Consider the following 57,671-nt stretch of genomic DNA (forward strand, 5'->3'; position numbering starts at 1 on the left):
CGGTGGAAGTCCACGGAGACGGCGTCGAGCGCGACCACCTGGGTCTCGCCCTGGCCGTAGACCTTGGAGAGGTCCGTGGCGCGGGCGGCCACGGCGGTGCTGCTGCCGCGGACGGCGGTCGGGACGCCAAAGGAGCCGGTGGTCACGGCGTTCCTCCTACTGATGACGGGTGCGCGAACGTTCCCCATCCTTGTCGCGACCGTCGTCGAGCGGATCAGCCGTAACTCCCTTTTCCCAGCATCTTTGGACGGTCCGGCGGGGCCTCCCGGTCATCCTTTGGTAGGTCCCCGCCGAACGACGCCCGCCGGTCGGCCGCCACCGGCTACGCGCTGAGCACGCTCGCGGCGGCGTCGTCGAGCATCGCCATCGCCCACTTCTGGAGGTCCAGCTCGGAACGTTCGGCGGCCCGCGCCCACAGCAGCCGCTGGTCGCGGAGGATGTGCACCTGGATCGGCGTGACCCGGCCGGCCGACGGCGTCTCCGGCTCGCCCTGGCGGGCGGCCTTGACCCGGCTCCGCAGGAAGTTCCGGGACCAGTTGAGCTTCTCCGCCCGGTCGAGCCAGTAGTCCTGCTCGTGCTCCGGAAGGCTCGCCAGTTCGGCGTGGTGCTGGAAGCTCAGCGCCGCCCGCCGCCGTCCGGGCGCGTAACGCCGGGCGACCCAGGCGTAGTTGCGGAGCGTCTGGTAGTCGAGCAGGGTCTCCTCGATGGCGTGGCGGTAGCGGTCCGGGTAGGCGGTCCGGCCGTAGATCAGCCAGTCCCCCAGCCACCACGTCGACGAGTCGGCGGCGACGTATATCCGCTTCCCTATGCCCTGCCATTCGTCCAGCGAAATGCCGGACGGCAGGCAGAGCGCGGTCCGCCGCGCTGCCGCCCCGTCAACAGGAACTCGGGCTTCCGCTTTTTCCGCGTCGGCCCGCGCACCGCAATTCGTTTCCCCCATGTCCAATGCCCCCGTAGCACAGGTCGGTTGACGATACGTCGGCGATCGTATCCGTCCGGCGCTATACCTCGTCTATACCCTCCCTTGACTTTTACCCGAGGTCGTCGAGTTTCCCCGCGTCGTGCACCAGGAGGGCCACCTGGACCCTGTTGTTCAGCCCGAGCTTCGCGAGGATATTGGAGACGTGGGTCTTGACCGTGGGCACGCCGAGGTGGAGCGCCCGGCCTATCTCGGCGTTCGACTTGCCCTGGCCGATGCCCACGGCGACGGCCTGTTCCCGGGGGTTGAGCAGCGCGAGCCGGCTGTCGGCGGCGCTGCGCCGCCGCCCGTGGTCCGGGGTGGTGACGACGCGGTCGATCAGCAGCTGGAGCACGGCCGGGGAGAGCACCGGGCGGCCGCCGGCCACCTGCCGGATCGACGCCACGATCTCCGCCGGCGGGGTGTCCTTGAGCACGAAGCCCGCCGCTCCCGCGCGCAGCGCGCGCACCACGTATTCGTCGGCGTCGAAGGTGGTGAGGACGAGCACCTCCGGCGCGCCGCTCCGGGCGCGCAGCGCCTCCGTGGCGGCGATGCCGTCCATGACGGGCATGCGCACGTCCATCAGGACGACGTGCGGCTCGTGCCGCCGGACCATGGCGAGGGCCTCGGCCCCGTCGCCGGTCTCGGCGACGACTCGGATGTCCGGCGCCCCGCCGAGCAGCATCGACAGCCCGACGCGGACCAGCGGGTCGTCGTCGACGATCAGGACGTCGATCACGGCCGGCCGGGCCGCCTCGGCGGCGGGGGCGGGAGGGTTGAGGGCCACGGGTGACTCCGGGGTGACGAGCCGGGCGCTTGCTGAGAAGGCACGGCGGGGCGGGGCGGGCATGCCGTACCCGAGTCGGCACCGCCCGATACCTTCGTCGTTCCGGGCAGCCGAGCGGCACGACTTCGGTCGACGCGGAGAATACCGATGGCCGATCCGCCCGGAACGCCCGCCCGCATAGCGTGGGGGCATGGCGAAGGTCGTTCAGCTCTTCGGTCTGTTCCTGGTCGTCGCGGGCATCAGCGGTACGGTCGATGCGCTGGCCACACAGCCGTTCATGAGCCCCGTGCTCAATTTCCTCAACCATGTGATCCCGCATATCGACGCGCTCAAGGGCTACGAGGTCATCTCCAACCTCTCCATGGCCATATTGGGCGTGATCGTCGTGACCGTCGTGGGCAACCGCGAGGGGCAGCGGGACTGACGGACGAGCTTGGCGCGCTCGGCGGCCATCCGCCGCCCGTACGAGTGCACCAGGGGGTTCAGCCGGAAGCGGTTGCGCGCCACCTCCCGGACGAGGCTCGCGTCGACGAGCGCGTCCAGGGCGCGGCGGCAGCCCGCCGCGTCGAAGCCGCTCAGCGCCGCCGCCGCGGGCAGGGTGACCTCGCGCTCGCTCTGGGCGCCCAGCGCCCGGAACACATGGGCGGCGTCGGCGCGCAGCGCCGCGTACGACCAGCCGAAGACGGTGCTCACGGAGGAGTCGCCGTCGCCGGAGATCTCCAGGGAGTGGGCCAGGTCCCCCTCGACGAGCGCGTCGAGGGCCTCGTCCGGACCGGGGGCCACACGGATCAGCGTGGCCGCGATGCGCAGGGCCAGCGGCAGCCCCCCACAGGCTGCCACGAGGCGGCGTACGGCCGCCTCGTGGCGCGCGACGAAGGGCCGGCCGACCATCCGGGCGAACAGCCGGGTGGCCTCCTCCTCCGCGAGGCCGTCCAGGACGATCCGGCGGGCTCCGTCGCGGGCGATCAGCCCGGTCAGGCCGTTGCGGCTGGTGACGATCACCAGGCTGGCGGGGGTGCCGGGCAGCAGCGCCCGGACCTGCTCGACGGACTCCGCGTTGTCCAGGACGATCAGCAGCCGGCGATCGGCGACCAGGCTCCGGTAGAGGGAGCGGGCGTCGAGCGGGTCCGGCGGCGTCGGCTGTCCCATGCTCGGGATCAGGTGACGCAGCGGAGTACCGGCGGCCTGCCGGCCACGCCGGCTGGAGAAGGCGTGCAGGTCGATGTGGAGCTGCCCGTGCGGGTACTTGTGCGCGAGCGAGTGGGCGAGCCGGGTGGCGAGGGCGGTCTTGCCCACGCCGGGACCGCCGGTGATCAGCAGCAGGGCGGACTCGTCACTGCCCTGGGCCTCCGCCACCAGCTCGTTGAGCTGCGCCAGTTCGGCATCGCGGCCGGTGAAGTCCGGGACGTCCCAGACCAGTCGCCCGGCGGCCGACGCCCGGGGGGCCGGCACGCGGGGGCGCGGCTCGGCGGCCACGGCCGGAACGACGGGACCAGCGGGGTCCACGGGCTCCACCGGCTCCATCCGCTCCACGGAGGCCGCGTGCGGTGCGGAGGCCACGGACGACTCCTGGGCCTCAGCCGGCGCGGGTGCCGCGGGCGACGCGGGTGTGGTGGGCCGACGGCGCGAACGCGAGCTGCAGTCGCGCAGGACCTGTTCGTAGAGCCGCTGGAGGCGCTCGCCGGGTTCGATGCCCTGTTCCTCGACGAGCGTCGTACGCAGCGAGTGGTACTCCCGGACGGCGTCGGCGTGCCGGCCCAGCTCGGCGAAGCAGCGCATCAGGAGATAGCGCGGGCGCTCGCGCAGGGGGTGCCGGTGGACGAGGGTGGTCAGTTCGGCGATCGGGCCTGCGGGCTGCTTGAGTTCCAGCAGCAGTTCGGCGCAGTCCTCCATCGTGTGGAGGTGGGATTCCGCGAGCCGGACGCGCTCGGCCTCCACGAAGGGGCCCACCGCGCCGCCGTAGGGGGTGCCCTGCCAGAGCCTGAGGGCGGACCGCAGCTCCGCGACCGCCCCGTGGAGGCCGCCCGCCGCCCGGAGCCGGCGCGCGGCGGCGAGGTGGTCGGCGAAGCGCTGGGTGTCCACCCCGGAGGGCGCGACACGCAGCAGATATCCCATGCTGTCGGAAACGAGCACTTCCGAGCGCGCGTGCCGGCAGCGGTCGGGTTCCAGGCAGTTCCTCAGCCGTGCAATATAGGTGTAGACGCTGTTCACGGCGGTGGCCGGGGCGTTTTCCCCCCATACCGCGCTCATCAATTCATCGCGGCTCACCACGCGATTCGCATGGGCCGCCAGAACAGCGAATATCGCCCGCTGGGTCGGTGAGCCGAGCTCCACCCGACCCGATTCCCGGGACGCCTGAACGGGCCCGAGAAGCATTGCGGTCAAAGAAGTGTGCACGACTGAAACCCCCCGTTTCGTCACCCCTTCCGGTGGATCATAGCAACCCGGCGCGCCGGATTGTCTGAAAGAAATCTGGTCCAGACCGCACCGGCATGCGACGCCCACCCCTGGCCCGAAGGAGACGAACAACGCGCCCGAACAGTTCCCGGTCCGCGGCCGCCGGCCAGCGGTCCCGTCCCGCCGGCGGGACAGCGGCGGGCCGCCTCACACCGGGCCGGGAGAGGGCCGGGAGCGGGTCCGGAGGGGACCCGGGCAGGGCCCGGAGGGGGCCGGACCGCCCGCCCCACCTGGCCACTTGGAGCTTGTCTAGGTTCTATCAAGCCACGTGTGGCAGTCTCCGTTGCCGATCGATTGCAGAGGCCACGTAAGGCGGCAAGGCAGTGCTCGACAGTGCTCAGCGGAATCCGGTGAACGCGACCGTGAACGGGGGGATGCCACGTTCCGGCACAGCTCAGGGCCAAGTGATGAGGAGAAGAACCGCGCTGCGAATCCCCTCGGGTATATCCCTCGACGCCTGGCAGCACCTGGGCAGACAGATCCAGGAATTGTCGAACTCCTCCGCGTGGTGGCTCGGCGACTGGCTGATCTACGGCCAGTCGGAATTCCCGAACCGCTACAAGCACGCGATCGCGCAGACCTCGCTCGACTATCAGACGCTGCGGAACTACGCCTGGGTCGCCCGGCGTTTCGACGCAGGTCAGCGCCATGCCGGGCTGAGCTTCCAGCACCACGCCGAGGTGGCCGGGCTGCCCGTCGACGAGCGGGACCGCTGGCTGCTCCGGGCCGCGGAGAACCGCTGGTCGCGCAATGAGCTGCGGCGGCAGGTAAGGGCCGGCCGGGAGCTGCCGGGACGCGCCCGAGCCGTTCCCCTGGAGATGACCCCGGACGAGGTCCAGCGCGAGCGCTGGCAGGAAGCCGCGCGATACACGGGAAGCGATTTGCAGACCTGGATCACCGCCGTTCTCGACGACGCCGCCAAATCCGCGCCCGTATTGCAGAGTTGACCGAAAGGCAATTCGTTCCCGCGCGTCGCGCGGCGGAGCATGCCCTGTGCACGATGACGGCATGACTGGAGTGAAGCCGCCGCCATCGGCGCTCTCGATCCACACCGCCGATGCCGCGATCCGCCCGCCGCGCCACCGGGTGGAGCGCCGCGCGATCTGGTGGTGGACGATCCGTGTGCTGCTGTCCATGGTCGTCGTGCTCGGCGCGCTGGGTGCGACGTACTGGCTGTGGGAGGACGGCCGGACCTGGACCGGCCCCGTCCTCGTGGTCCTGGCCGTCCTCCACCTGGTCACCGGGGCGGTCATGCCCTCGTGGCGCTACCGGGTCCACCGCTGGGAGTGCACCGGTCTGGCCGTCTACGAGCTCAAGGGCTGGCTGGTGCGGGAGTGGCGCATCGTCCCGGTCTCCCGCATCCAGAGCGTCGACGTGGTGCGCGGCCCCGTGCAGCAGCTGTTCGGCCTGGCCACGCTGCGGGTGGTCACCGCGTCGATGGAGGGCCACATAAAGATCGTCGGACTGGACGCCGAGGTGGTGGCGCGCACCGCCGCGGAGCTGACGGAGATCACCCAGGCCACCCCGGGGGACGCGACGTGACCCTCGCGCGATCCCCCGGCGACACCGCCCCCGCGCGGGAGCCGGCCGGCGACGAGGTGCCCTGGCAGCGCCTCCACGGGCGGCTGATCTGGGTCAACGCCGTCCGGCTGGTGCTCTCGACGCTGCCGACCCTCCTCTCGATGCTCTTCCTCGGCGCCGACCGCCGCATGGCGGACCTCTGGCCCGCCGTCGGGGCGACCACGGCCGGCGTGCTCGTCAGCGTCGCCGACGTCGTGCGCTGGATGCGCACGCGCTACCGGATCACCGAGGACCTGGTCGAGATCCGCACGGGCCGCGTCCTGCGCGTCTACCGGCAGATCCCCCGGGACCGCATCCGCGCGGTCGACTCCAAGGCACGGCTGCGCCACCGGCTCGCCGGGCTGCGCGTGGTGTTCGTCAGCGCCGGCCGCTCCCGGCCCTCGGTCCGGCTCGACGCGGTCACCAAGGACATGGCGATCGCGCTGCAACGCGAGCTGATGCCCGCCCAGTCGGAGGAGGACGCCGCACGGGAGACCGTCATCGCGCGCATCCACTGGAGCTGGGTCTTCCACAACGTCATCAACGTCTGGGGGATGCTGGTCGGCGCCCTGCTGCTGTGGAGCGCGGACTCGCTGCTCCAGCTCGTCGGCCTCGACCTCATCGGGACGCTGGACCACGCCGTCGGCCACCTCGCCACGAGCCGCGCGGGACGCTGGGCGCTCTGGGCCGGTGTGCTGTTCGTCTTCGGCTTCGCAGCGCTGCTCAGCGGCTTCGTGGCCGGCAACTGGGGATTCCGGCTGGTCCGCACGGCCAACGACGAGGGCACCACGCTGCTGACCCGGCAGGGGCTGCTGTCCACCCGGGAGGTCCGCCGCGACGACCGGCGGCTGCGCGGCATGCACCTCAGCGAGCCCCTGTTCTGGCGCTGGATGGGCCTCACCGAGACCGCCGTCATCTCCACCGGCCTCGCGACCTGGTCGCTCAGCAGCGAGGCGGCCAGCAACATCCTGCCGCGCGCCCCGATCCGCGAGGCCCGGCGGGTGGCCGCGCTGGTGCTGCCCGGACCGGAGCGCCCCCTGGAGGCCCCGCTGCGCCGGCACCCGCGCGCCGCGCTGTACCGGCGGCTGCTGTGGGCGGCGCTGCTGACGGCGGCCCTCACGGGGCTGCTGTCCTGGCTGGCGGCGACGGACGCGGTGCCCGGCTGGGCCCCGGCGGTGCCCCTGTGGGCGTCCCCCCTGACCCTCCTCGGGGCGGTGATCGCTTTCCGTTCGCTGGGGCACACCGCCACCGGCGGCTACCTCGTCCTGCGGCGCGGCCTGTCGCGCCGGCAGACGGCGGCGCTGCGGTGCGACGCCGTCCTCGGCCTGAAGGTCCGGCAGACGCTCCTCCAGCGCGCGCTGGGGCTGGTGAGCATCGGGACGCCGACGGCCGCCGGCGAGCGCTTCTACCACGCGCCCGACCTCGGCACCGAACAGTTCCTGACCTTCGCCCGGGAAATCGTCCCGGAGTTCCTGGCCGAATTCCTCGAACCGGTGCCACCGGGCGATCCGAAGTCCGTTGCGGCGAAGCCCCTTACGGCGGAAAGGAAAACGTCCGCGCGGCTCCCCGGCCGCGACCCGGGTCGGCAATGATCGGGGACAGCGCTCTTCACCCGGACCCCTTCTGACACGCGTCGCGGGACCTCTTGGAGTACACGAAAATGTGGGAGACCCAACTAGCCGACGGTTTTTCCGTGGGTGCGCTCGGCCTGGGCTGCAGTTCGATGTCCTACGGCTACGAAACCGGCCGGCGGGACGACGACGAGTCCGTCCGCGTCATCCACCGGGCACTGGACCTCGGCGTCAACCTCTTCGACACGGCCGATGTGTACGGGCCCTTCACCAACGAGGAGTTGATCGGCCGCGCCCTGGAACACCGCCGCTCCGAGGCGAACATCGCGACCAAGTGCGGGATGATCGCGCGCCCCGACGGCCGGTTCGTCCGCGACGGGCGCCCCGAGCACCTGCGGAGGGCCTGCGAGGCGTCGTTGCGCCGGCTGCGGACCGACACGATCGATCTCTACCAGCTGCACCGCGTGGACCCGGCCGTGCCGCTCGTCGAGACGTGGGGATGCCTCGGCGAACTGGTGACCGAGGGGAAGGTCCGGGCCCTGGGCATCTCGCACGCCACCTGCGAGGAACTCGCCGAGATCCACGCCGTGTTCCCCATCACCACCGTGCAGTACGAGCTGTCGGTGTGGGCGCCCCAGCACAAGCGGGAGATCCTGCCGTGGTGCCGCGCCAACGGCGTCGGCTTCCTCGCCTTCGCCCCCATCGGCCGCGGCTACCTCTCGGGCCGCGTCTCGCACGGGCAGCTCCACACCGGCGACTCCCGCGTCCGCGACCCGCGCTTCGACGAGAGCGCCATGCGGGCCAACGAGTCCATCCTCGAAGGGCTGCGCGAGGTCGGCGCCCGCCACGGCGGGGCGACGCCCTCCCAGGTGGCCATCGCCTGGGCGCTGGCGCAGGGACCGGGCGTCGTCCCCATCCCCGGCACCCGGCACCTGCGCTGGCTGGAGGAGAACGTGGCGGCGGCCTCGCTGCGGCTCACGGAGGAGGACCTGCGCCGGCTCGACACCCTGCCGCCCGCGGTCGGCGAGATGCGCTGGGACAGCGTCCGGCCGGACGGCGCGGACCGCACCGCCGCGCGCGCCCCGCACGCCTCCTGACCGCCGGATCCGACCCGGCCCGCCACAGAAACGATTGGACGTCCACCGTGCTCTTCCCGCACACCGCGTCGCGCCGGCTCGAGTTCCGCCCCGCGTCCGACGGCGACCACGACGAGGTCACCCGTGCCTTCCTGCGGAGCGGCGTGGAGAACGTCAGCCCCACGGAACAGCCGACCACCCGGCGCCTGGCCGACTGCGACGCGGCCTTCCTGGTCGCCCGCCGGGGCCGGGGGGACATCCTGGGCTTCAGCGCGCTCCACGGCCGCGACCAGGCCGGGCACATCCGCTGCGCCGTCTATCTGGACCCGGCCCGGGCCAGGCTCGGCGTGGGCTCCGAGGCCATCTACCTGACGATCAACTACGCCTTCGCGATGTTCGACGTCGACCGGGTGATCGCCCAGACCACCGAGGCCACCCTGGGCTCCGTGGGGATGAGCCCGGGGAGCAGCTCGGCCGACCGGGTGCTGCGCGACTTCCTCTACTTCCGCGGCCGCCACTGGGACCTCCACGGGTTCCAGCTCTCCCGGAGCGAGTGGGAGGAGCACGTCGACACCGGCCACCTCGACCCCGTGCTCGGCCCGGGGCTCGGCTGGCGCCACGACCCGTACCGGACGCCCCTCGCCTCCTGAGCCCCACGGCCCGCCCCCCGGACGCGTGAGCCGTCCACCGAACGCCAACCGAACCGAAGGAGAACCGTGCCAGGTCAGGGAACAGGACAACTGATCACCGTCCTCGGTGCCTCGGGCCTGCTGGGCACCGCCGTCAGCAGGGAGCTCGCGCGACGGCCCGTACGGCTCCGCCTCGTCGGCCGCCGGCCCGTGGCCCTCCCGGCCCGGCCGGTCGCGCGGATCGAGGAGCGCTCCGCCGACCTCACCGAGCCCGGCGCGGTCGCGGCGGCGGTGGAGGGCTCCGACGTGGTGATCCACCTCGTCGCGCACATCGCGGGCTCCGGCACCTGGCGGGTCGCCGACGGCGACGAGCGGGCCCGGCGCGTCAACGCCGGTCTCGTCCACGACGTCATCGACGCGATCCGCGCCGAGCGCCGGGCGACGCCCCCGGCGCTGCTGTTCGCCGGGTCGATCTCGCAGTCCGCCACCGCGCCCGAGGAGCTGCTGACCGCCTACGACCGGCACAAGCTGGAGGCGGAACGGGCGATCGCCGACGCCACCGCCGAGGGACTGGTCCGGGGCACCACCCTGCGGCTGTCCACCCTCTACAGCCTGGGCACGGACGCCCCCGGCCTGGACCGGGGCGTCGTCGCGGCCATGACCCGGCGCGCCGCCGCCGGACTGCCGCTGACCATGTGGCACGGCGGCACGCCCAAGCGCGACCTCCTCGGCATCGACGACGCGGCCCGCGCGTTCACCGCCGCCCTCGACGCGCCCGCCGCGGTCACCGGCCGGCACTGGGAGATCGGCACCGGCGCCCAGACCAGCGTCGCCGAGCTGTTCACGGCGATCGCCGAGGCGGTCGCCCGGCACACGGGCCTCCCGCCCGTGCCGGTCGTGTCCACCACACCGGCCGAGTACGCGGTGAGCACCGACCAACTCGACTTCGTCCTGCGGTCGTCGGCGTTCCCGGACGTCACCGGCTGGCACCCCCGCGTCGGCCTACACGAGGGGCTGGACCGGCTCGCCGCCGCCGTCGTCCGCGAACAGGCCGGGCACGAGGCGGCGTAGCGCCCCCGTCCCGCCCCGCGCCCGCGCCGCGCCCGGACCCGCCCACAGACACAGGGACACGATGCGAATACTGTTCACCACCACCCCGGACAAGAGCCTCTTCCAGCAGATGGTGCCGCTGGCCTGGGCGCTGCGCACCGCCGGCCACGAGGTCCGGGTGGCCAGCCAGCCCTCGTTCACGGACGTGATCACCCAGGCCGGGCTCACCGCCGTGCCCGTGGGCAGCGCGCGGGACATCCAGCGGCTGGCGCGGCTGAAGCCGGAGCACGCCGAGGCGGCCCGCAAGGGCCTGCCCGTGCCGTACGACGCCGCCGAGCGGGACCCGGCGGAGCTCGACTGGGAGACCACCCTCGCCGGGTACCGGGACGTCGTCTCCCAGTGGCACCGGACCGACAACTTCCCCATGATCAAGGACCTGGTGGAGTTCGCCCGGCACTGGCGGCCCGATCTGATCATCTGGGAGCCGCTCACCTACGCCGGGCCGATCGCGGCCAAGGCCACCGGCGCCGCCCACGCCCGGCTGCTGTGGAGCATCGACGTCATCGGGATGGCCCGCACCCGCTTCCTGGAGCTCAAGGCCCGGCAGCCGGAGGCGGAGCGCGCCGACCCGCTCGCGGACTGGCTGGGCGGCTACGCCCGCAAGTACGGCGGCGAGTTCACCGAGGACATGGCCACGGGCCACTTCAGCATCGACCAGTTCCCGGCGTCGCTGCGCATGACGGCCGACACCCACTACGTCCCCATGCGCTACGTCCCCTACGGCGGCCCCGCCGTCGTCCCCCGGTGGCTGTGGGAGGAGCCCGCCCGCCCCCGGGTGGCGCTCACCCTGGGCATCGCCGCCACCAGCCGCTTCGCCGGGCACGTCGCCGACGTCGGGGACATCCTCGACTCGCTGGCGGACCTGGACATCGAGGTCGTCGCCACCCTCGCCGAGTCCGAGCAGGGCAAGCTGGGCGCGGTGCCCGGCAACGTCCGGCTCGTCTCGTACGTGCCGCTGCACGCCCTGCTGCCCACCTGCAGCGCGGTCATCAACCACGCGGGGCCGGGCACCTTCCTGACGACGACCCTCAACCCCGTGCCGCAGGTCGCCGTGCCCTGGGACTTCGACGAGCCGGAACTGGCCCGGCGGGCGGCCGCGCAGGGCTCCGTCCTCACCATCCGCGCCGACCGCGCCACCGGCCCGGCCGTGCGCGAGGCCCTGCTGCGCGTCCTGCGCGAACCCGGCTTCCGGCAGGCGGCCACGGCGCTGCGCGACGAGTTCCGCGCGCTGCCGAGCCCCAACGAGCTCGTCCCCCGTCTGGAGGAGCTCACGGCCGCGTACCGCACCGCCATCCGCTGAACCACCTGCTGAACCATCCGCTGAACCACCCGTGAGGTAGCCCCCATGCGCGTCCTGTTCGCGGCCAATCCGCACAAGAGCGTCTTCCAGTACATGGTGCCGCTGGCCTGGGCGCTGCGCACCGCCGGCCACGAGGTGCGCTTCGCCAGCCAGCCCGCCTTTGCGGCGACGATCACGCAGGCCGGGCTGACGGCCGTGCCCGTCGGCCGGGACCACGACCGGCTGTGGGCCGCGCGCGCGGCGGCGGGCGGTGCGGACGGCGCGGCGGACGCGGGGCGGGCCGGCATCGAGCCGCCCTACGACGCCTTCACCGATCCGGAGAAGGCCACCTGGGAGTACCTCTCCGCGGGCATGGCCACGGCCGTCGGCGAGCGCCACCGGCTGGCGGCCTTCCCCATGGCCGCCGACCTGGTGGAATTCGCCCGGCATTGGCGGCCCGACCTGGTGATCTGGGACCCGCTCACCTACGCGGGCCCGATCGCGGCCCAGGCGGTGGGCGCCGCCCACGCGCGCCTCCTCTTCGGCGTCGACGTCTTCGGCGGGGTCCGCGACCTCTTCCTGAAGCTCAAGGAGCGGCGGCCGGAGGGCGAGCGCGTCGATCCCCTCGCGGACTGGCTGGGCGGCTACGCCCGCAAGCACGGCGGCGAGTTCACCGAGGACATGGCCACGGGCCACTTCACCATCGACCAGTTCCCGGCGAGCCTCCAGACCGAGGCCCCCGGACTCCACTACGAGCGCACGCAGTTCATCCCCTACGGCGGCCCGGCCGTCGTGCCGGACTGGCTGCGCCGGGCGCCGGAACGGCCGCGCGTCGCCATCACCATGGGGCTGAGCGCCACCGACGTCTACAGCGGCTACACCGTGGACACCCAGGACGTCCTCGACTCCCTCGCCGACCTCGACATCGAGATCGTCGCCACCATCGCGGACAGCGAGAAAGCCAAGCTGAAGCGGATCCCCGGCAACGCGCGGCTCGTGCCCTACGTGCCCCTGCACGCCCTCGCGCCGACCTGCGACGCGGTCGTCCACCACGCCGGAGCGGCCACCCTCGCCACCGTCGCCCGGCACCCCGTGCCCCACCTGTCCCTGCACTACCACTACGACCAGCCGATCCTCGCCCGGAAGCTCGCCGCACAGGGCGCCGGGCTGGAGCTCCACACCAGCGAGGCCACCGGCCGGGCCGTCCGCGAGCACGTCCTGCGGCTGCTGACCGAGCCGTCCTTCCGCGAGCGCGCCGCCGCCCTCCGCGACGAGACGCTCGCCCTGCCCACCCCCAACCAGCTCGTCCCCCGCCTCGAAGAACTCACCGAGCGGCACCGCCGCGCCACCACGACCACCGCCGCCTGACCGGACACAGGGACACCATGCGAATACTGTTCACCGCCTATCCGGAGCGGACGCACTTCCTCCTGATGGCTCCGCTGGCCTGGGCCCTGCGCACCGCCGGCCACGAGGTCCGCTTCGCGAGCCAGCCGAAGTTCACCGAGGAGATCACCCGGGCCGGGCTCACCGCCGTCCCCGTCGGCCGCGACCGCGACCTCTGGCAGCTCCTCGCCCGCGATCCGAGCTGGCTCGGCGAGACCGAGCGCGGCGGCATGCCCCTGCCCTACGACGTGGCCGACCGCCCCCACGACGAGATCACCTGGGAGTACCTCAGCCAGGGCTACGCGACCCAGGTCGAGCGCTGGCACAAGACCAGCAACGTCCCCATGGTCGGCGACCTGGTGGAGTTCGCCCGGCAGTGGCGGCCCGACCTGGTCATCTGGGAGCCGCTCACCTACGCCGGGGCCATCGCCGCCGAGGCCGTGGGCGCCGCCCACGCCCGCCTCCTCTTCGGCATCGACATGTACGGCGTGGCCCGCGAGCACTTCCTCCGCCTCAAGGCGGAGCGCCCCGAGGCGGAGCGCGTGGACCCCATGGCCGACTGGCTGGGCGCCTACGCGCGCAAGTACGGCACGGAGTTCCGCGAGGAGCTGGTCACCGGGCAGTTCACCGTCGACCTGGTGCCCGAGTGCCTCCAGCGCCGCGCCGCCGGCCTCACGTACGTCCCCCTGCGCTGCACGCCCTACGGCGGCCCCGCCGTGGTCCCCCCGTGGCTGCGCGCCCGCCCGGAGCGGCCGCGCGTCGCCCTCACGCTGGGGCTGAGCACGACCGGGCACGGGGGCGAGTACAACGTCGGTGTGCAGGACATCCTCGACGCCGTCGCGGACCTCGACATCGAACTCGTCGCCACCATCGCCGAGTCCGAGCAGCACAAGCTCACCCGCGTGCCCACCAACACCCGGGTGGAGTCCTTCCTCCCGCTGGACGCGCTCGCCGCCACTTGCGACGCCGTCATCCACCACGCCGGCTTCGGCACCCTCGCCACCACCGCGCTGCGCGGACTGCCCCAGCTGACGCTGCCCTGGGACAACGACGGCCCGGCCCTGGCCGAGGGCGTCGTCGCCACCGGCGCCGGCCTGATGATGAACCCCAAGCGGGCGACCGGCCGGGACGTACGGGAGGGCCTGCTGCGGCTGCTGTCCGAACCGGGCTTCCGGGCGGGCGCGGCGGAGCTGCGGACGCGGATGCTCGCCCAGCCCGCCCCGAACGACCTGGTGCCCGTCCTGGAACGGCTCGTGGCCGAGCACCGCGACGGTTCCACAGCGGCGAAGGGCCGGGGGTGAGCCCGTTGCGCGTCCTCCTCGTCGCCAACCCCGAGAAGGCCCACGTCCTGCCGATGTTCCCGCTGGCCTGGGCGCTGCGCACCGCCGGCCACGACGTGCGGGTGGCCTGCACGCCCTGGTTCGCGGACGTCGTCACCCAGGCGGGGCTCACCGCCGTCCCCGTCGGCCGGGACTACGACCTGTGGAAGCTGCTCGACCGCAGCATGCACACCCTCCCCGACTGGTCCTACCGCCCGGAGTACGGCCTGCCCGCGCCCTACGACGCGGCCCACGAACCGGACCGGGCCACGTGGGAGCACCTGACCGAGGGGTACGAGCGGATCGTCTCGCTCTGGCACAAGCCCGCGAGCTTCCCGATGATCGCCGACCTCGTGCGCTTCGCCCGGCAGTGGGGGCCCGACCTGATCCTCTGGGAGCCGCTGGCCATGGCGGGCCCCATCGCCGCCGAGGCGTGCGGCGCCGCGCACGGCCGGCTGCTGTGGAGCGTCGACGTGTTCGGTGCGACCCGCCGGCGGTTCCTGCGGCTCAAGGAGCAGCGACCGGAGGGCGAGCGCGTCGACCCCCTCGCCGACTGGCTGGGCGGCTACGCGCGCATGTACGGCGGCGAGTTCAGCGAGTCCATGGTCACGGGCCGGTTCACCGTCGACCAGCTCCCGGCGTCGCTCGCGACGGACGGCCTCCCCGGCCGGCTGCCCCTGCGGTTCGTGCCCTACGGCGGCCCGGCCGTGCTGCCCAAGTGGCTGTGGACCCGGCCCGAACGGCCCCGGGTGGCGCTGACGATGGGGCTCAGCTCGACGGACCACGACGCGGGTTACGCGATCGACGTGCAGGGCGTCCTGGACGCGCTGGACGGCCTCGACGTCGAGATCGTCGCGACGGTCGCGGACGCCGAGCGCCACAAGCTCGCGCGGGTGCCGGCCAACGCCCGGCTGGTGCCCTACGTGCCGCTGCACGACCTGGCCCGCACCTGCGACCTGGCCATCCACCACGGCGGGTTCGGGACGTTCCTCACCTTCGCCCGCCACCCCGTCCCCCAGCTGCTGCTGCCGTGGGACTTCGACGGGCCGGTCCTGGGCCGCCGGGCCGCCGAGCAGGGCGGCTCGCTCGCGATCCGGGCCGACGAGGCCACCGCGGAGTCTGTCCGCGCGGCCGTGCTGCGGCTGCTGACCGAGCCCGCCTTCAAGGAGCGGGCGACGGCGCTGCGGAACGAGATTGACGCGACGCCGAGCCCGAACGAGCTCGTCCCCCGTCTGGAGGAGCTCACGGCCGCCCACCGCTCCACCACCCGCTGAACCACCCGTGAGGTAGCCCCATGCGCGTCCTGTTCGCGACCAGCCCGCACAAGAGCGTCTTCCAGTACATGGTGCCGATGGCCTGGGCGCTGCGCACCGCCGGCCACGAGGTGCGCTTCGCGAGCCGGCACGCGCTCACGGAGACGATCACCCAGGCCGGGCTGACGGCCGTGCCCGTCGGCCGGCGCGGCAATCCGTTCCGGCTGCTCGACATGGTCGACCCGCAGGTGATCGCCGACGCGCGGGTGGGGCTGCCCACGCCGTGGGACGTGACCGAGGACCCGGCGCGGGCGACCTGGGCGGGGCTGCTCGACGGGTACCGCCTGGCCGTCGGGTCGTTGCGCGAGGACAACTTCCCCGTGATCGGCGACCTGGTGGCGTACGCCCGGCACTGGCGGCCGGATCTCGTGATCTGGGAGCCGTTCTGCTACGCCGGGCCCATCGCCGCCGAGGCCGTGGGCGCCGCCCACGCCCGCCTGCTCTTCGGCGTCGACGTCTTCGGCGTCGCCCGCGAGCACTTCCTCCGCCTCAAGGAGCGGCGGCCGGAGGACGGGCGCGAAGACCCCCTCGCCGAGTGGCTCGGCGGCTACGCGCGCAAGCACGGCGGCGCCTACCGCGAGTCCATGGCCACCGGGCACTTCACCATCGACCAGTTCCCCGCGAGCCTCCAGGCCGAGGCGCCCGGACTCGCCTACGAGCGCGCCCAGTTCATCCCCTACGGCGGCCCGGCCGTCGTACCGGACTGGCTGCGCCGGGCGCCGGAACGGCCGCGCGTCGCCATCACCATGGGCCTGAGCGCCACCGACGTCTACAGCGGCTACACCGTCGACACCCAGGACGTCCTCGACTCGCTCGCCGACCTCGACATCGAGGTCGTGGCGACCATCGCCGACGAGGAGAAGGCCAAGCTCCGGCGGATCCCGGACAACGCCCGGCTCGTGCCCTACGTCCCCCTCCACGCCCTCGCCCCCACCTGCGACGTCGTCGTCCACCACGCGGGCGCCGCCACGCTCGCGACCGTCGCCCGGCACCCGGTCCCGCACCTGTCCCTGCACTACCACTGGGACCAGCCGATCCTCGCCCGGAAGCTCGCCGAGCACGGCGCGGGACTGGAGCTCCACACCGGCCAGGCCACCGGCCGGGCCGTCCGCGAGCACGTCGTCCGGCTGCTGACCGAGCCGTCCTTCCGCGAGCGGGCGGCGGCGCTGCGCGACGAGACCCTCGCCCTGCCCACCCCCAACCAGCTCGTCCCCCGCCTCGAAGAACTCACCGCACGGCACCGCCGCGCCACCACCGTCTGATCAGAGGGACACCATGCGCATTCTCTTCACCGCCATCCCCGAAAAGACGATCTTCATGGGGATGGTGCCGCTGGCCTGGGCGCTGCGGAACGCCGGTCACGACGTCCGCGTGGCGAGCCAGCCCTCGTTCGCCGGGACGATCACCCAGGCCGGGCTGACGGCCGTGCCCGTCGGCCGGGACAGCGACCTCTTCCGCACCGCGCGGATGGAGCCCGAGGCGCTGGAGGAGGCCCGCGCGGGCCTCCACTCGCCGTGGGACGTGACCGAGGACCCCGCGAGGGCCACGTGGGACCACATGTACGCCGGGTACTACGACATGGTCGAGAAGGGCCACAAGCCGGAGAACTTCCCGATGATCGCCGGACTGGTGGAGTACGCCCGGTACTGGAAGCCCGACCTGGTGATCTGGAACCCGCTCACCCTCGCCGGGCCCATCGCCGCCGAGGCCGTCGGCGCCGCCCACGCCCGCCTGCTCTTCGGCATCGACGTCTTCGGCGTCGCCCGCGAGCACTTCCTCCGCCTCAAGGAGCAGCGGCCGGAGGGGGAGCGCGAAGACCCCCTCGCGGACTGGCTGGGCGGCTACGCGCGCAAGCACGGCGGCGAGTTCACCGAGTCCATGACCACCGGGCACTTCACCATCGACCAGTTCCCGGCCAGCCTCCAGACCGAAGCCCCCGGACTCCACTACGAGCGCACGCAGTTCATCCCCTACGGCGGCCCTGCCGAGACGCCGAAGTGGCTGCGGCGGAAGCCGGAGCGCCCCCGCGTCGGCATCACCATGGGCCTGAGCGCCACCGAACTCTTCAACGGCTACGCGCACAGCACCCAGGACCTGCTGGACGCCCTGGCCGACCTGGACGCCGACATCGTCGCCACCATCGCCGACGACGAGAAGGCCAAGCTGAAGCGGATCCCCGACAACACGCGCCTCGTGCCCTACGTGCCCCTCCACGCCCTCGCCCCCACCTGCGACGCGGTCATCCACCACGCGGGCGCCGGCACCCTGGCCACCGTCAGCCGCTACGGCGTGCCCCAGCTGTCGGTGCCCCACCACTTCGACGAGCCGCTGTTCGCCCGCAGGCTCGCCGAGCAGGGCACCGGGCTGGCGCTGGCGCCCCGGGACGCAGGCGGCGAGAACATCCGCGCGCACGTCCTGCGCCTGCTCACCGAGCCGTCCTTCCGCGAGCGCGCCGCCGCCCTCCGCGACGAGATCCACGCCCTGCCCTCCCCCAACGAGCTCGTCCCCCGCGTCGAGGAGCTCACGGCCGCACACCGCTCCACCACCCGCTGAACCACCCGTGAGGTAGACCCATGCGCGTCCTGTTCACCTGCTATCCCGAGCGCACCCACTTCCTGCTCATGGCCCCGCTGGCCTGGGCGCTGCGCACCGCCGGCCACGACGTCCGGGTGGCGTGCCAGCCCAAGATGACGGCGGCCATCAACCAGGCGGGGCTCACGGCGGTGCCCGTCGGCAGCGACCGGGACCTGTGGCAGATCATCGGCCGCCGCCCCGGCCGGCCCGGCGCGCGGAAGCAGCCGGGCCTGTCCGAGCCGTACGACGCCGTGGAGCGCCGGCCCGAGGACATCACCCTCGCGTACCTGCGCGAGGGCTACCGGCTGCAGACCGACAGCTGGCACAAGATGACCAACGTCCCGCTGACGGGCGCCCTCGTCGAGTACGCCCGGCACTGGAAGCCCGACCTGGTGCTGTGGGAGCCCCTCACCTTCGCCGGGGCGATCGCGGCGCGGGCCGTCGGCGCGGCCCACGGCCGGATGCTGATCGGCGCGGACGTCTACGGCGTCGCCCGCCGCCACTTCGTCCGGCTCGCCGCCGGGCGGCCGGGCGGCGAGGGGAGCGACCCGCTCGGCGAGTGGCTGGGCGGCTACGCCCGCCGGTACGGCGGGGAGTTCACGGAGGAGCTGGTCACCGGGCAGTTCGGCCTCGACCTGCTGCCGCCGTCCCTGCAGGTCCACGCGCCCGGCCTCGACTACCGGTCGCTGCGCTTCACCCCGTACGGGGGCCCGGCGGTCGTGCCGAAGTGGCTGTGGGAGCGCCCCGAGCGGCCCCGGGTGGCCCTGACGCTGGGGCTCACGGTCACCGACCACGCCATCGGCTACGCGATCGACGTGCAGGAGATCCTGGACTCGGTCGCCGACCTGGACATCGAGCTGGTCGCGACGATCAGCGACGAGGCCCGACAGAAGCTGAAGCGGGTCCCGGACAACGCCCGGCTGGTGCCCTACGTGCCGATGCAGGCGCTGCTGCTCACCTGCTCGGCGATCATCCACCACGCCGGAGTGGGCACCCTCAACACCGCCGCGTTCTACGGCGTTCCGCAGCTGACCGTGCCCTGGGACGTCGACCAGCCGCTGCTGTCGGACCGCCTGGCCGCGCAGGGGGCGGGGCTCACCACCCACTCGACGCGGGCCACCGGGGCGATCGTCCGGGAGAGCCTGCTGCGGCTGCTCGGCGAGCCGTCCTTCCGCGAGCGCGCCGCCGCGCTGCGGGACGAGATGCTCGCCGTGCCGAGCGCCAACGACACCGTTCCCTTCCTGGAGGAACGGGCGGCCGCCGCCCGGTGAGCGCGACGCGCGAACGCCCGTACGGGCCGGGCGGGCTGGCCACGGTGCCCCGTGAGGGGCGCGGGGAACTGCGCGACAAGCCACGACGCGCCCGCGGAGGGCGTGCCGTGGCACGTCGACCGCAGGCCGTCGGGGCCGATCGCGCAGTTCCCCGCGCCCCTCACGGGGCACAGGCCCTAGCGGAGCGTCCGCCAGTACTGGCGCTTGTCCTGGTCGCGCACGACGACGCCGACACGGGCCAGCTCCGTCTTCAGCTCGGCGGCCTCCATCTTCGCGCCGGGCTTCCGCAGCGCCTCCGCGCGGGCCTTCAGCAGGGTGTTGGCGCGCTCGGCCAGCTCGGGGACCTCGGCTATCCACAGCCGGAAGTCCTGCTTGTACGGGTCCTCGTCCGCCCAGGCGTAGCCGTGGGCGGCGAAGGCGGCGGCGAGGCGCGCCCGGTCCTGGTCGCAGTCCTCCCGGGCGAGCTCCTCGGTGCCGGGGCCGAGGAGGACGAGCTGCTTGCCGTCCCGGAAGGCCAGGGCGATGTCGGCGCCCGCGACGACGCTCGGCTCGCCCTTGCGGATGAGCTCCACCCGGTCGTCGTGGACGGCGACGGACAGCTCGCTGAACTTCACGGCCACGCCCGCGACGAGGCCGACGAGGCCGCCCAGGGCGATCGCCCCGATCGTCAGGCCCGGCTCGGGGATCGCGGTGACGAGCTTGGCCGGGCCCTGCAGCGGCGCCCAGGGCAGGGTCACCAGCCACTTCGCGACCGCCTTGACCAGCCAGCCGAGGCCGGCGCCGATCAGGGCGAAGACGACGCAGACGAGTACCTGGCCCCAGACCGGCTCGGCGACCACGGTGGGCCCGGCCTGCTGCGGATACCGCTTCTCGGACATGGGGGGATCACTCCAACCGCTCGAACAACTCTGACTAGGGGGTGGTGGCGGCCATCGGGGCGCGGGGCGCCGTCACGGCCAGGGCAGACGGGCCGTGATCTGCCAGCCGCCGCTGCCGTCCGGCCCGTACTCCAGGCGACCGCCGGCCAGCGCGACGCGCTCGGCGAGTCCGGCCAGGCCCTGGCCGGGCGGCGCGGCGGGCACCGGCGCGGGGTCGCGCGGCTGCCGGGGCCCCGGCGCGGCGTTGGTCACCGCGACCGTCAGCCCCTCGCCGGCCTTTCCGCTCACCTGGACGCTGACGGCCGCGCCGTGGGCGTGCTTGCGGGCGTTGGTCAGCGCCTCCTGGACGACCCGGTAGGCGGTGCGGCCGATCGTCTCCGGCGCGGCCTCCGGGACCTCCTCCAGCAGCTTCACCCGCATCCCGGCCCGCCCGGACTCGGCGACGAGCCGGTGGACGTCGGCGAGGGTGGGCTGCGGGGGGCCGTCCACCGGGGCGCGCAGCACGCCGAGCACCTCGCGGAGGTCCTGGAGCGCCTGGTGGGCGCTCTGCCGGATGACGCCCGCCGCGCGGGCGACCTCCTCCGGGGACGCGTCGGTGCGGTACTCCAGGGCACCCGCGTGGAGGCTCAGCAGGGAGAGCCGGTGGCCGAGGACGTCGTGCATCTCGCGGGCCACCGCCTCGCGGGTCCGCATCTGGGCCTGTTCCGCGCGCAGTTCGGCCTCGGCGACCATCCGGTCGCGCAACTGCCTGCGGTGGGAGACGAACAGGCCCCAGCTGACCGCGCTGGCCTGCACGATCATGCCGAAGACCAGGTACTGGAACCCGGACAGCAGCGGGTCGGGCCGGAAGAAGACGTCCGCGACCACGGGCACCAGACCCGCCAGATAAACCAGCGCGGTCGTCCGGGATTTCCTCTGGACGGCCACGCTGAACAGCGCGACGAGCATCGCGCCCGCGACCATCTCGAAAAACACCGAAAGGACGATCAATACCAGCGCGAGATGCACCGGCCAGCGGCGGCGCAGCCACAACAGACCGCAGCCGACCGCGCCGGCTATCTGCTCGGCCTTGAACATCGCGTCCGGTGCGGAATCCGGCCCGCCGTGCAGCCTGCTCTTCGCGATCGCCATTCCGTAGGCCACCGCGAGGAGAAAGAAGACGGTGTCCACGGTCCATTCCCGTGGGCCGCGCCGGGGGGCGGCCTCGGCCGCGCTCGAAGCATCTGACACGGTCCGGACTTTACCGCCCGGAACCCTTCCCGAAAGGGGTCTGGGCCAGGGACGATACCTTGGTAGGGCCGATCGGGGCCGCGAACGATACCTCGGTAGGACCGCCCCGGACTTCCGTAGCCGGCGGCGCCCCGGGGACGGCGCCGGACGGCCCCTCGCCGTCCCGCCGGCGGGACGGCGGCCCCACCGCCGGGAATTCCCCGGCGCGGACCGTACGCAATTCCCTCGCCGAATCGCCCTCCCCGCATTGTCCACGGCCTCGCGCCGCCCGTTTCCCGCAATCGCCGAAAACGCATCGACCAGGCTGACCGCAGAATTCCCCGAGAGAAGGCCGAGTTGACGACAGCGAACGACGTCCGCCCCATGACCGGGGAGGAGTACCTGGATTCCCTGCGCGACGGACGGGAGGTCTGGTTCCGCGGCGAGCGCGTCCGGGACGTCACCACCCACCCCGCCTTCCGCAACAGCGCCCGGTCCGTCGCCCAGCTCTACGACGCCCTCCACGACCCCGAGGCCGAGGGCACGCTGAGCGTCCCCACCGACACCGGCAACGGCGGCTTCACCCACCCGTTCTTCAAGACCGCCCGGACCTCCGAGGACCTCGTCACCGCGCGCGACGCGATCGTCTCCTGGCAGCGGCTGGTGTACGGCTGGATGGGCCGCACCCCCGACTACAAGGCCGCGTTCTTCGGCACCCTCGACGCCAACGCCGACTTCTACGGCCCGTACGCCGACAACGCGCGCGCCTGGTACAAGCGGGCGCAGGAACGGGTCCTGTACTTCAACCACGCGATCGTCCACCCGCCCGTGGACCGCGACCGGCCGGCCGACCGGACCGCGGACGTGTGCGTGCACGTCGAGGAGGAGACCGACGCCGGGCTGATCGTCTCGGGCGCCAAGGTCGTGGCCACCAACTCCGCGATCACCAACGCCAATCTCATCGCCCACATGGGACTGCCGCTGCGCGACAAGCGCTTCGGCGCCGTCTTCACCGTGCCCATGGGCACCCCGGGCCTCAAGCTGATCTGCCGCACCTCCTACGAGATGCAGGCGGCGGTCCTGGGCAGCCCCTTCGACTACCCGCTGTCGAGCCGACTGGACGAGAACGACTCCATCATGGTCTTCGACCGGGTGCTGGTCCCCTGGGAGAACGTCCTCATGTACGACGCGAGCGCGGCCAACGCGTTCGCCACCCGGTCCGGCTTCCTGGAGCGCTTCACCTTCCACGGCTGCACCCGCCTCGCGGTCAAGCTCGACTTCATCGCCGGCTGTCTGCTCAAGGCGGTCGAGACGACCGGCACCTCCGGCTTCCGGGGCGTCCAGGCGCAGATCGGCGAGGTCCTCAACTGGCGCGACATGTTCTGGGGCCTGTCGGACGCCATGGCCAAGTCGCCCACCGACTGGCACGGCGGCTCCGTGCAGCCCAACCTCGACTACGGCCTGGCCTACCGCACCTTCATGGGCATCGGCTACCCGCGCGTCCGCGAGATCGTCCAGCAGACCGTCGGCAGCGGCCTGATCTACCTCAACTCCCACTCCAGCGACTGGAAGAACCCCGAGGTCCGCCCCTACCTGGACCGCTATCTGCGCGGCTCGCGCGGCATCCAGGCCATCGACCGGGTGAAGCTCCTCAAACTGCTCTGGGACGCCACCGGCACCGAGTTCGCCGGCCGCCACGAGCTGTACGAGCGGAACTACGGCGGCGACCACGAGGGCATCCGCGTGCAGACCCTCCTCAGCTACCAGGCACGCGGCAAGGCCGACGCCCTCAAGGGCTTCGCGGACCGCTGCATGTCCGAGTACGACCTCGACGGCTGGACCCGGCCCGACCTGTTCGGCCCCGGCGACCTGCCGCCGGCCGACCACCGCTGAAGGGGGAGGCGATGGCCGCGGACCGCCCCAAGGGCATCCTGTCGACCGTCGGGGACACCCCGCTCGTCGAACTGGAACGGATCGCGCCCCACCACGACTTCCGCGTCCACGCGAAGATCGAACGGTTCAACCCCGGCGGCAGCATCAAGGACCGGTCCGCGCTCGGCATGCTGCTGGAACGGATCCGCTCCGGCGCGCTCGTGCCGGGCACGTCCACGGTCGTCGAGTCCAGCTCCGGCAACCTCGCCATCGGGCTCGCCCAGATCTGCTGCTACTACGGGCTGCGGTTCATCTGCGTCGTCGACGCCCGCACCACCGAGCAGAACCTCGCGATCCTGCGCGCCTACCGGGCCGAGGTGGAGATCGTCACCGAACCCGACCCCGCCACCGGCGAATACCTCCCGGCCCGGCTGCGCCGCGTCGCCGAGCTCGCCGCGACGGTGCCCCACGCCTACGTGCCCGACCAGTACGCCAACCCGCGCAACCCCCGGACGCACCGCGAGACGACCATGCGGGAGATCGACCGGGCCATGGGCGGCGACGTCGACTACCTGTTCGTCGCCGCGGGCACCACGGGCACCCTGGGCGGCTGCGCCGCCTACATCCGCGAGCGCGGCATGGCCACCACGGTCGTGGCGGTCGACGCGGTGGGCAGCGTGCTGTTCGACTCGCCGGTGTCCTGCCCCCGGCTGATCCCCGGGCACGGCGCCTCCGTGGCCCCGGCCCTGCTGGACCGGACGGCCGCGGACCGGGTCGTGCACATCAGCGACCTGGAGTCGGTGGCCGGCTGCCGGCGGCTGGTGCGGCGCGAGGCGATCCTCGCCGGGGGCTCCTCCGGGGCCGTCGTCGCCGCGCTCGGCAAGCTCGCGCCGGAGATCCCGGCCGGCGCCTCCTGCGTCCTGATCCTGCCCGACGGCGGCGACCGCTACCTCGACACCGTCTACTCCGACGCCTGGGTGCGCCGCCACTTCGGCGACATCGACCTCGACACCGTCATCGACCCCGATTTCGAACCCGACCCCGACCCCGATCTCGACACTAAGGAGACCGTCCCTTGCTGATCATCGGCCACCAGGCGGCGCAGGACGTCCTGCGGGACCAGGAGCAGCGGATTCTCACGCTCGTGGAGGACACCTACCGGCTCCACGACGAGGGCGACACCGCCCTGCCGCACTCGGTGTTCCTGCGCTTCCCCGACGACGCCCGCAACCGCGTCATCGGCCTGCCCGGCTACGTCGGCGGCGCCGACCCGGTCGCCGGGATGAAGTGGATCGCGAGCTTCCCCGGCAACGTGGCGGCCGGGAAGGAGCGGGCCAGCGCCACCGTCGTGCTCAACTCCACGGCCGACGGGCGCCCCGAGGCGCTGCTGGAGGCGTCGGCGATCTCGGCCAAGCGCACCGCGGCCTCCGCCGCCGTCGCGGCGGGCCTGCTGGTGACGGACGCGGAGCCCCGGGGGATGTCCCTCGTCGGCTGCGGGCCGATCAACCGCGAGGTGCTGCGCTTCACCGCGGCCCGGCTGCCCTCGCTGCGCGAGGTCGTCGTCTTCGACCTGGACCGCGCGCGGGCCGCCGGCTTCGCCGACGCCGCCCGGGAGATGCTGCCGGGGGTCTCCTTCACCGTCGCGGAGCGGATCGAGGACGCGATGGGCGCCCACCCGCTCGTCGCGCTCGCCACGACCGCCGCCACGCCGCACCTGGACCTGTCCGCGTGCCGGCCGGGGGCGACGGTGCTCCACGTGTCCCTGCGCGACCTGACCGTGGAAGCGATCCTCGGCGCGCAGAACGTCGTCGACGACGCCGACCACGTCTGCCGCGAGAACACCTCGCTCCACCTCGCCGAACAGGCCACCGGCGGGCGGGACTTCATCGCCGCGAGCGTCGGTGGGCTGCTGCGGGGCGCGCCGGGCTTCCGGCGGGACCCCGCCGCGATCGCCGTCTTCTCGCCCTTCGGCCTGGGCGTCCTGGACCTGGCCCTGGCCCGCTGGGTGCGGGACGAGGCGGACCGCCGGGGCCTGGGCGTCCGGGTCGAGGACTTCCTGCCCCGACTGCCCCGACCGTGACGGTCCCGGGGGCCGGGCGGACCGCGTTCGGTCCGCCCGGCCCCTTCGGCACGTCCCCGGGCCCGCTCAGACGTCCACCACGAGGGCGGCCCGGCGGATCTCCTCGATCAGCTCGGCCTGGCGCAGGCTGCCCTCCTGCTGCGGGGTGACGTCGCGCTCGCCGCGCACGGCGGCCGTGAACGTCGCGATCACATTGGCGAACTGGTGGTCGGCGGCCAGGGTGATCTCCTCCGCGTGGTCCTGCCGTTCGACGCGGAGCACGGGCCGGTGGGTCTCGGGCGGGGTGAAGGCCCGGTCCAGCAGCATCCGGCCGGTGGCGCCGGAGAGCGCGTAGGTGTTGCGGTAGGAGTGCTCCATGCCGAAGGTCAGCCGGGCCGGGATCCCCTCGGGCGTGGCGAGCAGCACGCTGCCAGACATCACCACGTCGTGCTCCCGGTCTCGCCGGAACACCGCGCCGACGACCCGCAGGTCGCCGCCGAGGAAGTACTGCGCGGCGCGCACGGGGTAGCCGCCGAAGTCCAGGAAGGCGCCGCCGCCCACGTCCCGCTGGTAGCGGATGTCGCCGGCGGGCTTCGGCGGGATGGTGAACGCGCTGGAGAAGCCGCGCAGTTCGCCGATGGCGCCGTCGTCCAGCGCGTTGCGCACCGCCGCGTGCTGCGAGTGGTAGAGGAACATGTAGTTCTCCAGCAGCACCAGCCCGCGCTCGCGCGCGTACGCCACGACCCGGCGCGTCTCCGCCGCCCCGGCCGTCAGCGGCTTCTCGACGAGGACGTGCTTGCCCGCCTCCAGCGACCGGGTGACCCACTCGGCGTGCATCAGTCCCGGCAGCGGGATGTAGACGGCGTCGAGGCCGTCGACGTCCAGGAGTGCGTCGTACCCCTCCAGGGGGACGCCGCCGAACCGGTCGGTGAATCGCCGCGCGGTGGCCGCGCCGCGGCTCGCGATCGCCGCGATCTCCACGGCCGGGTCGTCCTCCAGCGCCGGGAGGGTCCGCCGCCAGGCGATGTCCGCACAGCCCATGATCCCGATGCGCAGTCTGTCGCCGGTGCAGTTGAACATGTGGAAGAACTCCGATCGGCATGGGGCGGTAGAAACGGTGACCGGGCGGCGGGCCGGCCGGGCGGGGCTCAGCCCCGGGACGGGCCCTCGCGCAGCGCCGCGTAGTGGGCGAGGCACTCCTCGTAGGTGGGGAGCATCCCGCGGGCCACCGCCTCGCTCAGCGTGGGCGCCCCGGCGTCCTTGTCCGACATGACCGGCGGCTCGGTGAGGTTCCAGGGAATGCCGATGTCGGGGTCCAGCGGGTCGACCTCGATCATCGTGCCGGGGATGTACGGCTCGGAGCAGAGGTAGTTCATGCACGCGTCGTCGGTGAGGGTCAGGAAGGCGTGGCCGATCCCGTCGGCCAGGTAGACCGCCGTGCCGGACTCCTCGTCCTGGGGGGTCACGTCGTACTGCCCGAAGGTGGGCGAGCCCACCCGCAGGTCCACCGCGACGTCGAGGACCGCGCCGCGCACACAGGTGACCAGCTTGGCCTGGCCCGGCGGCAGCGCGGTGCTGTGGATGCCGCGCATGGTGTTGCGGCGGCTGGAGGAGTAGTTCGCCTGCCCGACGACGAACGGGTAGCCGATGATCTCCGAGAGGGTCTCCGAGCGGAACGCCTCGAAGAAGTGACCCCTGCGGTCCGGCAGTTTGCCGGGGACGATGCGGTAGGCCCCCGGGATGGACATCTCGGTGACATTCGCGGCTTCAAACATTTCCCACCAGCCTCGGAATTCTCAACGCGTACGGAGCACCCGCCGCCCGGCGCCGGGTCGCGGGCCCGGCGGGGCCGTTCAGCACAGGCTGTGGAGGCAGGTGAGCAGGGAGCGGGCCTCGATGTTGAGGTAGTGACCGTGGCGCAGCAGATCGGTCAGCTGCCGGGCGGTCATCCAGCACAGCTGCGGGGGCACGTCCACGGGGAAGCCCTCGTCCACCTCGACGATCTGGTAGCGCGTGAGCGCGTGGTGGAAGCGGCCGCCCTCCTCGGAGAGGACGTGGTCGTAGCGCGTCGTACCGCCGCCGGGCCGCAGCGCGTCGCGCAGGAAGGGCTCGCGCACGTCCTCGATCCCCCGGCCCGGGTGGAGGTGGACGGTCGGGGCCATCTCCACCTGGTCCAGCAGCCCGTACTCGGGCCGGGCCCGCACCAGCAGGTGGAGCACGCCGTCGATGGCCCGGGCGACGAACACCGCCCGGCCCTCGCCGCGCGGCTGGAGCAGCGGCTGCGTCCAGCGGGTGACCTCCCGGGTGCCGGCCGCGACCTCGACCGCGATGACGCGGAACTGCTCGCCCGCGCGGTCGGAGATCTCCCAGTCGTCCCGGCCCCAGCCGGCGACGTCGGCCATGGGCACGAGCCGGGCGTTCCAGTCGCACCGCGTCTTGGCCTCGGTGAACCAGCTGAGGATGCCGCCCGCCGTGCCGGGTCCGCGCCCGCGTTCCGGCTGGTGCCGGTACTGGTAGGAGCGGACGAGCGCGTCGCGGAAGGCGTCCCCGGTCGGGTCCTCGTCCTCGTCGGGCAGCCCGAAGGGCATGCAGGACAGCACGGTCCGGGCGTCCATGTTGAGCAGGTTGTCGACCGAGGTCAGCTCGCGGAGCTGGGCCAGGGTGAGCCAGCAGAAGTCCTCGTGGAGGGGCACGTCGCCGGTGGCGAGCACGACCATGTTGCGGTTGCGCTTGCGCCAGAACCAGGCGCCCTGCTCCGACTGGAGGACGTCGACCAGCACCTGGCCGCGCTCCGGCCCGGTGAAGTACTCCAGGTAGCGGGTGGTGTGACCCCGGTGCACTTGGGTGTAGTTGCTGCGGGTCGCCTGGACCGTGGGCGACAGCTGGAGCGTGTTGACGTTGCCCGGCTCCATCTTCGCCTGCATCAGGCAGTGGAGGACGCCGTCGAACTCCTTGACGACGATGCCCAGGATGCCGATCTCGGGCTGGTTGATGACCGGCTGCGACCAGACGTCCGTCCCGCCCTCCAGGACCCGCAGGCCCTCGACGGTGAAGAACCGGCCGCTCTCGTGCCCCAGGTTGCCCGTCCGTTCGTCGAACGCCCACGCGTCCAGGCCGGAGAAGGGGATGCGTTCCACCGAGAACCCGCCGGCCGCCAGGCGCCCGGCCCACCAGCCGTGGAACTCCTCGGTGGACATCAGTCCCCGGCCGCCGGCCGACCAGTCGCCCACCGCGCTCAGAGCCTTCCCGCCACGTCGAGCACCTTCTCGATGACCCGCTCCTGCTCCGCGTCGGACAGGGAGGCGTACATGGGCAGCGAGAAGATCTCCTTGGCGACCCGGCTGGTCACCGGCAGGTCGTCCGGGGCGTAGCCGAGGTGGGCGAAGCCCTCCTGCTCGTGCACCGGCCAGGGGTAGCTGATGTTCAGGTGGATGTCGTGGGCCTTGAGGGCCTCGATCAGCTCGTCGCGGCGCGGGTGGCGCACCACGTAGACGTAGTACACGTGGTCGTTGCCCGGCGCGAGCTTCGGCGTGACGATGCCGGTGCCCGCGAACGCCTCGGCGTAGCGGGCCGCGATGGCGCGGCGGCGCTCGATGTAGCCGTCGAGGCGGGTCAGCTTGCGGCGGAGGATCTCCGCCTGCACCTCGTCGAGCCGGCTGTTGTACCCCGGGGTCTCGACGACGTAGTAGCGGTCCTCCATGCCGTAGAAGCGCAGCCGGCGCAGCCGGGCGTCGACGGCCGGGTCGTCGCTGACCGTCGCGCCGCCGTCGCCGTAGGCGCCCAGCACCTTGGTCGGGTAGAAGGAGAACGCGGCGGCGTCGCCCATCGAGCCGGCGATCCGGCCGTGGTGCCGGGCGCCGTGGGCCTGCGCGCAGTCCTCCAGGACGACCAGGCCGTGCTCGGCGGCCAGCGCCTTCAGCGGGGCCATGTCGACGCACTGGCCGTAGAGGTGCACCGGCAGCAGGCAGCGGGTGCGCGGGGTGATGGCGGCGGCGACCTGGCCGACGTCCATCAGGTAGGTGTCGGGGTCGATGTCGACGAACACCGGGACGGCGCCCACGGCGTTGATCGCGATGACGGTGGGCGCGGCCGTGTTGGAGACCGTGATCACCTCGTCGCCCGGCCCGATCCCGAGGGCGCGCAGGCCGAGCACGATGGCGTTCGTGCCGTTGTCGACGCCGACGCAGTGCCCCACGCCGTTGTACGCGGCGAACTCCTCCTCGAACGAGCGGACGCTCTTGCCGAGCACCAGCTGGCCCGAGCCGAACACCGTGTCCACCGCGTCGAGAATGTCCGCGCGTTCCTTCTCGTACTCCGGCAAGTATCCCCATACGTGCTGGGTCATCGCGGCACCTCCAACTGGATTGCTGTCAGGACAGGAATGGGTTCAGACGATCTGCTCGAGGAGTTCCACACCGTGGGTGTTCCAGTCCGTACGGTGGACGGCGAGGACGTGGACGTCCCACAGCCGGCCGTGGAAATAGGTGTGGTCGGGCAGGACGGCCTCGGGCCGGAGGAGGGAGGCGTGCTCCGCGCCGAAGCCGATGCCGGTGGTGTCCGGCGAGGTCCGGTGAATGTACACCTTCCGTACCCGCCACATCGCGAAGGCGAAATTGACGGTCAGCGCGTGGACGTCGCCGCTGAACTCGCCCGCGTCACCGGCGAGATGGACCTCCAGGCGCATGTGGCCGGCCGGGGTGGGGGCCGAGAGCGTGCTCAGGCCGACGACCTCGCCGGTGTCCACGCGGTGGACGAGGAAGCAGGCCGAGAGGCCCTGCCCGAAGGTCTTCGCGTAGGAGTCCAGCACGGGCAGCCCGGCGGTGCCCAGCCGGAAGAGGATCCCATAGGCCGCCGCCGCGTCCCCGGCGCCCGCCGGCCGCAATTCGACACGACCGGTCCCGGTGTGCGGGAAAAGCATTGTCACCTGCCCCTTCGACTGTGGTGGCGCGCAGGCCGATTACCCGCCATGAATCCCTGAATTCGTACCCGCCCCGGAATGCCGGGGGCAATGCGGCGGGCGGAACGAGCGGCCCGGCGGTGTCTCGCCGGCGGGACGCCGGGAATGCGGCAACACCGTTTCCGGCGCCCGCCATTGCCCTCGCCGGAAACCGCTGACTACGGTCGGTCCCCACCACGGCGGACTGATTGCGCCGCCCTGTCCGAGGAGCGTTGGCGAAAAGTTATGCTGGACAATGAGACCGGAACCGGCGACAACCCGTCGATCGTCGAGGAATTCACCGAGGTGATCCGCCGCACGGCCGTCACCATCTGCGCGGAGCAGCCGGACGTCCCCGAGCCCAAGGAGCTGGGCGACCTCGACTCCTTCTCCATGGTGCAGGTCCTGCTCGACCTGGAGAACGAGCTCGGCATGAAGGTGCTGGAGGAGCTGGAAGGCTTCGACGGACGCACGTTCCACGAGGTCGCCGAGCACATCGCCGGGATCGCCGAACGCGACGGCACGACCGCCGAGTTCACGGCGACCGTCCGGCGCATCGTGAACGGCTAGCAGGCCATGGACGAGCCGAACAGCACCCCGGACCACCGCTACCGCGTGGTCCTCAACGACGAGGAACAGTACTCGATCTGGTGGGCCGACCGGCCGCTGCCGGACGGCTGGCGCGCGGAGGGGACCGAGGGCACCCGCCAGGAGTGCCTGGCGCGCGTCGACGCGGTGTGGACCGACATGCGCCCGCTGAGCCTGCGCCTCCGCATGGCGGAGGCGGCCGCCGGCTGAGCCGCCGCCGGTTCCTCCCCACCCGCCGCCGACCAGGCGCCCCCGCGAAGGAGCATCCGTGAACGACCGGACCCCGCCCGCCGCACCGGACTCCTTCCGGCCGCTGCCCGAGCTGATCGCCGCGCGGGCCGCGGCGACGCCGGACGCGATCGCGGTCGACGCCGTCCAGGCCGGCGGGACCACCCTCACCTACCGGGCGCTGGAGCGGAGTGCCAACCGGCTGGCGCACCGGCTGGTGGCGCTGGGCGCCGGCCCGCACGCCTTCGTCGGAGTGTGCCTGCGGCGGGGCGACGACCTGGTCACCGCCCTGCTGGCGGTGTGGAAGGCGGGCGCCGCGTACGTACCCCTGGACCCGGACCACCCCGCCGAACGGCTCTCCTGGGCCCTCGCCGACACCGGCGCCCCGATCGTGCTCACCGAGCGCGCCGCCGTACCGTCCCTCCCCACCGGCACCACCGCCCGGGTGCTGGTCCTCGACGAGCCCGGGGAGCACCAGGGGCAGGACGAGACCGCTCCCGAGGTGCCCGGCGACCCGGCGGAGGCCGCGCGGCGTCCGGCGTACGTGCTCCACACCTCCGGCTCCACCGGCCGCCCCAAGGGCGTCGTCGTCCCGCACGCCGGCATCGCCAACCGGGTGCGCTGGCTCGCCGAACGGCACGGGCTCGGCCCGGCCGACCGGATCCTGCAGAAGACCACCATCGGCTTCGACGCGGCCGGACTGGAACTCTTCGCCCCGCTGATCAGCGGCGGCACGGTCGTCCTCGCCCCGCACGGCGCCGAGCGCGACCCGGCGGCGATGCTGGCCGCGGCCGCCACGGGCCGGGTCACCGTCCTCCAGGCCGTGCCCTCGGTGCTGCGCTCCCTGGTGACCGCCGCCGGCTGGGCCGGCTGCGACGCCCTGCGGCTCGTCTTCAGCGCGGGCGAGCCCCTCCACGCGGAGCTCTGCCACCAGGTGCTCGCGCGCGTTCCGCACGTGGAGATCTGGAACACCTACGGCCCCACCGAGTGCTCGGTGGACATCACCGAGCACCGCTTCGACCCCGCCCAGACCGCCGGGCCCGTGCCCATCGGCCGGCCCATCGGCGGCATGCGCGCGCTGGTCCTGGACCCCCACGGCCGGCCCGTCCCCCCGGGCGCGGAAGGCGAGTTGTACGCGGGCGGGGCCGGGGTCGCCGCCGGCTACCTCGGCCGCCCCGGCCTGACGGCCGAGCGCTTCGTCCCCGACCCCGACGGCCCGCCCGGCGCCCGGCTCTACCGCACCGGCGACCTCGTGCGGTGGACCGACGCCGGTGTCCTCGCGTACCTGGGCCGGATCGACCAGCAGATCAAGGTCAACGGCGTCCGTATCGAGCCCGGCGAGGTCGAGGCCGCCCTCGGCGCCCACCCCGCCGTGGCCGCCGCCGTCGTCGGCGCGGCCCCGGACGGCCGGGGCGGCACCCGGCTCGTGGCCTGGGTGCAGCCGGCCGGTGTCGCGCCCGCCCCGCACGAGCTGCGCGCCTTCCTGCGCCGCACCCTGCCGGACCCCATGGTCCCGGCCCTGTTCACGACCGTCGCCGCCTTCCCCCGGACCGCCAGCGGCAAGACCGACCGGGCCGCCCTGCCCACCCCGGACGCGGGCCGCGCCGACGGCCCGCCGCACCTCGCCCCCCGCACCGCCGCCGAGCACGCCGTGGCCGGTGCCTGGGCGGACGTCCTCGGCGTGCCCGCCGCGACCGTCGGCGTCCACGACGACTTCTTCCAGCGCGGCGGCTCCTCCCTGCTGCTCACCCAGCTCGCCGGGCGGCTCGCCGACCGCACGGGACGGCGGATCGGCCTGCGCGCCCTGTTCACGGCCACCACGGCCGAGGCCCAGGCCGCCCTCCTCGGCGAGGGGAGCGTCGAGGAGAACACCGAGGACGCCGTCGTGCCCGTGCCCCGCGACGGGGCCCTGCCCCTGTCGTACGGCCAGCGCGGGCTGTGGCTGCTGGAGCAGCTGCGGCCCGGCAGCCCCGAGTGGGCCGAGCTGCTGTGGATCCGGCTGCCCGGCGACTGGTCCGAGGACACCGTGCGCACCGCCCTCACCGGGCTCCAGGAGCGCCACGAGATCCTGCGCACCCGCTACGAGGCGCGCGGCGACGGACCCGTCCAGATCGTGGAGCGGCCCGGCCCGCCCGTCGGGCTCCGCACCGCCGAGGCCGCCGACGACACGGCCGTCCGCGCGCTGGCCGCCGACGAGCTCGCGCACGGCTTCGACCTGGAGCACGGGCCGGTGTGGCGGGCGCTGCTGCTGCGGACGCCCGACGGCGGACAGGTCCTGCTGCTGGGCGTCCACCACATCGCCTGCGACGGCTGGACCTCGGTCGTCCTGGAGCGCGACGTCCGCGCCCTGGGCGAGGCCGCCCACACCGGTGGCGCGCCCCGGCTGCCGGAGCTCCCCGTCCAGTACGCCGACCACGCCGCCTGGCAGCGCCGGCGCCTCGACGCGGACACCCTCGACCGCGAACTCGCCTACTGGCGCGACGTGTTGAAGGACGCCGAGCCCCTGGAGCCGCCCACGGACCGGCCCCGGCCGCAGGTGCGCGACGGGCGGGGCGCCCTCCACACCTTCACCGTCCCCGCCGAGCTCGCCCAGCGCGTCGCCGACCTCGGCGCGTCCGCCGGGGCGAACCTCCACCAGACGCTGCTCACCGCGTTCCTCACCCTGCTCGGGCGGCTGACCGGCCGGGACGACATCGTCGTCGGCATGCCCGTCGCGGGCCGCCACCGGCCCGAATCCGCCGACGTGGCGGGCTACTTCCTCAACACGCTCGTCCTGCGCGGCCACCTCGACACCGGCCGGGACGTGCGCGCCGCGCTCGCCGCCGTCCGCGACGCCGTGCTGGACGCCCTCGCCCACCAGGAACTGCCCTTCGACCACCTGGTGCGCGAGCTGCTGCCCGGCCGCGACCTGTCCCGCACCCCGCTCTACCAGGTGATGTTCGACTTCCACGAGGAAGGACGCACCGGCACCGCCCTGCCCCCCGGCGACCTCGACGCCTTCCGCGACGCCTGGCGCTCCGCCCGCACCGACCTCACGTTCGTCGTCCACCGCCGGGCCGACGGCAGCCTCCTCGGCATGGCCGAGTACGCCACCGCCCTGTACGACCCGGCCACCGTCGAACGCCTCGCCGCCTGCTGGGTCGAGCTCCTCACCTCCTTCGTCACCGACCCGGCCGCGCCCCTGGCCGAGGCCGAGGCACTGCCCGCCGCCGAACGCGAGCGGCTGCTGGCGCTCGGCGCGGCCGACCCGGCGGCGTGGGACGAGCCCGACGGCTGTGTCCACGCCGCGTTCGAGGAGACCGCGCGGCGCCGCCCCGAGGCCGTCGCCGTCGTCTGCGGCGACGAACAGTGGACGTACGCCCGACTGAAGGACCGCGCCGACCGGTTCGCCCGGCACCTGGCCGCCCTGGGCGCGGGCCCGGAGACCACGGTCGCCGTCCTCCTCCCCCGCACCCCCGACCTCGTCGCCTGTCTGCTGGGCGTCTGGCGGGCCGGCGCCGCCTACGTCCCCCTGGACGCGGAGGCCCCCGACGAGCGCCTCGCCCACGCGCTGGCCGACTCGGCCGCCCGGGTGCTCGTCACCGACACCGCCGGCGCCCGCCGCCTCGCCGCCCGCCACGCCGGGCCCGTCCTCGCCGTCGACGACCCCGCGCTGCCGGACCCCGCGCCGTACGAGCCGCCGGCCGCCGGGCACGACCCCGCCCGGCTCGCCTACGTCATCTACACCTCCGGCTCCACCGGACGCCCCAAGGGCGTCGCCGTCGAGCACCGCGCCCTGCTGCGCCTGCTGCGCGCCTCCCGCGACCACCTGGACTTCGGGCGCGGACCGGACGACGCCTGGCTCGCCCTCGCCCCGGCCACCTTCGACATCTCCTTCACCGAGCTGGTGATGCCCCTGGTCACGGGCGGCCGCGTGGTCCTCGTCCGCGACCACGAGACGGCCGACCCGGCCGCGCTCCTCGACCTGATCGACCGCACGGGCGTCACCCACCTCCAGGCCGTCTTCCCGCAGTGGCGGATGCTCCTCGACCACGGGCTCGGCCGGCGGCGGCTCATCGGCCAGACCGGCGGCGAACCCTGCCCGCCCGACCTCGCGCGCGAACTCGCCTCCCGGCTCAAGCGGTTCGTCAACGAGTACGGCCTCACCGAGACCACCATCGCCGCCACCCGCTGGGAGATCCCCGACACCGCCACCGTCGTGCCCATCGGCCGCCCGTACGCGCACGCCGCCGCGCACGTCCTCGACGCGCTGCTGCGGCCCGTCCCCCCGGGCGCCACCGGCGAGCTGTACATCGGCGGCACGGCACTGGCCCGCGGCTACACCGGCGCACCGGCCCGCACGGCCGAGCGCTTCCTGCCCGACCCCTACGGCCCGCCCGGCGCCCGGCTCTACCGCACCGGCGACCTGGCCCGCGTCCTGCCCGACGGGACCCTGCTGTTCACCGGGCGCGCCGACGGCCAGGTGCGGATCCGGGGCCGGCGCGTCGAGACCGGCGAGGTGCGGGCCGTCCTGGCCGAGCACCCCGCCGTGGGCGAGGCCGTGGTCGTCGCCCACGGCACCGGCGACGACGCCCGGCTCGTCGCCTACTGCGTGCCCGCCGGAGGCGAACTCCCGCCCACCGGCGAACTGCTGGCCCACTGCGCCCGGTTGCTGCCCGACCACATGCTGCCCACCCTCGTCGTCCCCCTCGCCGCCCTGCCGCTGACCCGGCACCACAAGGTCGACCTCGCCGCGCTGCCCGCCCCCGACCTCACCGCCGCGGCCGACGACGAGCCGTACACCCCGCCCGAGGGCCCGCTCCAGGAGGGCATCGCCCGGATCTGGCGCGAGGTGCTCACCGGGCCGGACGGGCGCGCCCCGCGCGTCGGCGCCCACCACCGGTTCTTCCGGCTGGGCGGGGACTCCGTCCGGGCCGCCCGCGTCATCGCCCTCCTCCACGAGGAATACGACATCAAGCTGCCGCTGCGCGCCCTCTTCGACCGGCCCACCGTCGCCGGGCTCGCCGAGGCCGTCGAAGAGGCCGTACGCGCCGAGATCGCGTCCTTGACCGATGCCGAACTGGCCGCCGCCCACAGGGAGTACCACCCGTGACCGACCCCGCACCGACTCCCCGACAGGACGTCTCGGCCGACGCGCTGCGCGCGGAACTGCTGCGCCGCCGCCTGGCCGGCGCAGCGCCCCGCGCCCGCCGGGACGGCCTCCGGCGGGTCCCCCGCGACACCCCGCTCGCCCTGTCCCCCGGCCAGCGCCAGCTGTGGTTCCTCCACCAGCTCGACCCGGACGCCCCCGACTACCTGCTGCCGCTGGCCCACCGGCTGCGCGGCCCGCTCGACGCGGACGCCCTGCGCGCCGCCTTCGACGCGCTCGCCGCCCGCCACGAGATCCTCCGCACCCGCTACGTCCTCGACGGCACCGAGCCGCGCCAGATCGTCGACGCCCCCGCCCCGGTGGACTTCGCCCTGCGCGCGCACGACGGGCTCACCGACGCCGAACGCGACGCGGAGGCCGCCCGGTTCGCCGACGAGCAGGCACAGGTCCCCTTCGACCTGGCGACGCGGGCGCCGCTGCGGGTGCGGCTGGTCCGCTTCGCCGCCGACGACCACCTCCTCGTCGTCGTCCTCCACCACATCGCCTGCGACGCCCCCACCCGCGCCCTGCTGCTCACCGAGCTGTCCGAGCTCCACCGCGCGCGCGTGGCGGGCCGCCCGCCCGCGCTCGCCCCCGAACCCACGCAGTACGCCGACTACGCCGCCTGGCTGGGCGACCGGCAGGACGGCCCCGACGTGCGCGGCGACCTCGACTGGTGGCGGTGCGAACTGGCCGGGCTGGCCCCCCTCGGCCTGCCCACCGACCGCCCGCGCCCGGCCGTCCGCTCCTGGGAGGGCGCCGCCGAGCCGTTCACCGTGCCCGCCCCCGTCGCCGCGCGGCTGCGCGAGCTCGCCGAGCGGCACGGCGCGTCCCCGTTCATCGTGCTGCTCACCGCCTTCCAGGCGCTGCTCTCCCGCCACACCGGCACCCGGGACATCGCCGTCGGCACCGCCGTGTCCGCGCGCACCCGCCCCGAGCTCGCCGGCATGGCGGGCTACGCGTACAACAGCCTGGCGCTGCGCGCCCGGTGGGAGGGCGACCCCGGCTTCGACCGGCTGCTGGAGCGGAACCGCGACACGGTCCTCGCCGCCTTCGACCACCGGTCCGCGCCCTTCGACCGGCTCGCCGACGCGCTGGAGCCCGAGCGCGACCTGTCCGCCACGCCCGTCTTCCAGGTGATGTTCGACCTGGTGCGGGCGGACGACGCCGACCCCCTCGACCTGCCGGGCGTCACCGCGACCCCCGTCGCCGTGCCCACCCGCACGGCCCGCTTCGACCTCACCGTCCACCTGGAGGAGCGGCCCGACGGCGGCATCGACGGCTCGCTCGAGTACGCCACCGCGCTCTTCGACCCGGCGACCGCCCGCAGGCTGACCGGGCAGTACACCCGGCTGCTGGCGGCTGTCGCCGACGCCCCCGGCACCCGCCTCTCCGGCCTGGAGATCTTCGACGCGGCCGAACGCGCCCTGCTGCTCGACGGCCCCCGGGAGCCCCTGGGCACGAGCGCGCCGCTCGACCTCGAAGCGCTGCGGCCCGTCCACGAGACCATCGCCCGGCAGGCCGCCGCCACGCCCGACGCGACCGCCGTCGTCCACGGCGGCCGGCGGATCGCCTACCGGGAGCTCGACGCGACGGCCGACCGCGTGGCCCACCGGCTGCGCGAGCTCGGCGCCGGGCCCGAGGACACCGTGGGCGTCCTCCTCGACCGGGGCCCGGAGCTGGTCGCCACCCTGCTGGGCATCTGGCGGGCGGGCGCCGCCTATGTGCCGCTCGACCCCGGATACCCGGACGAGCGGCTGGCGTTCATGCTCGCCGACACCGCCACCCGGCTCGTCGTCACCGAGCGGCGACACACCGGCCGCTTCACCGGCGCCACGGCACGCCTCGTCGTCCTCGACGAGCCCGCCGAGCGGGCGGCGCTCGACGCCTGCCCGGCCGGCCCCCCGGCCCCGCCGCCCGGCGGGTACGACATCGACCACCTCGCCTACGTCATCTACACCTCCGGCTCCACCGGCCGCCCCAAGGGCGTCCTCATCACCCACCGGGGCCTGGCGAACTACCTGGGCTGGACCGCCGACGCCTACGCCACGGCGGGCGCGGGCGGCGCCCCGCTGTTCTCCTCCGTCGCCTTCGACCTGGGCATGCCCGACCTCTACACCCCGCTGATGACCGGGCAGCCCGTCCATCTGCTCGACCAGGACTTCGAGATCGACGACCTCGGGAAGCTGCTGACCGAGGGCGCCCCCTACGCCTTCGTCAAACTCACCCCCGGCCATCTCGACCTGCTGTCCCAGCAGTTGACCGGCGAGGAGATCGCCGGCCTGGCCGGCCTGGTGATCGCCGCCGGGGACTCCTTCACCAACCGGCTGGCCGAACGCTGGCTCCAGCACGCCACGCCCGCCGGCGCGCGGCTCGCCGCCGAGTACGGGCCCACCGAGATCACCGTCGGCAACTCCGCGTACTTCCTGGACGGCCCGCCGGACACCGAGCTCGTCTCCATCGGCCGGGCCATCCCCCACACCACCATGCGCGTCCTCGACGAGGAGCTGCGGCCCGTGCCCATCGGGGCCGTCGGCGAGGTGTGCGTCGGCGGCGTGGGCCTGGCACGCGGCTACGCGGGCCGGGCGGCCCTGACCGCCGAACGGTTCCTGCCCGACCCCTACGGGCCGCCCGGCTCCCGGCTGTACCGCACGGGGGACCTCGCGCGCGTCCTGCCCGACGGCAACCTCGACTTCGTCTCCCGCGCCGACCACCAGGTCAAGCTGCGCGGCTACCGGATCGAGCCCGGCGAGATCGAGACCGCCCTGACCGGGGACCCGGCCGTCGCCGAGGCCGTCGCCCTCGTCCGCGAGGACACCCCCGGCGACAAGCGCCTGGTCGCCTACCTCGTGCCCGCGCCCGGCGCCGCCCTGCCCGCCCCGGCCGCCCTGCGCGAACGCCTGGGCGAGCTGCTGCCCGAGTACATGGTCCCCTCCGCCTTCGTCACCCTCGACGCCCTTCCGCTGACCGCCAACGGCAAGCTCGACCGCAAGGCCCTGCCCGCCCCGGAGCGCGAGGCCACCGCCGTCGGCGAGCACGTCGCCCCCCGCGACGACGCCGAGCGCGCCATGGCGGCCGTCTGGTCCGAGGTCCTCGGCCTGGAACGGGTCGGCGTCCACGACAACTTCTTCGACCTCGGCGGCGACTCCCTGCGGGCCGTGGCCCTCGCGGGCGCGCTCCGCGAGGCCGGCCGGCCGGTGGCGGTGCGCGACATCTTCGAGCACCGCACCGTGGCCCGGCTCTGCCGGGCGCTGGGCGAGGGCGCGGTGGCCGAGACCGAGGGCGTCCGGCCCGTCGCCCCGTTCGCGATGCTCACCGACGAGGAGCGGGCCGCGCTGCCCGCCGACGCCGTCGACGCCTACCCGCTCTCCCGCACCCAGGCGGGCATGTTCGTCGAGATGTACGGCGACAGCGGCCACAACCGGTACCACAACGTCACCTCCTTCCGGATCCGCGACAGCCGACCCTTCGACCCCGCCGCCTTCCGCGCCGCCGCCGACCTCGTCGTCGCCCGGCACGAGGTGATGCGCACCTCCTTCCCGCTCGCCGACGGCACCCGGCCCCTCCAGATCGTCCACGCGAGCGCCTCGATGCCCTGCCGGCACGAGGACCTCCGCCACCTGCCGCCGGAACTGCGCTGGCCGGAGCTCGTCGCCTACGCCGACCGCGACCGCGAGCGGCTCTTCGACGTCGCGAAGGCCCCGCTGATGCGGATGGCCACCCACGTGCTCGACGACGACGGCTGGTGGCTGTCCATCACCGAATGCCACCCGGTCATCGAGGGCTGGAGCTACCACAACCAGCTGATGGAGCTCCTCCGCGCCTACGAGCGGCTGCGCGACGGCAAGGAGCCCGAACCGGCCCCGCCCGCGCCCGCCGTCCGCTACGCCGACTTCATCGCGGCCGAACTCCGCTCCCTCGCCGGCACCGAGGACCGCGCCCACTGGCACGACCTCATCGACCGCCACGAGAAGTTCCGCATCCCCGCCGCGTGGGCGGGCGACCCGGACGGGCCCGCCGAGCGGTACCGCGTCGACATGCCGCTGACGGACCTGGAGCCCGGCCTGCGGGCCCTGGCCAGCGCCACCGGCGTGCCCTACAAGAGCGTCCTGCACGCCGCCCACAGCAAGGTCCTCTCCCTGCTCACCCGGCAGCACGCCTTCCGGGGCGGCATGGTGGCCGACGCCCGGCCCGAGGTGCGCGGCGCGGAGCGGGTCTCCGGCATGTACCTCAACTCGGTGCCGTTCCCGTACACGCGCGGCGCCCGCACCTGGGGCGAACTGGCCCGGGAGGTCTTCGCCGCCGAGGTCTCGCTGTGGCCGCACCGGCGCTTCCCGATGCCCGCGATGCGCCGCCCCGGCGGGGAGCACCACCTCGTCGACGTGCTCTTCCACTACCTGGACTTCCACCAGGTGGACACCGGTCTCGTCGACACCGCCGCCAGCCGGGACGACAGCCCCAACGAGTTCCCCGTCGTCGTCGGCACCCCGCTGCGCGGCCACCTCACCATCGCCTCGGACACCCGCACCCTGCGCCGCGACCGCGCCGCCCGGCTCTCCCGGCTCTACCTCGCGGTACTGGCCGACATGGCCGCGAACGGCCCGGACGGCGACGCGCGGGGCGGCTACCCGGAGGCGGGTGAGCACGGCGCCGCGCTGCCCCCGGCAGCCGCCGACACCCCCCACGTCACCGACACCCTCGCCGCGTTCGAGGCGCGGGCCGCCCGCGTGCCCGACGCCACCGCGCTCGTCGCGGGCCCGCACCGGGTGACGTACGCCGAGCTCGACGCCCGCGCCGACCGGCTGGCCTGGCGGCTGCGGGAGCGGGGCGCCGGGCCGGAGACGCCCGTCGGGGTGCTCCTCGACCGGGGGCCGGACCTGGTCGTGGCCCTGCTCGCCGTCTGGAAGGCGGGCGCGGCCTACGTGCCCTGCGACCCGTGCGCGCCGGACGCCCGGGCGCGCGCGGTGTTCACCGGCGCGGGCTGCCGGCTCGTCGTCACCGAGGAGGCCCACGCCCAGCGCGTCCCCGCCGAACTCGCGCTCGTCGTGGACGCCCCGGACGAGGACCCGTCGTCCCCCGCCGGGCCGCCCCCGCGCACGGCCGACCCCGACCGGCTCGCGTACGTCCTCCACACCTCCGGATCCACCGGCACCCCCAAGGGCGTCGCGGTCGGCCACCGGGCCCTCGCCCACTACCTGAGCTGGGCGGTCCGCACCTACCTCGGCGACCGGACCGGCGGCGCGCCCTTCTTCACCGCGATCGACGCCGACCTCGGCGTGCCCGCCCTGTTCGCCCCGCTGCTCAACGGACAGCCGGTGCGGCTGCTGCCCCAGCGGTTCGGGCCGGAGGAGCTCGGCGGACTGCTGTCCGCCGGGGCGCCCTACGCCTTCGTGGGCATGACGCCCGGCCATCTGTCCCTGCTCGCCGAGCAGCTCGACGACGAGCGGCTCGCCCGCCTGGCCGGCCTGCTGGTCTGCGCGGGCGACGCCTACCCCGCCGCCCTCGCGGAGCGGGTCGCCGCGCGCGTCGCGGCGGCCGGCGGGGGCATGGCGCTCGCCGCCGAGTACGGGCCGACCGAGGCGACGGTGGCCGCGACCGCGCACCGCGTGAGCGGTCCGTCCGGACGGCCGCTCGTGCCGCTCGGGACGCCCCTGCCGGGCACCGTGGTGCGGATCCTGGACGAGAACCTGGCCCCGGTGCCCGACGGCGTCGTCGGCGAGGTCCACCTCGGCGGGCCCGGCCTGGCCCGGGGCTACGCCGGACGGCCCGGCGAGACGGCCGCGCGCTTCGTGCCCGACCCCTGCGGCCCGCCCGGGTCCCGGCTGTACCGCACCGGGGACCTCGCCCGCGTCCTGCCCGGCGGGGAGCTCGAGTTCGCCGGGCGCGCCGACCGCCAGCTCAAGGTCCGGGGCCACCGCGTGGAGCCCGCCGAGGTGGAGGCGGCGCTCACCGCCGACCCCCGGGTGCGCGAGGCGCTCGTCGCCGGCGTCCCCGACGCCTCGGGCGGCCACCGGCTCACCGCCTGGGTCGTACCCGTCGCGGACGGGACGGCCCCGCCGACGGCCGACGCGCTGCGCGAGCGGCTGCGCGGCCTGCTGCCCGCCGCGCACGTGCCCGCCTCCTACCGGATCACGGCCGCGCTGCCCCTGACGGCGGGCGGCAAGTACGACCGCCGGGCCGATCCTCATGACGACGGCGCCGACCGCGCCACGACGGCCGCCACCGGCCCGTACACGGCCCCCCGCACTGCCACCGAGCGCCTGCTCGTGGAGGTGTGGCGGGAGGTCCTCGGCCTCGACCGGGTGGGCGTCCACGACCACTTCCGCGACCTGGGCGGCGACTCGCTGCTCGTCCTGCCCATGCTGTCCGCCGCCCGGCGGGCCGGGCTCGCCCTCGACCCGGCCACCGCCCTGCGGCACCCCACGGTCGCGGCGCTCGCCGCCGCCCTCGACACCACCACGGAGAGCTGACCCCATGGCCTCACGTCCCGTGCGCCACCTGATCTCCCTCGACGACCTGACCGACGAGGACCTGCGCCACCTCATCGAGCGCGGGGCCACGTTTTCCGCCGGGACGGCCGGCTCCGGCCGGCCGCTGGACGGCCTCGTCACCGGGATCTACTTCGCCAAGACCTCCACCCGCACCCGCACCGCCTTCTCCGCCGGAGCCCTCCGGCTGGGCGGCGGGGTCGTCACCTACGGACCCGGCGACCTCCAGCTCAACACCGGTGAGACCAGCGAGGACACCGGCCGGGTGCTGTCCCGGATGCTCGACGTCCTCGTGGCCCGCACCGCCGGCGACCCGGCGGAGATGCGCGCCTGGGCCCGGCAGGGCGGCATGGCCGTCATCAACGCCATGAGTGCCGACGAGCACCCCACCCAGGCGCTCGCCGATCTCACCACCCTGCTGCGGCACTTCGGACGCGTCGAGGGCCTGCGCGTCCTGTACGTGGGCGAGGGCAACAACACCGCCGCCGCCCTCGCGCTGGCCCTCTCCCGCTTCCCGGGCGTCGAGTTCGAGCTGCGCACCCCGCCCGGCTACGGCCTCACGGCGCCCGTCCTGGAGCAGGCGACGCGGCAGGCGGCCCGCTCCGGGGCCGTGCTGCGGGAGCTCCACACCATGGACGGGCTGCCCGGCGGCTTCGACGTCGTCTACACCACGCGCTGGCAGACGACCGGCACGTCCAAGCCGGACCCGCGCTGGCGCGACGTCTTCGCGCCGTTCCAGGTCCGCGCCGAGCTGTGGGAGGCCAGCCCGAAGGCGGTCTTCATGCACGACCTGCCGGCCCACCGGGGCGAGGAGGTCACGGCGGAGGTCCTCGACGGGCCGACGAGCATCGCCTTCGACCAGGCGGAGAACAAGATGCACAGCGCCATGGCCGTCCTGGAGTGGTGCCGCGCTTCCTGAACGCGCGGAAGGGGCGTTGCCGGGCGGGAGACCGCCCGGCAACGCCCCTTCGACCGCTCAGTTCAAGACGCTCCCGCCCGCCACCCGGTCCACCCGGGACCGGCGGTGGTCGGCGACGGCGTAGACGCGGTGGAGCCAGCGGTCGGTGCCGTCGTAGCGCGGGGTGAACGAGGTGCGTCCGTGCACCGCTATCCGGTTGTCGACGACCGCGAGGTCACCGGCGGCGAGGGCCAGCGCGTGGGTGGTCCGCTCGAACGCCCCGCGCAGCTCCTCCATCGCCCGTCCCGCCTCCTCGTCCAGCGGACGGGTGCTCGCGAAGTCGACCAGCACGTCGGGGTCCTCCGGCGCGCCCCGCAGGACCGCGTGGACCGGCGCGCCGTCCGCCCCGCCGAAGGACGGGGGCGCCTCGGTGAGGAAGCGCTCCTCGCCGAGCACCCGGCGGGCCGCCGGGGACAGCAGGGGCAGCGCCCGGCGGACGGACGCGACGCACAGCCGGGCGTCGCCGGTCGGGTCCTCGCGGACGCACAGCAGGCCCACGTAGTCGGGCCGGTTGCGGTGGAAGGCGTTCTCGGAGTGCATCTGCAGGCGCACCGAGCCGGCGTTGCTCTGGAGCCGCTCCTGCCCCGGCACCGGGACGACGTCCTGGACGAGGGCGCCGGACTTCTCGTCGCGGTAGGCGATCACCTCGCCGAGCTGGAGCATCACGGCGGTCATGGCCGCGGCCCCCAGCGTCGCGGTCCGCTGGACGGAGCCGGGGACCGTGGGCGTCGGGGGGAGGTCCGCCGCGACCGGCAGGCCGCGGATCAGCAGGACGCCCTCCGGGCCCGGGTCGTGCCGGAACTCGCGTATCGCGTCGAGCAGTTCGTGCGGCAGCCGGGCGGACGCGCCGCGCACTTCCCTGAGCCACTCGGCGCTGTCCACCCGGCCGGCCGCCGCGGTGAGGAGTCGGCCGGCGAGCGCGGCGATCTCCGCGCGCGGTCCGGCGTCGAGAACCACCGCCGTTCCGTCCAGGGGGCGAATGGAGCCTGTCTGTGTCATGGTCACTTGCCTTCTCACTGGAGCTGTGCGAGAGGAATGCCTGCGCTCGATTCCGCTCGAGTTCACGGACGCCCGGGACGCAAAACGCTAGGCAACGGCCGGTGCGGGGGTCAATTGCCGGGCCGGTTTATCGCACGGGACGCGCCGTCAAGAGGCCCGGGGATTCGCCGCGTTGTCCCGCCGGCGAGACGAGGGGCATTGTGCGCGCTTCCCGCCGGACCACCGCTGGGGCAGACTCGCCGTATTCAGCGAATCGCCCGTCGGCCGCCCTTCCAGGAGCACGTATGTCGAGCACGATCCCATGCCGTATCTGCGCCGGACCGGTGCAGGAATTCTTCGACTTCGGCCGCCAGCCCCTGTCCGACGCGTTCCTGCCCGTCGACGCGGACTTCTCGCAGGAGTTCTTCTTCCGCCTCGCCGTCGGCGTGTGCGGCACCTGCGGCATGGTGCAGCTGACCGAGGAGGTCCCCCGGGACCGGATGTTCCACGAGGACTACCCGTACTTCTCCTCCGGCTCGGCCTACATGCGCGAGCACTTCGAGGGCCTGGCGAAGCGGCTGCTGACCACCGAGCTCTCCCGCGAGGACCCCTTCGTCGTCGAGCTCGGCTGCAACGACGGCGTCATGCTGGGGACGCTGGCCGACTCGGGCGTCCGCCACCTGGGCGTCGAGCCGTCCGCGAGCGTCGCGGCCGTCGCCGCGGGCAAGGGCGTGCGCGTGCGCACCTCCTTCTTCGAGGAGGCCACGGCCCGCGAGATCCTCGCCGAGGACGGCCGGGCGGACGTGATCTACGCGGCCAACACCCTGTGCCACATCCCCTACATGGACTCGATCCTGGCGGGCGTGCGGGCGCTGCTGAAGCCGACCGGCGTGTTCGTCTTCGAGGACCCCTACCTGGGCGACATCGTCGAGCGGACCTCGTTCGACCAGATCTACGACGAGCATTTCTTCTTCTTCACCGCGTCCTCCGTGCGCGAGATGGCCGCCCGCAACGGCCTGGAGCTGGTCGACGTCGAGCGGCTGACCGTCCACGGCGGCGAGGTGCGCTACACCCTCGCCCCCGCCGGGCAGCGGCAGCCGTCCGGGGCCGTGGCCGCGCTCGTCGCCGAGGAGAAGGAGCGCGCGCTCTCCGACCTCACCACCCTGCGGGCCTTCGGCGAGAACGTCCTGAAGATCCGCGACGACCTGACCGCGCTGCTCACCCGGCTGCGCGCCGAGGGCAAGTCGGTCGTGGGCTACGGCGCCACGGCCAAGAGCGCGACGGTCACCAACCTCTGCGGCATCGGCCCGGAGCTCGTCCCGTTCGTCTGCGACACCACCCCCGCGAAGCAGGGGCGGCTGACCCCGGGCACCCACATTCCCGTGCGGACCCCGGACGCCTTCTCCGGCGACTATCCGGACTACGCGCTGCTCTTCGCGTGGAACCACGCCGAGGAAATCATGGCCAACGAGCAGGAGTTCCGTGCCGCCGGCGGCAAGTGGATCCTCTACGTGCCCGAGGTCAAGGTCGTCTGATCCGGGCGCCGGACGGCTTTCGTACCGGGCACTCGAAGAATTGGGGGAATGATGAAGGGAATTATTCTCGCCGGGGGCAGCGGCACCCGGCTGTATCCCTCCACCTTGGCCACTTCCAAGCAACTCCTGGCCGTCTACGACAAACCGATGGTCTACCACCCGCTTTCGGTGCTGATGCTCGCCGGAATCCGGGAGATCCTGGTGATCTCGACGCCGGAGAGCGTGCCGCCACTGCGCTCGCTGCTCGGCGACGGCTCGCACCTGGGCCTGGAGATCAGCTATGCGGAGCAGGAAAGTCCGCGCGGTATCGCGGAAGCGCTCGTCATCGGCGCCGAGCACATCGGCGACGGCCCCGTCGCCCTGATCCTCGGCGACAACGTCTTCCACGGCGCGGGATTCCCGCAGCTGCTGCGGACGGCCCGCGCCGAGCTGGACGGCTGCACGCTCTTCGGGTACCCGGTCTCGGACCCCGAGCGCTACGGCATCGGCGAGGTCGACGCCGAGGGCAACCTGGTCTCCCTGGAGGAGAAGCCGGACCGGCCGCGCTCGGACAACGCGATCACCGGCCTGTACTTCTACGACGCGGACGCGGTGGAGATCGCCCGGGGGCTGACCCCCTCGGACCGCGGCGAGCTCGAGATCACCGACGTCAACCGCGTCTACCTGGAGCAGGGCCGGGCCCGCCTCATCCGGCTGGGCCGCGGCTACACCTGGCTGGACGCGGGGACCCACGACTCCCTGCTGGCGGCCAGCCAGTACGTCCACGTCATCGAGAAGCGGCAGGGCGTCCGCGTGGCCTGCGTCGAGGAGATCGCCCTGCGCATGGGCTACATCGCGCCGGAGCACTGCCACCGGCTCGGCGCCCGGATGAAGAACTCGGAGTACGGCCAGTACCTCATGCAGGTCGCCCGGCTGGTCGCCTGACCGGGCCCGGCGGGACGAGAAGACGGCACCACAAGGAGCACCAGTGGGATATCAGGAGCTGACCCCGGCGGACGTGCTGACGCCGCCGGGCACCGGGGCGCCGGAGGTCACCGACCGCGCCTGGTGCGTCCGCTGGGAGCGGGAGCCCCGGGCGGAGGAACTCGTCCTGCGCACCCTGCCGGACACCCTGGACTTCCACACCTCGGGCAGCACCGGCCCCAGCAGACTCTGGCGGCGCTCCCTCGCGGACGCGTGGAACGAGGCCGGCATGCTCGCCGGGTTCGTCGGTGTCGACGAGCCCGGGGCGGTCGTCTCCTTCGCGCCGCCCGTCCACGTCTACGGCGCGCTCGCCACGCTGCTGATGCCCGCCAGGCTCGGCGTCCCCGTCTGGTACCGCCCCGGCTACATCGGCGCGCTCCCGGACACCGGGGCCCGCCGGGTCGTCGTCGTGGCCACCCCGTGGATCTTCTCCCTGCTGCTGCGCAACATGGACTGGGTCCGCGCGCTGGACCACGTCACCGTGCTGTACAGCAGCGCCATGCTCCCGGCCGACGCCCACGTCTTCCTGGAGCAGGCCGGCCCGGAACGCGCGGCCCTCGTGGAGCTCCTCGGCTCCACGGAGACCGGCGGCATCGCGACCCGCCGCTGGCGCGCGGGCGAACCCCCGGCGTGGACCCTCTTCCCCGACGTCTCCTTCGCCCCCACCGGCGTCGAGGGGGCTGAAGGCGCCGACGGGACCGCCGTACCGCTGGTGATCCGCAGCCCGCGCCTGGCCCACCGCCCCGGCGAGAGCGCACCGGACTCCTGGCCCACCGGCGACCTCGTCGAGCCGCTGGACGACCGCGCCTTCCGGCTCGTCGGCCGGGTCGGCCGGCTCGTCAAGGTCAACGGGCGACGGATCAACCTCGACGAGGCCGAGCACGTCCTGCGCGCCCGCGTCGACTGCGCGGACCTGGCGCTCGTGGCCACCCACGACCCGATGATCGGCGAGCACGTCGACCTGTACGTCGTGCCGCACGCCGGGACCGCGCCGGGCGGCACCGACCTGACCCCGGCACTCGACGTCCTCGGCGCCCGCCCCCGGCGGACCCACCTGGTGCCCGTCATCGAGCGCTCCGCGACCGGCAAGCTCCGGCACCCCCAGACCGCACACTCACCGAACCAGGGATAGCAACGTGACAGTTACCTCCGAGACGACCGGCGCCGGGACCACCGACGGGCTCGGGCTCGCCGAGATCGTCGAAGCCGCCTCGTGGACCGCGAAGCTCGGCCCGCTCACCGACGCCGACGTGGCCGGGATGGAGGCCAGCGCCGCCACCGTCGACCGCTACCTCGCCGAGGGAAAGCCGGTCTACGGGCTCACGCAGGGCTTCGGCCCGCTGGTGACCTTCTCCGCCAAGTCCGAGCGGGAACAGGGCGACTCGCTCATATCCCACCTGGGCACCGCCCAGGGCCGGCCGCTCGACCCCGAGGTGTCACGGCTGGTCTTCTGGCTCCGCCTCAACAGCATGCGCAAGGGCGTCTCCGCCGTCTCGCCCGAGTTCTGGCAGCGCCTCGCCGACCTGTGGAACGCCGGCTTCACCCCGGTGATCCCCCGGGACGGCACGGTCAGCGCCAGCGGCGACCTCCAGCCCCTCGCCCACGTCGCCCTGGCCTGCGCCGGGTACGGCGAGGCGTGGGCGCTCGACACGGACGGCCGCCGGTACGTCCGCCCGGCCGGGGAGGTCCTCGCCGAGCTCGGCGCCGAGCCCCTGGAGTGGCCCGTCCGCGAGGCGCTGGCCTTCGTCAACGGCACCGGCGTCAGCCTCGCCGTCGCCATCCTCAACCAGCGCTCCGCCCTCCGGCTCGTCCACGCCGTCACCGACCTCACCGCCCGGCTGACCGTGCTGCTGGGCGGCAACGCCGAGCACTTCGACGAGGGCGTCGGCCGGGTCCGCAACCAGGCCGGGCAGCTGCGCGTGGCCCGCTGGATCCGGCAGGGCCTGCCCGAGGGCCACGAGCGCGACGAGCGCCGCCCGCTCCAGGAGCCGTACAGCCTGCGCTGCGCCCCCCAGGTCCTCGGTGCCGTCCTGGACCAGCTCACCCACGCCGGCGAGATCCTGGCCCGCGAGGCGAACGGCTGCACCGACAACCCGGTCACCTTCGAGGACCGGGTCCTCCACGCCGGCAACTTCCACGCCATGCCGGTCGGCTTCGCCTCCGAGCAGACCGGGCTCGCCCTCCACATGGCCGCCTACCTGGCCGAACGGCAGCTCGGGCTGGTGCTCAACCCCACCACCAACGGCGACCTGCCCATCATGCTCACCCCCCGGGCCGGCCGCGGCTGCGGACTGGCGGGCGTGCAGATCAGCGCCACCTCGTTCATCTCCCGGATCCGCCAGCTCGTCACCCCCGCCTCCCTGACGACCCTGCCGACCAACGGCTGGAACCAGGACCACGTCCCGATGGCCCTCAACGGCGCCAACGGCGTCTCCGAGGCGCTGGAGCTGGCCTGGCTGGCCGTGGGCTCGCTCGCCCTCGGCGCCGCCCAGCTGTCGGTGATGACCGAGCACGCGCACGGGACCGAAGGCGTCTGGGCCGAGCTGGCCGGCGTCTCCCCCGCGCTCGACGCCGACCGGCCGATGGCGGCCGAGGTCCGCGCCGCCGCCGCGCTGTTCACGCGGCACGCGGACGCCCTGCTGGCCGAGCGCGCCTGACCGCCGGGCGCCCGGGGACCCCCCTCCGGGCGCCCGGCCCCCTCTCCCACGTATCCGCGAGACCGGAGCACCACGCGTGATCGCGAGCATCCTGCCCGCCGGAGTCGTGGCGGAGGAGTCCCACGCCGACGGACCGGCGGCCGGGCTGTTCCCCGAGGAGCTCCGGCTGACGGCCGGCATGAGCGAGGCCCGGCGCCGCGAGTTCGCCGCCGTGCGGCACTGCGCCCGCCGGGCGGCCCGGCGGCTCGGCGTGCCCGACGCCCCGCTGCTGCCCGGGCACCGGGGCGCGCCGCGCTGGCCCGCCGGGGTCGTGGGCAGCATGACCCACTGCCCCGGCTACCGCGCGGCGGCCCTGGCCCGCGCGGAGGCCGTACGGGCCGTCGGCATCGACGCCGAGCCCCACGCGCCGGTGCCGGAGCGGATGGCGCGGGGCATCGCGCTGCCGGAGGAGCGGGAGCGGCTGCGCGCGCTCCACCGGCTGGACGACGGCGTGTGCTGGGACCGCCTCCTGTTCTGCGCCAAGGAGGCCGTCTACAAGGTGTGGTCGCCCCTGACCGGGGTGTGGCTCGGCTTCCACGAGGCGTCGATCACCATCGACCCGGACACCCGCACGTTCCGCGCGCGCGTCCTGCGGCCCGTGCCGGCCGCCGTGGAGAAAGGTTTCCCCGCCGAGCTGCACGGGACCTGGACCACCGGCCGGGGCCTGCTGATCGCCGCGATCGTCCTCCCCACGGCGCCCTCCGCCCTTCCCTCCTCCTCCCCAGCCCACCGGCCGAGCGCCGGGCGATACCGACGAGGTGCCAACTCCCCATGACCACACGCATACTCGTGACCGGGGGCGCCGGGTTCATCGGCTCCCACTACACGCGCACGCTGCTCGGCCCCGACGGGCCCGGCGACGTGTCGGTCACGGTGCTCGACAAGCTCACCTACGCGGGCAACCCCGCCAACCTGGACGCGGTGCGGGACGACCCGCGCCTCACCTTCGTCCAGGGCGACATCTGCGACGCCGAACTCGTGGCCGGGCTCATGGCGGACCACGACCAGGTGGTGCACTTCGCCGCCGAGTCCCACGTGGACCGGTCGATCGACGGCGGCGCCGAGTTCATCCGCACGAACGTCCTGGGCACCCACACCCTCGTCGACGCCGCCCACCGCGCGGGCGTCGACGTCTTCGTGCAGGTCTCCACGGACGAGGTGTACGGCTCCATCGACGAGGGCTCCTGGCCCGAGACCCACCCGCTCGCGCCCAACTCGCCCTACTCCTCGGCCAAGGCCGCCGGCGACCTGGTGGCGCTCTCCTACCACCGCACCCACGGCCTGGACGTCCGCGTCACCCGCTGCTCGAACAACTACGGGCACCACCACTTCCCCGAGAAGGTCATCCCCCTCTTCGTCACCAACCTCCTCGACGGCGGCAAGGTCCCGCTGTACGGGGACGGCGGCAACGTCCGGGACTGGCTGCACATCGACGACCACGTCCAGGGCATCGAACTGGTCCGCACCCGGGGGCGCGCCGGGGAGGTCTACAACATCGGCGGCGGCACCGAGCTGTCCAACCGGGAGCTCACCGAACTCCTCCTCAAGGAGTGCGGGGCCGACTGGGAGACGAGCGTCGAGCACGTCGCCGACCGCAAGGGCCACGACCGCCGCTACTCCGTCGACTGCACCAAGATCCGCGAGGAGCTCGGCTACGCGCCCAAGGTGCCCTTCGAGCGGGGCCTCGCCGAGACCGTGCGCTGGTACCGCGACAACCGCGCCTGGTGGGAGCCCCTGAAGCGGCGGGCGGCGCTGTGACGGAACCCGGTCCGCGGCCCTGGCTGGTCACGGGCGCGCGGGGCATGCTGGCGCGCGACGTCCTGGCCCGCCTGGCCGACGCGGGCGTCCCCGCCGTGGCCGCCTGCCGCCACGAACTCGACGTCACCGACCCGGAGTCGGTGCGCGCCGCCCTCGCCCGGCACCGCCCGGCCGTGGTGGTGAACTGCGCCGCCTGGACGGCCGTCGACGACGCCGAGCGGCGCGAGGCGGAGGCGTTCGCCGTGAACGCCACCGGGCCCCGTCTGCTGGCCGAGGCGTGCCGCGCGCCGGGCACCGTCCTGCTCCACGTGTCCACGGACTACGTCTTCGACGGGCGCGCCCGCGAGCCGTACCGGGAGGACGCGCCGACCGGCCCGCTCGGCGCCTACGGCCGCACCAAGCTGGCGGGCGAACGGGCCGTGCTGGAGACGCTGCCGCGCACCGGCCACGTGGTGCGCACCGCCTGGCTGTACGGGGCCGGCGGGGACAGCTTCGTCCGCACCATGATCCGGCTGGCGGCCGGGCGGGAGACCGTCGACGTCGTCGACGACCAGCACGGCCAGCCCACTTGGACAGCCGATCTCGCCGGGCTGCTGCTCCGCCTCGGCGGGGCGGCGCTGGAAGGAGCCGCGCCGGCCGGGATCCACCACGGCAGCGGCGGCGGGCACACCACCTGGTGCGGCCTGGCCCGGGAGGTCTTCCGGCTGGCGGGCGCCGATCCGGGGCGGGTGCGGCCCGTCACCGGCGCGGCCTTCGCGCGCCCGGCGCCCCGGCCCGCCTGGAGCGTCCTCGGCCACGACCCCCGGCGGGCGGCGGGCCTCGCGCCGCTCCGGCACTGGCGCGACGCGCTGGCCGAGGCGTTCCCGGAACTGGCGCGGGCGGCCGCCGGCGTCACACATGAGGGAGTCGGTGGTGCCCTGTGCGGCCGCTGTCCATAGAAGGGGCGTGGATCCACGAGCCGGAGGTCTTCCCCGACGACCGGGGCGGCTTCCACGAGTGGTACCGCGCCGACGACTTCCGCGCCGTCACCGGCCGGGCGCTCCCCCTCGCCCAGGCCAACCTGTCGGTGTCCCGGCGGGGCGCCCTGCGCGGCATCCACTTCGCGGACGTGCCACCCGGCCAGGCGAAGTACGTCAAGTGCGTCCGGGGCGCCGTGCTGGACGTGGTCGTCGACGTGCGCACCGGCTCCCCGACCTTCCGCCGCTGGGAGGCCGCCCGGCTCGACGACGAGAACCACCGCGCGGTGTACCTCTCCGAGGGCCTGGGCCACGCCTTCCTGGCCCTCACCGAGGAGGCCACCGTCGTCTACCTGTGCTCCGAGGGCTACGCGCCCGGACGCGAGCACGGCATCCACCCGATGGACCCCGACCTCGCCGTCGACTGGCCCGCCGGCATCACACCTCTGCTGTCCGAGAAGGACGCGCGGGCCCCGAGCCTCCGCGAGGTGGAGCGCCGGGGCCTGCTGCCCTCCTACGCCGCCTGCCGAGCACTGCGCACCACCGGCCCGGCGAACACCGCCCCCGACCCCCTCACCCCGCACCCATGACCTCACCGTTCCATACCGGCCGCACCGGCCGCCCCGCCCACATCGCCATGTTCAGCGTGGGGGCCCACGGGCACGTCAACCCGAGCCTCGAGGTGATCCGCGAGCTCGTCGCGCGCGGCCACCGCGTCACCTACGCCATCCCCGGGTCCTTCGCCGGGACCGTCGCCGCCACCGGCGCCGAGCCCCGGGTCTACTCGTCCACGCTGCCGCCGGGCGACGACCCGGCGGCCTGGGACGGCGAACTCATCGACCACCTGCGGCTGTTCCTGGCCGACGCCGGCCAGGCGCTCCCCCAACTGCTCAAGGCGTACGAGGGCGACCGTCCCGACCTGGTCCTCTACGACCCGATGGCCTACGCGGCCCGGGTCCTCGCCCAGCGCTGGGGCGTGCCCGCCGTGCAGCTCTCCCCGCACGCCGTCGCCTGGGAGGGCTACGAGGAGGAGGTGGCGGCCGAGATGTCCGGGGCGCTGCCGGAGGACGACTGCGGCGCCCCCCGCTACAGCCGCTCCCACGCCTGGCTCGCCATCAACGGGATATCGATCGGGCCCGGCCGGATCGCGCGCCGTCCCGAGCGCTGCGTCGCGCTGATCTCGGAGGTCCTCCAGCCGAACGCCCACCGGGTCGACCCGGCCGTCTACACCTTCACCGGCCCCTGCCGCCCCGAAGGGAACGAGGCCGGAGACGGGTGGGCGCGCCCGGCGGGCGCCGAGAGGGTGCTGCTGATCTCCCTGGGCACGCTCTTCACCCGGGCGCCCGAGTTCTACCGCGCCTGCGTCGCGGCCTTCGGCGGGCTGCCGGGCTGGCACGTGGTGCTGCGGACCGGCAAGGGCGTGGACCGTGCCGAGCTCGGCGAGGTGCCCGGCAACGTCGAGGTCCGCGACTGGGTGCCGCAGCAGGCGATCCTCGGACAGGCCGACGTCTTCATCACCCACGCGGGCGCGGGCAGCGCGCACGAGGGGCTCGCCCACGGGGTGCCGATGGTGGCCGTGCCGCAGGCCGCCGACCAGTTCGGCAACGCCGAGATGCTGGTGGAGCTGGGGGTCGCCCGCCGGCTGGCGAAGGAGGAGGCCACGCCGGAGGCCCTGCGCGAGGCGGTGCTGGCGCTCGCCGGGGACCCGGACGTCGCCGCGCGCGGCGCCGCGATCCGGCGACGGATGGCGGCCGAGGGCGGCACCCGGCGGGCCGCCGATCTCGTCGAGGCCGAGCTCCCGGGGCGGCGGCCCGGCGCCCCGAGCGCCTGAGAGACCGCCCCGACGGCGGTTTTGCGCTGCGCCGTCGGCGCGACGCGCCCGGGCGGGTGGTCTCAGCAGATGGAATCCGGTCATCTCGCGGTACGGACCAGACGGGTGCCCGGCGGTGGATGCCTTGCCCCGGTTCGTCGGCCACGGCATCACGCTCCGTCAGGCGCCTGTTTCCGGACCGTGTCGGAATCCCCCGTCTTGTGACACGAACACCCCGAACGGACGATCGGTCTGCGCTCCCACGCGAACATTCGCGCGGGCTCTTCGAGGAGGACCGCATGAACGATCGACTCAGTCTCGCGCCCGATGCCGCACGGCAGTTGGCCACGACCACCAAGACCACCCCGCAGATGCGCGGCATCACGCCGCGCTACCTGCTGCGCGCGCTGCCCTGGGTCGACGTCGAGTCAGGCGTCTACCGCGTCAACCGCCGCCGGACGTTCATCCTCGGCGACGACCGCATCAGCTGCTACTCCGAGGGCGGCGCCCACCGCGTCGTCCCCGAGGACCTGCGCGAACTGCCCTTCCTGCGCGAGGCCGACGCGGCCCTGCTCGCCGAACTCGCCGGCTCCTTCGAGCAGACGGCCTTCGAGCCCGGCCAGCTCATCGGCGCCGAGGGCGAGACGTGCGACAAACTGACCGTGATCGTCAGCGGCCGCGCCGAGAAGCGGGTCACCGGCCGCTACGGCGAGGACGCGCTGCTGGAGGTCATGGGCGACGGCCAGTTCTTCTGCCTGGACTCCTGGACCCGATGTCAGCCCTTGCCGTTCCGGGTCAAGGCGGTCACCTCCGGTGTCGCCCTGACCGTCGGGCTCGACGCGCTCAACGCGCTGGCCGACCGCGACGCGTCCCTGCGCGCCGCGCTCGACGCCCACATCGCGGGCGAGGGCCCCCGGCCCGGCGCCGAGGTCCCCGTCGACCTCGCCTCCGGCCACACCGGCGAGCCCGAACTGCCGGGCACGTACGTGGAGTACGAGGACACGCCCCGCGAGTACCACATGAGCCTCGCCCAGACCGTGCTGCGCGTCCACACCCGGGTCTCCGACCTCTACAACGCGCCCATGGACCAGACCCGCGTCCAGGCCGACCTCACCATCCAGGCGCTGCGCGAGCGCCAGGAGGCGATGATCCTCCACCACCCCGAGTTCGGCCTGTTCAACAACGTCGCCCCGGGCATGCGCGTCCAGCCGCGCACCGGCGCGCCGACCCCCGACGACCTCGACGAGCTGCTCTCCCGGGTGTGGAAGCAGCCGAGCTACTTCGTCGCCCACCCCAAGGCCATCGCCGCCTTCGGCCGCGAGTGCACCCGCCGGGGCGTCCCCCCGGTGATCGACACCCGCTTCGGCAGCCCGCTGATCACCTGGCGTGGCGTGCCGATGCTCCCCTCCGACAAGGTGCGCTTCCAGGGCGCCGGCGGCGCCGCGACCACCGAGATCCTGCTGATGCGGGTGGGCGAGGCCGAGCAGGGCGTCATCGGGCTGCGCCCGGCCGGAGTGCCGGACGAGGTCGAGCCGGGCCTGTCGATGCGGAACATGGGCACGGACCAGAAGGCCATCACCTCGTACCTGCTGACGGCGTACTTCAACGCCGCGGTGCTGGTGGAGGACGCGCTCGCGGTCCTCCAGAACGTCGAGGTGTCGAAGTACCATGACTATTCCTGACGTCGGGACGTACGAGGGGATGCCGACCGCCCCCTTGTGGGCCCAAGTGCCCTCCGCGGCCCCGCGGTCCACGCCCCAGGCCGTGCCGCAGTCGACCCCGCCGCGCGGGCGCGGATTCGACCCGATGGCGGCCCGGGCGGACGTCCCCGTGCTGCACCGCACCGTCAACGGCCACCCGCTCGTCTGGCTGGACAACGGCGCGACCACCCAGAAGCCGCGTCAGGTCATCGAGGCGCTCACCGCCTACTACAGCGCCGCCAACTCCAACATCCACCGCGGCGCCCACACCATGGCCCGCGAGGCCACGGAGACGTACGAGGCGGGCCGGCAGGCCGTCGCGGACCTGCTGGGCGCGGCCTCCCCGGACGAGATCGTCTTCACCCGGGGCACCACCGAGGCCATCAACCTCGTGGCCCAGACGTGGGGACGGGCGAACATCGGGCCCGGCGACGAGATCCTCGTCGCCACGCTGGAGCACCACTCCAACATCGTGCCCTGGCAGATGCTCGCCAAGGAGAAGCGGGCCCGGCTCAAGCCCATCCCGCTCCTGCCCGACGGCAGCATCGACCAGGCCGCCTTCGCGGACCTGCTCTCCTTCCGCACCCAGCTCGTCGCCGTCAGCCAGGCGTCGAACGTGCTGGGCACCGTGCCGCCCGTCAAGGAGATGACCGCGCTGGCGCACCGCTACGGGGCGAAGGTGCTGATCGACGGGGCCCAGGCGGTGGCCCACTTCCCCGTCGACGTCCAGGACCTGGACGCGGACTTCTACGTCTTCTCCGGGCACAAGCTGTTCGCCCCGACGGGCATCGGCGCGCTCTACGGCAAACCGGAGCTGCTCGCCGCCATGCCGCCCTGGCAGGGCGGCGGCAACATGATCGACCAGGTCGACTTCCCGGCCAGCACCTACGCGCCGGTGCCGCACCGCTTCGAGGCCGGCACCGGGCACATCTCCGGAGTCGCCGGACTGCTGGCGGCGATCAACTGGCTGACCGGCTTCGACCGTGAGGCCGTCGCCGCCTACGAGACGGGCCTGCTCGCCTACGCCGAGCAGGCCATGACCCAGGTGCCGGGGATCGCCGTCCTCGGGTCGGCGCCGGAGAAGATCGCGACGCTGACGTTCACCCTGGCCGGGCACGACCCGGTCGACGTCGCCCGCTCGCTCGACCAGGACGGCATCGCCGTCCGCGCGGGCCACCACTGCGCCCAGCCCTCGCTGCGCCACTACGGCGTGGAGAGCGCGGCGCGGGCCTCGCTGGCGCTCTACAACACGCGGGAGGACGTCGACCGGCTGGTCGCGTCCCTGCTGCGGCTGACGTCCGGCGGCTGACGGCTGACGCCCGGGCCCGTACCCCGATGCGAACAGGGGGTACGGGCCCGGGTTTTCTCAGGGGTTCAGTCGAGCGCGGCCGCGAACATGCCGGGCTCGTAGGAGCCGCCCCGCTGGTGGAAGGTCACGGCGAGCCGGTTGGCCGCGTTGACCAGGGCGACCATGCAGACCAGGGCAGCCGTCCGGTCATCGTCGAAGTGCTTCCGCACCCGCTCCCAGGTCTCGTCGGACACGCCCTCGTGCGCGTCCGCGAGCCGGGTGGCCTCCTCGGCGAGCGCCAGCGCCGCCCGCTCGGCCTCGGTGAACACGGTGGACTCGCGCCAGACGGCGAC

Annotated in this window: 45 protein-coding genes and 1 pseudogene (1 of these 46 running past the window's edge); 33 read left to right on the forward strand and 13 right to left on the reverse strand. The window is 74.0% G+C overall.

From position 1 onward, the window contains the following. From ACX9I7_RS24740 to ACX9I7_RS24750, 3 genes and pseudogenes are all read right to left on the reverse strand, one after another. A pseudogene (locus ACX9I7_RS24740) lies at positions 1-146 on the reverse strand (ABC transporter ATP-binding protein); the annotation flags it as partial. Positions 147-322: 176 nt separating this feature from the next. Then, positions 323-940, reverse strand: a complete 618-nt coding sequence (locus ACX9I7_RS24745; protein WP_387573370.1) for an LmbU family transcriptional regulator — start codon at positions 938-940, stop codon at positions 323-325. A gap of 91 nt (positions 941-1,031) precedes the next feature. After that, positions 1,032-1,643 (reverse strand): response regulator, encoded by a 612-nt coding sequence (locus tag ACX9I7_RS24750; RefSeq protein WP_459388567.1) that lies wholly within the window; start codon positions 1,641-1,643, stop codon positions 1,032-1,034. A gap of 292 nt (positions 1,644-1,935) precedes the next feature. On the opposite strand from ACX9I7_RS24750, the gene ACX9I7_RS24755 reads away from it, so the two are divergent. Continuing rightward, a complete protein-coding gene (locus ACX9I7_RS24755) occupies positions 1,936-2,169 on the forward strand; it encodes a hypothetical protein (RefSeq protein WP_387573368.1) in 234 nt (77 codons plus the stop codon). Here the strand turns inward: ACX9I7_RS24755 and ACX9I7_RS24760 are convergent. Next, entirely contained in the window at positions 2,082-4,121 is a 2,040-nt protein-coding gene (locus tag ACX9I7_RS24760) for an AfsR/SARP family transcriptional regulator (protein ID WP_459388541.1), read from the reverse strand. The two genes, ACX9I7_RS24755 and ACX9I7_RS24760, sit on opposite strands and share 88 nt — an antisense overlap. 488 nt (positions 4,122-4,609) lie before the next feature. Between ACX9I7_RS24760 and ACX9I7_RS24765 the strand changes: the two genes are divergently transcribed. From ACX9I7_RS24765 to ACX9I7_RS24825, 13 genes are all read left to right on the forward strand, one after another. After that, positions 4,610-5,149: an LmbU family transcriptional regulator gene (locus tag ACX9I7_RS24765; RefSeq protein ID WP_387573364.1), complete on the forward strand. Its 540-nt coding sequence runs from the start codon at positions 4,610-4,612 to the stop codon at positions 5,147-5,149. A gap of 61 nt (positions 5,150-5,210) precedes the next feature. Beyond that, positions 5,211-5,744 carry a PH domain-containing protein gene (locus tag ACX9I7_RS24770; protein WP_387573362.1) on the forward strand — a complete coding sequence of 178 codons (534 nt, stop codon included), beginning with the start codon at positions 5,211-5,213 and terminating at the stop codon, positions 5,742-5,744. Continuing rightward, positions 5,741-7,354 (forward strand): PH domain-containing protein, encoded by a 1,614-nt coding sequence (locus tag ACX9I7_RS24775; RefSeq protein ID WP_459388542.1) that lies wholly within the window; start codon positions 5,741-5,743, stop codon positions 7,352-7,354. The genes ACX9I7_RS24770 and ACX9I7_RS24775 overlap by 4 nt, the downstream gene beginning before the upstream one ends. Before the next feature lie 68 nt (positions 7,355-7,422). Next, positions 7,423-8,430 carry an aldo/keto reductase gene (locus ACX9I7_RS24780; RefSeq protein WP_358632021.1) on the forward strand — a complete coding sequence of 336 codons (1,008 nt, stop codon included), beginning with the start codon at positions 7,423-7,425 and terminating at the stop codon, positions 8,428-8,430. Positions 8,431-8,477: 47 nt separating this feature from the next. Further along, positions 8,478-9,059, forward strand: coding sequence for a GNAT family N-acetyltransferase (locus ACX9I7_RS24785; RefSeq protein ID WP_358632018.1), 582 nt, complete (start codon positions 8,478-8,480; stop codon positions 9,057-9,059). Positions 9,060-9,125: 66 nt separating this feature from the next. Continuing rightward, positions 9,126-10,109: an NAD-dependent epimerase/dehydratase family protein gene (locus ACX9I7_RS24790; RefSeq protein ID WP_459388543.1), complete on the forward strand. Its 984-nt coding sequence runs from the start codon at positions 9,126-9,128 to the stop codon at positions 10,107-10,109. Positions 10,110-10,170: 61 nt separating this feature from the next. Continuing rightward, the gene (locus tag ACX9I7_RS24795) at positions 10,171-11,448 is read left to right on the forward strand and encodes an activator-dependent family glycosyltransferase (RefSeq protein WP_459388544.1); all 1,278 of its coding nucleotides are present in this window, start codon (positions 10,171-10,173) and stop codon (positions 11,446-11,448) included. Between the two features lie 45 nt (positions 11,449-11,493). After that, positions 11,494-12,795, forward strand: a complete 1,302-nt coding sequence (locus ACX9I7_RS24800) for an activator-dependent family glycosyltransferase (protein ID WP_459388545.1) — start codon at positions 11,494-11,496, stop codon at positions 12,793-12,795. 17 nt (positions 12,796-12,812) lie between these two features. Continuing rightward, positions 12,813-14,114 (forward strand): activator-dependent family glycosyltransferase, encoded by a 1,302-nt coding sequence (locus tag ACX9I7_RS24805; protein ID WP_459388546.1) that lies wholly within the window; start codon positions 12,813-12,815, stop codon positions 14,112-14,114. Next, on the forward strand, positions 14,111-15,406 hold the full coding sequence (locus ACX9I7_RS24810) for an activator-dependent family glycosyltransferase (protein WP_459388547.1): 1,296 nt from the start codon (positions 14,111-14,113) through the stop codon (positions 15,404-15,406). The genes ACX9I7_RS24805 and ACX9I7_RS24810 overlap by 4 nt, the downstream gene beginning before the upstream one ends. Positions 15,407-15,426: 20 nt before the next feature. After that, positions 15,427-16,707, forward strand: a complete 1,281-nt coding sequence (locus tag ACX9I7_RS24815) for an activator-dependent family glycosyltransferase (RefSeq protein WP_459388548.1) — start codon at positions 15,427-15,429, stop codon at positions 16,705-16,707. A 13-nt stretch (positions 16,708-16,720) separates the two neighbouring features. Continuing rightward, positions 16,721-17,998 carry an activator-dependent family glycosyltransferase gene (locus ACX9I7_RS24820; protein ID WP_459388549.1) on the forward strand — a complete coding sequence of 426 codons (1,278 nt, stop codon included), beginning with the start codon at positions 16,721-16,723 and terminating at the stop codon, positions 17,996-17,998. 20 nt (positions 17,999-18,018) lie between these two features. After that, positions 18,019-19,290, forward strand: a complete 1,272-nt coding sequence (locus tag ACX9I7_RS24825; RefSeq protein ID WP_459388550.1) for an activator-dependent family glycosyltransferase — start codon at positions 18,019-18,021, stop codon at positions 19,288-19,290. Positions 19,291-19,466: 176 nt separating this feature from the next. Here the strand turns inward: ACX9I7_RS24825 and ACX9I7_RS24830 are convergent, their stop codons facing one another. Then, positions 19,467-20,168 (reverse strand): YqeB family protein, encoded by a 702-nt coding sequence (locus tag ACX9I7_RS24830; protein ID WP_459388551.1) that lies wholly within the window; start codon positions 20,166-20,168, stop codon positions 19,467-19,469. A gap of 72 nt (positions 20,169-20,240) precedes the next feature. Next, positions 20,241-21,398: a sensor histidine kinase gene (locus ACX9I7_RS24835; protein ID WP_459388552.1), complete on the reverse strand. Its 1,158-nt coding sequence runs from the start codon at positions 21,396-21,398 to the stop codon at positions 20,241-20,243. Positions 21,399-21,761: 363 nt separating this feature from the next. Between ACX9I7_RS24835 and ACX9I7_RS24840 the strand changes: the two genes are divergently transcribed. From ACX9I7_RS24840 to sbnB, 3 genes are read left to right on the forward strand one after another with little or no spacing between them, the layout of a single operon-like run. Beyond that, positions 21,762-23,270 carry a 4-hydroxyphenylacetate 3-hydroxylase family protein gene (locus ACX9I7_RS24840; RefSeq protein ID WP_459388568.1) on the forward strand — a complete coding sequence of 503 codons (1,509 nt, stop codon included), beginning with the start codon at positions 21,762-21,764 and terminating at the stop codon, positions 23,268-23,270. An 11-nt stretch (positions 23,271-23,281) separates the two neighbouring features. Continuing rightward, a complete protein-coding gene (gene sbnA, locus ACX9I7_RS24845) occupies positions 23,282-24,331 on the forward strand; it encodes a 2,3-diaminopropionate biosynthesis protein SbnA (protein WP_387573321.1) in 1,050 nt (349 codons plus the stop codon). Next, positions 24,325-25,329, forward strand: a complete 1,005-nt coding sequence (gene sbnB, locus ACX9I7_RS24850; protein WP_387573318.1) for a 2,3-diaminopropionate biosynthesis protein SbnB — start codon at positions 24,325-24,327, stop codon at positions 25,327-25,329. The genes sbnA and sbnB overlap by 7 nt, the downstream gene beginning before the upstream one ends. 66 nt (positions 25,330-25,395) lie before the next feature. Here sbnB and ACX9I7_RS24855 read toward each other — a convergent pair whose 3' ends face one another. The 5 genes from ACX9I7_RS24855 to ACX9I7_RS24875 all read right to left on the reverse strand — a co-directional run bounded on the left by ACX9I7_RS24855 (position 25,396) and on the right by ACX9I7_RS24875 (position 30,226). Further along, on the reverse strand, positions 25,396-26,388 hold the full coding sequence (locus ACX9I7_RS24855) for a Gfo/Idh/MocA family protein (protein WP_387573315.1): 993 nt from the start codon (positions 26,386-26,388) through the stop codon (positions 25,396-25,398). A 68-nt stretch (positions 26,389-26,456) separates the two neighbouring features. After that, entirely contained in the window at positions 26,457-27,056 is a 600-nt protein-coding gene (locus ACX9I7_RS24860; RefSeq protein WP_189456189.1) for a dTDP-4-dehydrorhamnose 3,5-epimerase family protein, read from the reverse strand. Between the two features lie 105 nt (positions 27,057-27,161). After that, on the reverse strand, positions 27,162-28,538 hold the full coding sequence (locus ACX9I7_RS24865; RefSeq protein ID WP_459388553.1) for an NDP-hexose 2,3-dehydratase family protein: 1,377 nt from the start codon (positions 28,536-28,538) through the stop codon (positions 27,162-27,164). 5 nt (positions 28,539-28,543) lie between these two features. After that, on the reverse strand, positions 28,544-29,653 hold the full coding sequence (locus tag ACX9I7_RS24870; protein ID WP_459388554.1) for a DegT/DnrJ/EryC1/StrS family aminotransferase: 1,110 nt from the start codon (positions 29,651-29,653) through the stop codon (positions 28,544-28,546). Between the two features lie 42 nt (positions 29,654-29,695). Then, positions 29,696-30,226, reverse strand: coding sequence for a GNAT family N-acetyltransferase (locus ACX9I7_RS24875; RefSeq protein WP_189456099.1), 531 nt, complete (start codon positions 30,224-30,226; stop codon positions 29,696-29,698). Between the two features lie 264 nt (positions 30,227-30,490). On the opposite strand from ACX9I7_RS24875, the gene ACX9I7_RS24880 reads away from it, so the two are divergent. From ACX9I7_RS24880 to ACX9I7_RS24900, 5 genes are read left to right on the forward strand one after another with little or no spacing between them, the layout of a single operon-like run. Continuing rightward, positions 30,491-30,814 carry a hypothetical protein gene (locus ACX9I7_RS24880; protein ID WP_387573300.1) on the forward strand — a complete coding sequence of 108 codons (324 nt, stop codon included), beginning with the start codon at positions 30,491-30,493 and terminating at the stop codon, positions 30,812-30,814. A gap of 6 nt (positions 30,815-30,820) precedes the next feature. Beyond that, positions 30,821-31,042, forward strand: coding sequence for an MbtH family protein (locus tag ACX9I7_RS24885; RefSeq protein ID WP_459388555.1), 222 nt, complete (start codon positions 30,821-30,823; stop codon positions 31,040-31,042). A gap of 58 nt (positions 31,043-31,100) precedes the next feature. Further along, the gene (locus ACX9I7_RS24890) at positions 31,101-36,152 is read left to right on the forward strand and encodes an amino acid adenylation domain-containing protein (protein ID WP_459388556.1); all 5,052 of its coding nucleotides are present in this window, start codon (positions 31,101-31,103) and stop codon (positions 36,150-36,152) included. After that, positions 36,149-42,658: an amino acid adenylation domain-containing protein gene (locus ACX9I7_RS24895; RefSeq protein ID WP_459388557.1), complete on the forward strand. Its 6,510-nt coding sequence runs from the start codon at positions 36,149-36,151 to the stop codon at positions 42,656-42,658. Before ACX9I7_RS24890 ends, ACX9I7_RS24895 begins: the two co-directional genes overlap by 4 nt. Positions 42,659-42,662: 4 nt before the next feature. Then, positions 42,663-43,595 carry an ornithine carbamoyltransferase gene (locus ACX9I7_RS24900; RefSeq protein WP_459388558.1) on the forward strand — a complete coding sequence of 311 codons (933 nt, stop codon included), beginning with the start codon at positions 42,663-42,665 and terminating at the stop codon, positions 43,593-43,595. Positions 43,596-43,652: 57 nt separating this feature from the next. On the opposite strand, the gene ACX9I7_RS24905 is transcribed toward ACX9I7_RS24900, so the two are convergent. Next, positions 43,653-44,633, reverse strand: a complete 981-nt coding sequence (locus ACX9I7_RS24905; RefSeq protein ID WP_386726871.1) for a TauD/TfdA family dioxygenase — start codon at positions 44,631-44,633, stop codon at positions 43,653-43,655. A 284-nt stretch (positions 44,634-44,917) separates the two neighbouring features. On the opposite strand from ACX9I7_RS24905, the gene ACX9I7_RS24910 reads away from it, so the two are divergent. The 11 genes from ACX9I7_RS24910 (at position 44,918) to ACX9I7_RS24960 (ending at position 57,339) form a co-directional block, all read left to right on the forward strand. Then, entirely contained in the window at positions 44,918-46,147 is a 1,230-nt protein-coding gene (locus tag ACX9I7_RS24910; protein ID WP_459388559.1) for a methyltransferase domain-containing protein, read from the forward strand. Positions 46,148-46,198: 51 nt separating this feature from the next. After that, positions 46,199-47,071 carry a glucose-1-phosphate thymidylyltransferase RfbA gene (gene rfbA / locus ACX9I7_RS24915; RefSeq protein ID WP_387573647.1) on the forward strand — a complete coding sequence of 291 codons (873 nt, stop codon included), beginning with the start codon at positions 46,199-46,201 and terminating at the stop codon, positions 47,069-47,071. A 43-nt stretch (positions 47,072-47,114) separates the two neighbouring features. After that, on the forward strand, positions 47,115-48,242 hold the full coding sequence (locus ACX9I7_RS24920) for an AMP-binding protein (RefSeq protein ID WP_459388560.1): 1,128 nt from the start codon (positions 47,115-47,117) through the stop codon (positions 48,240-48,242). A 4-nt stretch (positions 48,243-48,246) separates the two neighbouring features. Further along, positions 48,247-49,767 carry an HAL/PAL/TAL family ammonia-lyase gene (locus ACX9I7_RS24925; protein WP_459388561.1) on the forward strand — a complete coding sequence of 507 codons (1,521 nt, stop codon included), beginning with the start codon at positions 48,247-48,249 and terminating at the stop codon, positions 49,765-49,767. Between the two features lie 76 nt (positions 49,768-49,843). Continuing rightward, complete coding sequence (locus tag ACX9I7_RS24930) at positions 49,844-50,581, forward strand: 4'-phosphopantetheinyl transferase family protein (protein ID WP_387573276.1); 738 nt, start codon at positions 49,844-49,846, stop codon at positions 50,579-50,581. Continuing rightward, positions 50,578-51,564 (forward strand): dTDP-glucose 4,6-dehydratase, encoded by a 987-nt coding sequence (rfbB, locus tag ACX9I7_RS24935; RefSeq protein WP_387573273.1) that lies wholly within the window; start codon positions 50,578-50,580, stop codon positions 51,562-51,564. Before ACX9I7_RS24930 ends, rfbB begins: the two co-directional genes overlap by 4 nt. Continuing rightward, positions 51,561-52,502, forward strand: coding sequence for a dTDP-4-dehydrorhamnose reductase (gene rfbD / locus ACX9I7_RS24940; protein WP_459388562.1), 942 nt, complete (start codon positions 51,561-51,563; stop codon positions 52,500-52,502). The genes rfbB and rfbD overlap by 4 nt, the downstream gene beginning before the upstream one ends. Next, on the forward strand, positions 52,484-53,110 hold the full coding sequence (gene rfbC, locus ACX9I7_RS24945; RefSeq protein WP_358634181.1) for a dTDP-4-dehydrorhamnose 3,5-epimerase: 627 nt from the start codon (positions 52,484-52,486) through the stop codon (positions 53,108-53,110). Before rfbD ends, rfbC begins: the two co-directional genes overlap by 19 nt. Beyond that, positions 53,107-54,351 (forward strand): macrolide family glycosyltransferase, encoded by a 1,245-nt coding sequence (locus ACX9I7_RS24950; RefSeq protein ID WP_459388563.1) that lies wholly within the window; start codon positions 53,107-53,109, stop codon positions 54,349-54,351. The genes rfbC and ACX9I7_RS24950 overlap by 4 nt, the downstream gene beginning before the upstream one ends. Before the next feature lie 278 nt (positions 54,352-54,629). Further along, positions 54,630-56,012, forward strand: a complete 1,383-nt coding sequence (locus tag ACX9I7_RS24955) for a family 2B encapsulin nanocompartment shell protein (RefSeq protein ID WP_387573263.1) — start codon at positions 54,630-54,632, stop codon at positions 56,010-56,012. Next, a complete protein-coding gene (locus ACX9I7_RS24960) occupies positions 55,999-57,339 on the forward strand; it encodes a SufS family cysteine desulfurase (protein ID WP_459388564.1) in 1,341 nt (446 codons plus the stop codon). Before ACX9I7_RS24955 ends, ACX9I7_RS24960 begins: the two co-directional genes overlap by 14 nt. 65 nt (positions 57,340-57,404) lie before the next feature. Here the strand turns inward: ACX9I7_RS24960 and ACX9I7_RS24965 are convergent, their stop codons facing one another. Then, positions 57,405-57,671, reverse strand: partial view of a carboxymuconolactone decarboxylase family protein gene (locus tag ACX9I7_RS24965; RefSeq protein ID WP_387573257.1) — the 3' portion only. It continues 219 nt past the right edge of the window; 267 of the gene's 486 nt are visible here — the last part of the coding sequence; its start codon lies off the right edge, out of view; it ends in the stop codon at positions 57,405-57,407.

It is taken from the genome of Streptomyces sp. L500 (assembly GCF_054551825.1).

Excerpts from the sequence above, each read along its gene's own strand:
- ACX9I7_RS24745 (WP_387573370.1), bottom strand. The coding sequence starts at position 940 with ATGGGGGAAACGAATTGCGGTGCGCGGGCCGACGCGGAAAAAGCGGAA.
- ACX9I7_RS24750 (WP_459388567.1), bottom strand. The coding sequence starts at position 1,643 with ATGCTGCTCGGCGGGGCGCCGGACATCCGAGTCGTCGCCGAGACCGGC.
- ACX9I7_RS24755 (WP_387573368.1), top strand. The coding sequence starts at position 1,936 with ATGGCGAAGGTCGTTCAGCTCTTCGGTCTGTTCCTGGTCGTCGCGGGC.
- ACX9I7_RS24760 (WP_459388541.1), bottom strand. The coding sequence starts at position 4,121 with ATGCTTCTCGGGCCCGTTCAGGCGTCCCGGGAATCGGGTCGGGTGGAG.
- ACX9I7_RS24765 (WP_387573364.1), top strand. The coding sequence starts at position 4,610 with ATGAGGAGAAGAACCGCGCTGCGAATCCCCTCGGGTATATCCCTCGAC.
- ACX9I7_RS24770 (WP_387573362.1), top strand. The coding sequence starts at position 5,211 with ATGACTGGAGTGAAGCCGCCGCCATCGGCGCTCTCGATCCACACCGCC.
- ACX9I7_RS24780 (WP_358632021.1), top strand. The coding sequence starts at position 7,423 with ATGTGGGAGACCCAACTAGCCGACGGTTTTTCCGTGGGTGCGCTCGGC.
- ACX9I7_RS24795 (WP_459388544.1), top strand. The coding sequence starts at position 10,171 with ATGCGAATACTGTTCACCACCACCCCGGACAAGAGCCTCTTCCAGCAG.
- ACX9I7_RS24800 (WP_459388545.1), top strand. The coding sequence starts at position 11,494 with ATGCGCGTCCTGTTCGCGGCCAATCCGCACAAGAGCGTCTTCCAGTAC.
- ACX9I7_RS24805 (WP_459388546.1), top strand. The coding sequence starts at position 12,813 with ATGCGAATACTGTTCACCGCCTATCCGGAGCGGACGCACTTCCTCCTG.
- ACX9I7_RS24815 (WP_459388548.1), top strand. The coding sequence starts at position 15,427 with ATGCGCGTCCTGTTCGCGACCAGCCCGCACAAGAGCGTCTTCCAGTAC.
- ACX9I7_RS24820 (WP_459388549.1), top strand. The coding sequence starts at position 16,721 with ATGCGCATTCTCTTCACCGCCATCCCCGAAAAGACGATCTTCATGGGG.
- ACX9I7_RS24825 (WP_459388550.1), top strand. The coding sequence starts at position 18,019 with ATGCGCGTCCTGTTCACCTGCTATCCCGAGCGCACCCACTTCCTGCTC.
- ACX9I7_RS24830 (WP_459388551.1), bottom strand. The coding sequence starts at position 20,168 with ATGTCCGAGAAGCGGTATCCGCAGCAGGCCGGGCCCACCGTGGTCGCC.
- ACX9I7_RS24840 (WP_459388568.1), top strand. The coding sequence starts at position 21,762 with ATGACCGGGGAGGAGTACCTGGATTCCCTGCGCGACGGACGGGAGGTC.
- sbnA (WP_387573321.1), top strand. The coding sequence starts at position 23,282 with ATGGCCGCGGACCGCCCCAAGGGCATCCTGTCGACCGTCGGGGACACC.
- ACX9I7_RS24855 (WP_387573315.1), bottom strand. The coding sequence starts at position 26,388 with ATGTTCAACTGCACCGGCGACAGACTGCGCATCGGGATCATGGGCTGT.
- ACX9I7_RS24860 (WP_189456189.1), bottom strand. The coding sequence starts at position 27,056 with ATGTCCATCCCGGGGGCCTACCGCATCGTCCCCGGCAAACTGCCGGAC.
- ACX9I7_RS24870 (WP_459388554.1), bottom strand. The coding sequence starts at position 29,653 with ATGACCCAGCACGTATGGGGATACTTGCCGGAGTACGAGAAGGAACGC.
- ACX9I7_RS24875 (WP_189456099.1), bottom strand. The coding sequence starts at position 30,226 with ATGCTTTTCCCGCACACCGGGACCGGTCGTGTCGAATTGCGGCCGGCG.
- ACX9I7_RS24880 (WP_387573300.1), top strand. The coding sequence starts at position 30,491 with ATGCTGGACAATGAGACCGGAACCGGCGACAACCCGTCGATCGTCGAG.
- ACX9I7_RS24885 (WP_459388555.1), top strand. The coding sequence starts at position 30,821 with ATGGACGAGCCGAACAGCACCCCGGACCACCGCTACCGCGTGGTCCTC.
- ACX9I7_RS24900 (WP_459388558.1), top strand. The coding sequence starts at position 42,663 with ATGGCCTCACGTCCCGTGCGCCACCTGATCTCCCTCGACGACCTGACC.
- ACX9I7_RS24905 (WP_386726871.1), bottom strand. The coding sequence starts at position 44,633 with ATGACACAGACAGGCTCCATTCGCCCCCTGGACGGAACGGCGGTGGTT.
- ACX9I7_RS24910 (WP_459388559.1), top strand. The coding sequence starts at position 44,918 with ATGTCGAGCACGATCCCATGCCGTATCTGCGCCGGACCGGTGCAGGAA.
- rfbA (WP_387573647.1), top strand. The coding sequence starts at position 46,199 with ATGAAGGGAATTATTCTCGCCGGGGGCAGCGGCACCCGGCTGTATCCC.
- rfbB (WP_387573273.1), top strand. The coding sequence starts at position 50,578 with ATGACCACACGCATACTCGTGACCGGGGGCGCCGGGTTCATCGGCTCC.
- ACX9I7_RS24950 (WP_459388563.1), top strand. The coding sequence starts at position 53,107 with ATGACCTCACCGTTCCATACCGGCCGCACCGGCCGCCCCGCCCACATC.
- ACX9I7_RS24955 (WP_387573263.1), top strand. The coding sequence starts at position 54,630 with ATGAACGATCGACTCAGTCTCGCGCCCGATGCCGCACGGCAGTTGGCC.
- ACX9I7_RS24960 (WP_459388564.1), top strand. The coding sequence starts at position 55,999 with ATGACTATTCCTGACGTCGGGACGTACGAGGGGATGCCGACCGCCCCC.